This is a genomic window from Streptomyces sp. NPDC093252 (genome assembly GCF_040683675.1).
In the GTDB taxonomy this organism is placed as follows: Bacteria; Actinomycetota; Actinomycetes; order Streptomycetales; family Streptomycetaceae; genus Streptomyces.
Genome location: NZ_JBFBEM010000003.1, coordinates 283,967 through 339,500 on the forward strand (window position 1 = coordinate 283,967; position 55,534 = coordinate 339,500).

General features: G+C 73.0%; 54 protein-coding genes and 1 pseudogene (2 of these 55 cut by a window edge). 20 read left to right on the forward strand and 35 right to left on the reverse strand.

Annotated features, from left to right (window positions below):
* On the forward strand, window positions 1-614 hold the 3' end of the coding sequence (locus AB0O01_RS07260; protein WP_365311490.1) for a DEAD/DEAH box helicase. The gene continues 1,126 nt to the left of window position 1, outside the view; the window shows 614 of its 1,740 coding nt (coding positions 1,127-1,740); its start codon lies off the left edge, out of view; the stop codon is at window positions 612-614.
* Window positions 615-724: 110 nt separating this feature from the next.
* On the opposite strand, the gene AB0O01_RS07265 is transcribed toward AB0O01_RS07260, so the two are convergent.
* Window positions 725-1,624 (reverse strand): DUF3592 domain-containing protein, encoded by a 900-nt coding sequence (locus AB0O01_RS07265; RefSeq protein ID WP_365311491.1) that lies wholly within the window; start codon window positions 1,622-1,624, stop codon window positions 725-727.
* A 62-nt stretch (window positions 1,625-1,686) separates the two neighbouring features.
* Complete coding sequence (locus AB0O01_RS07270; RefSeq protein ID WP_365311492.1) at window positions 1,687-2,811, reverse strand: hypothetical protein; 1,125 nt, start codon at window positions 2,809-2,811, stop codon at window positions 1,687-1,689.
* Window positions 2,812-3,002: 191 nt separating this feature from the next.
* Here AB0O01_RS07270 and AB0O01_RS07275 point away from each other — a divergent pair, with 191 nt between their 5' ends.
* Window positions 3,003-3,578 carry an N-acetyltransferase gene (locus tag AB0O01_RS07275; RefSeq protein ID WP_365311493.1) on the forward strand — a complete coding sequence of 192 codons (576 nt, stop codon included), beginning with the start codon at window positions 3,003-3,005 and terminating at the stop codon, window positions 3,576-3,578.
* A gap of 27 nt (window positions 3,579-3,605) precedes the next feature.
* Here AB0O01_RS07275 and AB0O01_RS07280 read toward each other — a convergent pair whose 3' ends face one another.
* The 3 genes from AB0O01_RS07280 to AB0O01_RS07290 form a co-directional block, all read right to left on the reverse strand.
* Window positions 3,606-5,498 (reverse strand): SpoIIE family protein phosphatase, encoded by a 1,893-nt coding sequence (locus AB0O01_RS07280; protein ID WP_365311494.1) that lies wholly within the window; start codon window positions 5,496-5,498, stop codon window positions 3,606-3,608.
* Window positions 5,499-5,673: 175 nt separating this feature from the next.
* A complete protein-coding gene (locus AB0O01_RS07285) occupies window positions 5,674-6,075 on the reverse strand; it encodes a DUF5955 family protein (protein ID WP_365311495.1) in 402 nt (133 codons plus the stop codon).
* Between the two features lie 108 nt (window positions 6,076-6,183).
* The gene (locus AB0O01_RS07290; protein WP_365311496.1) at window positions 6,184-8,496 is read right to left on the reverse strand and encodes a hypothetical protein; all 2,313 of its coding nucleotides are present in this window, start codon (window positions 8,494-8,496) and stop codon (window positions 6,184-6,186) included.
* Window positions 8,497-8,796: 300 nt separating this feature from the next.
* Here AB0O01_RS07290 and AB0O01_RS07295 point away from each other — a divergent pair, with 300 nt between their 5' ends.
* Together AB0O01_RS07295 and AB0O01_RS07300 are read left to right on the forward strand one after the other, a co-directional pair.
* Window positions 8,797-9,255 (forward strand): hypothetical protein, encoded by a 459-nt coding sequence (locus AB0O01_RS07295; protein WP_365311497.1) that lies wholly within the window; start codon window positions 8,797-8,799, stop codon window positions 9,253-9,255.
* A gap of 7 nt (window positions 9,256-9,262) precedes the next feature.
* Window positions 9,263-9,481 (forward strand): hypothetical protein, encoded by a 219-nt coding sequence (locus tag AB0O01_RS07300; RefSeq protein WP_365311498.1) that lies wholly within the window; start codon window positions 9,263-9,265, stop codon window positions 9,479-9,481.
* Window positions 9,482-9,533: 52 nt separating this feature from the next.
* Here the strand turns inward: AB0O01_RS07300 and AB0O01_RS07305 are convergent, their stop codons facing one another.
* Entirely contained in the window at window positions 9,534-10,823 is a 1,290-nt protein-coding gene (locus tag AB0O01_RS07305) for an MFS transporter (RefSeq protein WP_365311499.1), read from the reverse strand.
* Window positions 10,824-10,919: 96 nt separating this feature from the next.
* Between AB0O01_RS07305 and AB0O01_RS07310 the strand changes: the two genes are divergently transcribed.
* The 3 genes from AB0O01_RS07310 to AB0O01_RS07320 all read left to right on the forward strand — a co-directional run bounded on the left by AB0O01_RS07310 (window position 10,920) and on the right by AB0O01_RS07320 (window position 13,622).
* Window positions 10,920-12,050 carry a helix-turn-helix domain-containing protein gene (locus AB0O01_RS07310; protein WP_365311500.1) on the forward strand — a complete coding sequence of 377 codons (1,131 nt, stop codon included), beginning with the start codon at window positions 10,920-10,922 and terminating at the stop codon, window positions 12,048-12,050.
* A gap of 48 nt (window positions 12,051-12,098) precedes the next feature.
* A complete protein-coding gene (locus tag AB0O01_RS07315; RefSeq protein ID WP_365311501.1) occupies window positions 12,099-12,593 on the forward strand; it encodes a glutathione peroxidase in 495 nt (164 codons plus the stop codon).
* Window positions 12,594-12,734: 141 nt separating this feature from the next.
* Window positions 12,735-13,622 (forward strand): MerR family transcriptional regulator, encoded by an 888-nt coding sequence (locus AB0O01_RS07320; RefSeq protein ID WP_365311502.1) that lies wholly within the window; start codon window positions 12,735-12,737, stop codon window positions 13,620-13,622.
* A gap of 205 nt (window positions 13,623-13,827) precedes the next feature.
* Here AB0O01_RS07320 and AB0O01_RS07325 read toward each other — a convergent pair whose 3' ends face one another.
* From AB0O01_RS07325 to AB0O01_RS07335, 3 genes are all read right to left on the reverse strand, one after another.
* Complete coding sequence (locus AB0O01_RS07325) at window positions 13,828-14,019, reverse strand: DUF397 domain-containing protein (RefSeq protein ID WP_365311503.1); 192 nt, start codon at window positions 14,017-14,019, stop codon at window positions 13,828-13,830.
* A 209-nt stretch (window positions 14,020-14,228) separates the two neighbouring features.
* The gene (locus tag AB0O01_RS07330; RefSeq protein WP_365311504.1) at window positions 14,229-15,098 is read right to left on the reverse strand and encodes a helix-turn-helix transcriptional regulator; all 870 of its coding nucleotides are present in this window, start codon (window positions 15,096-15,098) and stop codon (window positions 14,229-14,231) included.
* A 228-nt stretch (window positions 15,099-15,326) separates the two neighbouring features.
* On the reverse strand, window positions 15,327-16,079 hold the full coding sequence (locus AB0O01_RS07335; protein ID WP_365311505.1) for a GPP34 family phosphoprotein: 753 nt from the start codon (window positions 16,077-16,079) through the stop codon (window positions 15,327-15,329).
* A 191-nt stretch (window positions 16,080-16,270) separates the two neighbouring features.
* Here AB0O01_RS07335 and AB0O01_RS07340 point away from each other — a divergent pair, with 191 nt between their 5' ends.
* From AB0O01_RS07340 to AB0O01_RS07350, 3 genes are all read left to right on the forward strand, one after another.
* Window positions 16,271-19,069 carry a D-alanyl-D-alanine carboxypeptidase gene (locus tag AB0O01_RS07340; RefSeq protein ID WP_365311506.1) on the forward strand — a complete coding sequence of 933 codons (2,799 nt, stop codon included), beginning with the start codon at window positions 16,271-16,273 and terminating at the stop codon, window positions 19,067-19,069.
* Window positions 19,070-19,322: 253 nt separating this feature from the next.
* Complete coding sequence (locus AB0O01_RS07345) at window positions 19,323-21,140, forward strand: MFS transporter (protein ID WP_365311507.1); 1,818 nt, start codon at window positions 19,323-19,325, stop codon at window positions 21,138-21,140.
* A gap of 221 nt (window positions 21,141-21,361) precedes the next feature.
* On the forward strand, window positions 21,362-22,921 hold the full coding sequence (locus AB0O01_RS07350; RefSeq protein ID WP_365311508.1) for a sodium:solute symporter family protein: 1,560 nt from the start codon (window positions 21,362-21,364) through the stop codon (window positions 22,919-22,921).
* Window positions 22,922-23,072: 151 nt separating this feature from the next.
* Here AB0O01_RS07350 and AB0O01_RS07355 read toward each other — a convergent pair whose 3' ends face one another.
* Window positions 23,073-24,185, reverse strand: coding sequence for an ADP-ribosylglycohydrolase family protein (locus tag AB0O01_RS07355; RefSeq protein WP_365311509.1), 1,113 nt, complete (start codon window positions 24,183-24,185; stop codon window positions 23,073-23,075).
* Window positions 24,186-24,280: 95 nt separating this feature from the next.
* Between AB0O01_RS07355 and AB0O01_RS07360 the strand changes: the two genes are divergently transcribed.
* A complete protein-coding gene (locus tag AB0O01_RS07360; protein ID WP_365311510.1) occupies window positions 24,281-24,826 on the forward strand; it encodes a DUF2165 domain-containing protein in 546 nt (181 codons plus the stop codon).
* Between the two features lie 42 nt (window positions 24,827-24,868).
* Here the strand turns inward: AB0O01_RS07360 and AB0O01_RS07365 are convergent, their stop codons facing one another.
* The 14 genes from AB0O01_RS07365 to AB0O01_RS07430 form a co-directional block, all read right to left on the reverse strand.
* Window positions 24,869-25,432 (reverse strand): hypothetical protein, encoded by a 564-nt coding sequence (locus AB0O01_RS07365; protein ID WP_365311511.1) that lies wholly within the window; start codon window positions 25,430-25,432, stop codon window positions 24,869-24,871.
* Between the two features lie 104 nt (window positions 25,433-25,536).
* Window positions 25,537-26,409: a DUF4231 domain-containing protein gene (locus tag AB0O01_RS07370; protein ID WP_365311512.1), complete on the reverse strand. Its 873-nt coding sequence runs from the start codon at window positions 26,407-26,409 to the stop codon at window positions 25,537-25,539.
* A 100-nt stretch (window positions 26,410-26,509) separates the two neighbouring features.
* The gene (locus AB0O01_RS07375; protein ID WP_365311513.1) at window positions 26,510-26,815 is read right to left on the reverse strand and encodes a muconolactone Delta-isomerase family protein; all 306 of its coding nucleotides are present in this window, start codon (window positions 26,813-26,815) and stop codon (window positions 26,510-26,512) included.
* 35 nt (window positions 26,816-26,850) lie between these two features.
* A complete protein-coding gene (locus AB0O01_RS07380; RefSeq protein WP_365311514.1) occupies window positions 26,851-28,338 on the reverse strand; it encodes an aldehyde dehydrogenase family protein in 1,488 nt (495 codons plus the stop codon).
* On the reverse strand, window positions 28,335-29,402 hold the full coding sequence (locus AB0O01_RS07385; RefSeq protein WP_365311515.1) for an oligopeptide/dipeptide ABC transporter ATP-binding protein: 1,068 nt from the start codon (window positions 29,400-29,402) through the stop codon (window positions 28,335-28,337). The genes AB0O01_RS07380 and AB0O01_RS07385 overlap by 4 nt, the downstream gene beginning before the upstream one ends.
* On the reverse strand, window positions 29,399-30,436 hold the full coding sequence (locus tag AB0O01_RS07390; protein ID WP_365311778.1) for an ABC transporter ATP-binding protein: 1,038 nt from the start codon (window positions 30,434-30,436) through the stop codon (window positions 29,399-29,401). The genes AB0O01_RS07385 and AB0O01_RS07390 overlap by 4 nt, the downstream gene beginning before the upstream one ends.
* Window positions 30,437-30,515: 79 nt before the next feature.
* Window positions 30,516-31,466: an ABC transporter permease gene (locus AB0O01_RS07395; RefSeq protein WP_365311516.1), complete on the reverse strand. Its 951-nt coding sequence runs from the start codon at window positions 31,464-31,466 to the stop codon at window positions 30,516-30,518.
* A gap of 27 nt (window positions 31,467-31,493) precedes the next feature.
* Window positions 31,494-32,405 carry an ABC transporter permease gene (locus tag AB0O01_RS07400; protein WP_365311517.1) on the reverse strand — a complete coding sequence of 304 codons (912 nt, stop codon included), beginning with the start codon at window positions 32,403-32,405 and terminating at the stop codon, window positions 31,494-31,496.
* A gap of 13 nt (window positions 32,406-32,418) precedes the next feature.
* Entirely contained in the window at window positions 32,419-34,065 is a 1,647-nt protein-coding gene (locus tag AB0O01_RS07405) for an ABC transporter substrate-binding protein (RefSeq protein ID WP_365311518.1), read from the reverse strand.
* Window positions 34,066-34,090: 25 nt separating this feature from the next.
* The gene (locus AB0O01_RS07410; protein WP_365311519.1) at window positions 34,091-35,743 is read right to left on the reverse strand and encodes an NAD(P)/FAD-dependent oxidoreductase; all 1,653 of its coding nucleotides are present in this window, start codon (window positions 35,741-35,743) and stop codon (window positions 34,091-34,093) included.
* A gap of 1 nt (window position 35,744) precedes the next feature.
* The gene (locus AB0O01_RS07415; protein ID WP_365311779.1) at window positions 35,745-36,728 is read right to left on the reverse strand and encodes a membrane dipeptidase; all 984 of its coding nucleotides are present in this window, start codon (window positions 36,726-36,728) and stop codon (window positions 35,745-35,747) included.
* 44 nt (window positions 36,729-36,772) lie between these two features.
* Window positions 36,773-37,501: an aspartate/glutamate racemase family protein gene (locus tag AB0O01_RS07420; RefSeq protein WP_365311520.1), complete on the reverse strand. Its 729-nt coding sequence runs from the start codon at window positions 37,499-37,501 to the stop codon at window positions 36,773-36,775.
* A 294-nt stretch (window positions 37,502-37,795) separates the two neighbouring features.
* Window positions 37,796-38,635, reverse strand: a complete 840-nt coding sequence (locus tag AB0O01_RS07425) for an IclR family transcriptional regulator (protein ID WP_365311521.1) — start codon at window positions 38,633-38,635, stop codon at window positions 37,796-37,798.
* Window positions 38,636-38,762: 127 nt separating this feature from the next.
* Complete coding sequence (locus AB0O01_RS07430; protein ID WP_365311522.1) at window positions 38,763-41,348, reverse strand: bifunctional FO biosynthesis protein CofGH; 2,586 nt, start codon at window positions 41,346-41,348, stop codon at window positions 38,763-38,765.
* 234 nt (window positions 41,349-41,582) lie between these two features.
* On the opposite strand from AB0O01_RS07430, the gene AB0O01_RS07435 reads away from it, so the two are divergent.
* The gene (locus AB0O01_RS07435; RefSeq protein ID WP_365311780.1) at window positions 41,583-42,104 is read left to right on the forward strand and encodes a GNAT family N-acetyltransferase; all 522 of its coding nucleotides are present in this window, start codon (window positions 41,583-41,585) and stop codon (window positions 42,102-42,104) included.
* 101 nt (window positions 42,105-42,205) lie between these two features.
* Here the strand turns inward: AB0O01_RS07435 and AB0O01_RS07440 are convergent, their stop codons facing one another.
* From AB0O01_RS07440 to AB0O01_RS07460, 5 genes are all read right to left on the reverse strand, one after another.
* Window positions 42,206-42,412, reverse strand: coding sequence for a DUF397 domain-containing protein (locus AB0O01_RS07440; protein ID WP_365311523.1), 207 nt, complete (start codon window positions 42,410-42,412; stop codon window positions 42,206-42,208).
* 77 nt (window positions 42,413-42,489) lie between these two features.
* Window positions 42,490-42,693: a DUF397 domain-containing protein gene (locus AB0O01_RS07445; RefSeq protein WP_365311524.1), complete on the reverse strand. Its 204-nt coding sequence runs from the start codon at window positions 42,691-42,693 to the stop codon at window positions 42,490-42,492.
* A 76-nt stretch (window positions 42,694-42,769) separates the two neighbouring features.
* A complete protein-coding gene (locus AB0O01_RS07450) occupies window positions 42,770-42,976 on the reverse strand; it encodes a DUF397 domain-containing protein (protein WP_365311525.1) in 207 nt (68 codons plus the stop codon).
* A gap of 78 nt (window positions 42,977-43,054) precedes the next feature.
* Complete coding sequence (locus AB0O01_RS07455; RefSeq protein WP_365311526.1) at window positions 43,055-43,261, reverse strand: DUF397 domain-containing protein; 207 nt, start codon at window positions 43,259-43,261, stop codon at window positions 43,055-43,057.
* Entirely contained in the window at window positions 43,258-44,130 is an 873-nt protein-coding gene (locus AB0O01_RS07460) for a helix-turn-helix transcriptional regulator (RefSeq protein WP_365311527.1), read from the reverse strand. The genes AB0O01_RS07455 and AB0O01_RS07460 overlap by 4 nt, the downstream gene beginning before the upstream one ends.
* A 404-nt stretch (window positions 44,131-44,534) precedes the next feature.
* On the opposite strand from AB0O01_RS07460, the gene AB0O01_RS07465 reads away from it, so the two are divergent.
* On the forward strand, window positions 44,535-45,119 hold the full coding sequence (locus AB0O01_RS07465; RefSeq protein WP_365311528.1) for an ATP-binding protein: 585 nt from the start codon (window positions 44,535-44,537) through the stop codon (window positions 45,117-45,119).
* Window positions 45,120-45,333: 214 nt separating this feature from the next.
* Here the strand turns inward: AB0O01_RS07465 and AB0O01_RS07470 are convergent, their stop codons facing one another.
* On the reverse strand, window positions 45,334-46,185 hold the full coding sequence (locus AB0O01_RS07470) for an endonuclease/exonuclease/phosphatase family protein (RefSeq protein ID WP_365311529.1): 852 nt from the start codon (window positions 46,183-46,185) through the stop codon (window positions 45,334-45,336).
* Window positions 46,186-46,339: 154 nt separating this feature from the next.
* On the opposite strand from AB0O01_RS07470, the gene AB0O01_RS07475 reads away from it, so the two are divergent.
* From AB0O01_RS07475 to AB0O01_RS07485, 3 genes are all read left to right on the forward strand, one after another.
* Window positions 46,340-46,816 (forward strand): nitroreductase/quinone reductase family protein, encoded by a 477-nt coding sequence (locus tag AB0O01_RS07475; RefSeq protein WP_365311530.1) that lies wholly within the window; start codon window positions 46,340-46,342, stop codon window positions 46,814-46,816.
* Between the two features lie 9 nt (window positions 46,817-46,825).
* Window positions 46,826-47,146, forward strand: coding sequence for a hypothetical protein (locus AB0O01_RS07480; protein ID WP_365311531.1), 321 nt, complete (start codon window positions 46,826-46,828; stop codon window positions 47,144-47,146).
* Between the two features lie 131 nt (window positions 47,147-47,277).
* The gene (locus AB0O01_RS07485; RefSeq protein ID WP_365311781.1) at window positions 47,278-47,745 is read left to right on the forward strand and encodes a nitroreductase family deazaflavin-dependent oxidoreductase; all 468 of its coding nucleotides are present in this window, start codon (window positions 47,278-47,280) and stop codon (window positions 47,743-47,745) included.
* A gap of 10 nt (window positions 47,746-47,755) precedes the next feature.
* Here the strand turns inward: AB0O01_RS07485 and AB0O01_RS07490 are convergent, their stop codons facing one another.
* Both AB0O01_RS07490 and AB0O01_RS07495 read right to left on the reverse strand, forming a co-directional pair.
* Entirely contained in the window at window positions 47,756-48,100 is a 345-nt protein-coding gene (locus AB0O01_RS07490; RefSeq protein ID WP_365311532.1) for a hypothetical protein, read from the reverse strand.
* 292 nt (window positions 48,101-48,392) lie between these two features.
* Window positions 48,393-49,034 carry a LysE family translocator gene (locus AB0O01_RS07495; RefSeq protein ID WP_365311533.1) on the reverse strand — a complete coding sequence of 214 codons (642 nt, stop codon included), beginning with the start codon at window positions 49,032-49,034 and terminating at the stop codon, window positions 48,393-48,395.
* Between the two features lie 82 nt (window positions 49,035-49,116).
* Between AB0O01_RS07495 and AB0O01_RS07500 the strand changes: the two genes are divergently transcribed.
* The gene (locus AB0O01_RS07500) at window positions 49,117-49,569 is read left to right on the forward strand and encodes an Lrp/AsnC family transcriptional regulator (protein ID WP_365311534.1); all 453 of its coding nucleotides are present in this window, start codon (window positions 49,117-49,119) and stop codon (window positions 49,567-49,569) included.
* A 34-nt stretch (window positions 49,570-49,603) separates the two neighbouring features.
* On the opposite strand, the gene AB0O01_RS07505 is transcribed toward AB0O01_RS07500, so the two are convergent.
* Window positions 49,604-50,239, reverse strand: coding sequence for a TetR family transcriptional regulator (locus AB0O01_RS07505; RefSeq protein WP_365311782.1), 636 nt, complete (start codon window positions 50,237-50,239; stop codon window positions 49,604-49,606).
* 254 nt (window positions 50,240-50,493) lie between these two features.
* Between AB0O01_RS07505 and AB0O01_RS07510 the strand changes: the two genes are divergently transcribed.
* From AB0O01_RS07510 to AB0O01_RS07520, 3 genes are all read left to right on the forward strand, one after another.
* Window positions 50,494-51,210 (forward strand): VOC family protein, encoded by a 717-nt coding sequence (locus tag AB0O01_RS07510; RefSeq protein WP_365311535.1) that lies wholly within the window; start codon window positions 50,494-50,496, stop codon window positions 51,208-51,210.
* Between the two features lie 267 nt (window positions 51,211-51,477).
* Complete coding sequence (locus AB0O01_RS07515; protein ID WP_365311536.1) at window positions 51,478-53,877, forward strand: serine/threonine-protein kinase; 2,400 nt, start codon at window positions 51,478-51,480, stop codon at window positions 53,875-53,877.
* A 193-nt stretch (window positions 53,878-54,070) separates the two neighbouring features.
* Window positions 54,071-54,553: a hypothetical protein gene (locus AB0O01_RS07520; RefSeq protein ID WP_365311537.1), complete on the forward strand. Its 483-nt coding sequence runs from the start codon at window positions 54,071-54,073 to the stop codon at window positions 54,551-54,553.
* Window positions 54,554-54,571: 18 nt separating this feature from the next.
* On the opposite strand, the pseudogene AB0O01_RS07525 reads toward AB0O01_RS07520, so the two are convergent.
* Window positions 54,572-55,175: pseudogene (locus AB0O01_RS07525) on the reverse strand (enoyl-CoA hydratase-related protein).
* A 280-nt stretch (window positions 55,176-55,455) separates the two neighbouring features.
* A protein-coding gene (locus AB0O01_RS07530; protein ID WP_365311538.1) for a hypothetical protein crosses the window boundary here: on the reverse strand, window positions 55,456-55,534 show its 3' portion. It continues 53 nt past the right edge of the window; 79 of the gene's 132 nt are visible here — the last part of the coding sequence; its start codon lies beyond the right edge, outside the window; its stop codon occupies window positions 55,456-55,458.

Consider the following 55,534-nt stretch of genomic DNA (forward strand, 5'->3'; position numbering starts at 1 on the left):
GGGACTCCGGCAGTGTGGTCACCCTCGTCCTGCCCGAGCAGAAGCGGGACGTCAGCCGGCTGATGTCGGACGCGGGCATCCGGCCCCGCACCACCCACCTCACCTCCAGTGACACCGAACTCGCCACCATCACCGGCGCGCGCGAGCCGTCGGGGGTGCCGGTGACGATCGAGGTACCGCAGCAGGCGGCGCCCGCGAAGGCGGCGAAGTCCGCCAAGTCCGGTGGCGGTGCGTCCCGGACGGGCGGGCGGAGGTCGGGCGGGCAGTCGGGGAGCCGTCAGTCCGGGGGCCGTCAGTCGAGCGGTGGTCCCCAGTCCGGGGGCCGTCAGCCGGGGGGCCAGCCGGGTGCAGAGCCCGGCCGCCGGTCCCGGCGGCGCGGACGCGGCGAGGGCGGCGGCGCGGGCCAGGCCGGAGCGGGTGCGGGCGCGGGATCGGGAGCTGGAGCGGGGGCTGCGGAAGGCCGGGGTTCCGGCTCCGGTTCCGGGTCCGGCTCCGCGGCCGGTACGACGGCGGCCCGGCGTGGCTCCGGGTCCGCTTCCGGCTCCGCCGCCGGTACGGCGGCCCGGCGCGGCTCCGGTGGACGGCGCGGCGCCCGTCGCCCGTCCGGCGCCTGAGGCGACCTGACCCCGGTCGGGGCGACCTGTCCGGGGCGGGGCCCACAGAATCAGGACCATCCGCCCCTGACGGTCCCTACAGACCCAGGACCACCCGACCCTGGCGGCCCCTACAGGACCAGGACCACCCCGACGACCGTCGCCGCCGCTGTCGCCAGCAGGAACAGGACGGTGAAGGCGTCGTCCAGCTCGTGGGAGCGCTGTTCGGAGGCCAGGACCGGGGTGAAGTGGGCCGGGTTGGCGGGATCGTAGTGGACGGTGACGGTCCGGCCCCGGGCGTGCTCGGGGTCGGGGATCCCGGTCGGGCAGTACGCGGTGACGGCCGTCCCGTCGAGCGTGGTGAAGACGACGACCGGGGTCAAGGTGGTGTACGAACTGCCCTCCCCGTCCGTGGAGACGTCCCGGAGCACGGCGACGACCTGCCCCGGGACGGCGACCAGGGTGGCCGTCCTGCGGCGCCGCCGCTCCGTGGCGCGCAGGGAGTCGGGCAGCGCGATGGCCGCGCCGAGGGCGAGAGGGCCGCAGGTGGCGATCAGCGCCCAGGGCCAGCCCCACTCGATGGCCGCGCCGGTCACCAGTCCGGCGTAGATGAGGAAGACGGCGCAGTTCGGGAGGGTGAGGCCGCGGTCGGGCCCGGGGGTCTCGCCGGGGACCTCGCCGGTGAAGTGGAACTGGTAGGCGTGCGGTCGGCCGCGGTGGTAGCGGAGCGCGACCGTGCGGCCCGGCCAGGCGGCGGTGACCGTCTCACCGCGGTCCCGGTCGTTGGTGACGGTGAACTCCTGCCCGCTGGCCGGGTCCTGGAAGGTGACGACCACCGGAACCCCGTCCCGGCGGGAGGCTCCGTGCCGCAGCTCGCCCACCCGCTCGACCCGCCCCGTGGCACGGACCGTCCGCTGGGCGCGGGTCATCCCGGCGAGCGAGCGGCCGTAGCCGAGGAGCGCGACCGCGGCGCACAGGGCGCACCACAGCGCGATATAGCCGTGCCAGCCTTGCCACCCGTCCCAGCTCATGACGCCTTCTCTCTCCCAGTGTTCGCAGTGGCTCCACCCGGATCCGGACCCGGGCGCCCCCGTCAGCCCGTCGCCGGTGTGCGCCGTACGATCTCGCCGTCGCCGTCCGCCTCCAGCAGGCCCGTGCCCTCGGAGCCGGTCACGGCGACCCGGAGGGTGAGGGAACCCATGGTCCGGTCGGCGGTGAGCTGCCAGCTCCGCGGGGTCCCGGTGTCCAGGGTGCGCCGGGCGTCCTCGACCAGGGCGGGGATCCGGTCGTAGGGCAGGGACTTGGGGTCGAAGCCCGGTGTCGCCGCCGTACCGGCCGAGTCTCCGGTGGGGACGAAGACCACCGTCAGCGTCCGCTCCTGGACGACGACCGTGAGCGCCTCGTCCCCGTCCTTGGCCTCGGTGAGCGAGTCCATGGCCCGCCGCAACTCGCCCTCGTCCAGCAGCGACTGCCCCTCGCCGAGGGTGACCGTGCCGGTCGCCGAGGTCACGACGGTGGTGGAGGTGGAGGTGGAGGTCGAGGTGGAGGAGGAGACGGCCGGGGACGGCCGGTGTCCCTCGCCCGCCTCGTCGTCGTCGAACAGGTCGGCCCGGAACAGCAGGATGATCAGCGCGGCGCCGAGCAGCAGCGCGAGGAGGCCCGCGCAGCCGCCCGCCGCGCTCTCCGGCGGCTCGCTGAGCATCGCCGGTCCGGGCGCGGAGTCGATCCGGGCATCGGCGGCCCGCGCCTCCCACTCGGGTGTGGGGCGCCGTACGACCTCCACCCGCCAGGGCCGGTCCGGTGGGTACTGGACGACCAGGACACCGCCGGGGCGGTGGTCGGGCAGCTCGACCAGGTTGACGTGATGGGTGATCTCCACGCGGTAGGCGGGGGCGTCGTCGGGCGCGACGGTCAGATCGAAGCGGACCGGGACCTCGCTGTCCCCCTCCCCAACCCGCTCCCGGCTCTCGATCCCAGCGAGGGCGATACGGGGCGGGACCTCCGCCTCGCGGGCGCGGCGCCGGGCGCCGGGGAGGTAGAGGAGCAGGCCGTAGACCAGGGGGACGGCGAGCCCGGCGACGAACAGCGGCACCTTCTCGATGATCACGCCCACGACGAGCGAGGCCAGCGAGCCCCCGATCACCCCGCCGGTCAGAAAGCCACGGACGAGAGCGAGGGGGACGTTGCGCCGGGGCGGCCCACCCGTGGTGATCGTCATACCGGTGATTGTGCCGGGGGAGGGTGTCGGGCGGTAGGCCGATCGGTGGAACTCCGGGGTCCGCCTTCGTCCCCGGCCCCCGCGCCCCGGTACCGCCGGGGTGTTCCGCCGCGCCCGTACTACAGTCGAACGGCCGGGGCGGGGACCATCCCCGGCCGTTCCCGGACGAGAAACGAAAGCAGCAGCCGTAAATGACGAAGACGACCGACTCCGCCTCCGACCCCGGCTCGGGCTCCGACCCCAGCTTCGGCTCCGGCTCCGGTTCCGGCTGGACCACCCGGCCCGAGACCCCAGATGACATTCCCGTCATCCGGGATGTCGTCCGCGCGGCCTTCGGGAGGGCGGAGGAGGCGGAACTGGTCGACGCGCTGCGGGCGGACCCGTCCTGGATCGACGGGCTGTCGCTCGTCTCCACCGACGCGGACGGCAGGGTCGTCGGGCACGCGCTGCTGACCCGGTGTCATATCGGGGAGATCCCCGCGCTGTGCCTGGCCCCGTGCTCGGTGCTCCCGGAGTATCAGCGCGGCGGTGCCGGGTCCGCCGCGATCCGGGCGGCGCTGCGGGCGGCGGCGGAGCGCGGGGAGCGCTTTGTGACGGTGCTGGGGCACCCGGAGTACTACCCCCGGTTCGGCTTCACCCGCGCCTCCGCGCACGGCATCGGGATCACCCTCGACGTCCCCGACGAGGCGCTGATGGCGCTGAGCCTCGTCCCCGGGGACGCGCTGCCGGGCGGGACGATCCGGTACGCGGCGCCGTTCGGGATCTGAGGGGCCGGGTGTCCGTGGTGATCCGGGTCACCGGTTCCGGCGGCCCGGTGTCCGCAGCGCCAGTACGGCCACGTCGTCGTCGTTCTGCGGGTAGCGCACCCGGTGGAGGAGCTGGTCGGTGAAGGGGCCCAGGGGGCGGTGGGCGAGGGCGGCGGCGTGGCGGCGGAGGCGGTCGAGGCCCTCGTCCAGGGGGTGGCCGGGGGCCTCGATGAGGCCGTCGGTGTAGAGGACGAGGGTGGAGCCGGGCGGGAGGGTCGTGGTGGCGTCGGTGCGCGGGAGGTCGGCTCCGGCGCCGAGCAGGATGCCGTGGCCGTCGGTCAGGTAGTCGGCGACTCCGTCGCGGCTGATCAGGAGCGGCGGGGGGTGGCCGGCGTTGGTCCAGGACAGGCGCCAGTGGGCGGGTCCGTTGCCGTCGTCGCCGCTCCCGGGGCCGTCATCGCGGCCGTCGGCATCGACATGGGCATCGGCATCGGCATCGGCATCGGCATCGACGGCGTCGGCCGCCACGGGCTCGATGCGGGCGAAGACCATCGTCGCCATGGTGACATCGGTGATGTGCTGGAGCGCCTCGTCCAGGCGGGCCACGATCCGGCTGGGCGGCTCGTGCGCGGACCAGGCGTAGGCGCGCAGCATGTTGCGGAGCTGGGCCATGCCCGCCGCGGCCTCCAGATCGTGGCCGACGACATCGCCGATGGCCAGCGCGGTCGAGCCGTCGGCGAGCCGGAAGGCGTCGTACCAGTCGCCGCCGACCTGGGAGGCGTCCGGGGCGGCCTGGTAGCGGACGGCCATCCCGAGGTCGGGCACGCGGGGCATCTGGGGCAGCAGATGCTTCTGCATGGTCTCGGCGACCGCCCGCTGCCGCTGATAGAGGCGGGCGTTGTCCAGGGCGAGCCCGGCGCGGCGGGCGATGTCCTCCAGCAGGGACAGATCGGTCGGGGTGAACGCCACCGGGTTCTCGGCCCGGCCCAGCGTCACCGCGCCCAGCACCTCACGGGCGCTGCGCAGCGACACCATGGCCGCCGAGTGGATGCCGGTGGACTCGAAGAGATGCCGCTGCTCGATCGCCAGGCCGGAATCCGGTGCGCTCCGGTGGACCTGGGGGCCGGTGAGGGTGGAGGCCACTCCGCGCAGGGCCCGGGACAGGGGCATCGGGGAGTCCTCGGGGATCGGCGGCATCGGGCCCTGGAGGTCCTCGCGGCGGGCGACGGCACCGTTCTCGGCGTGCGCCACGACGGTGCGCCAGACCTCGTCGCGCTCGGTGATCAGATCGACGACCGCCCAGTCCGCGAGGCGCGGCACGATCAGCGCCGCCATCCGCGCCAGCGCCTCGTCGGCGTCGAGGGTGGTGCTGAGCTGCGTGGTCGTCTCGGCGAGCAGCGCCAGCCGCTCCAGCTCCGGCAGCGCGCCGGGCTCCACGCCCTCGCCGGGCGCCGGGGCGGGGAGGGGGGCGGGGTGGAAGACGACCAGCGTGCCCCGCCGTCCGCCGGGGCCGCCGAGCGCGTAGGGGGTGACCAGCCAGGAGATCCGCAGCAGGGTGCCGTCGCCGCGGGCGAACCAGTCCTCGTCGGCCTGCGCCGTCCCGCCGGTGTGGAACGCCCGCCGCATCGCGCACCGGGTGCGGGGCAGGGGCTCTCCGTGGGGGCCGCGGTGCAGCAGATCGTGGGCGTCGTGCCCGGCGAGTTCGGCGCCGGAGCGGCGCAGCAGCCGCTGGGCGTGGTCGTTGGCGACCAGGATGCAGCCCTGCTCGTCCACGACATAGGCCCCGGCCCCGACGGCTTCCAGCGCGACGCGTAGGTCAGGGGGGTGATCGGGTTCTGCCGGGGATCCGGGTGAGGACCCCGGTCGGGACCCTGGTCGGGACCCTGGCGGGGATCCGGACAGAGGTCCTGGTGGGGGCCCTTCGCGGCTGCCTGTGTCCATCCTCTCCGAGCCTGCCACGCCCTTCCCCTCCCCGTCCAGGTGAACAGGGACAAGGAGGGGGGAGGGGGGAGGGGGAGGGGGGTGCGGGGAACGGGGGGAGGAGCGGGGGGGGCGGCGACGGACGCGGCGCCGGTCTCCGCCAGGCCGCCGGCCAGGAGCGCACCGGCCGCGCCCCTCAGGCCCCCAGCACCCCCCGCACCGCGGTCGACAGCTCCCCCACCGCCACCGCGAGCGGCGCGACCGGCTGGGCGAAGGCGGTCAGCCGGTCCAGGGCGCGGCGCAGCACCGTCGGCTGGGGCTCCTCCTCGTCCAGTTCCTCGCGCAGCCTGCGCAGTTCGCGGGTTCCGGCGTCCGGGTCGGCGAGGGCGTCCCGGTGCTCCTCCAGCAACCGCTCGACCAGGGCGAGGAGTTCGGCGGTGCGGGCGGCGTCGGCGCCGCCGTGCTGCTGGAAGCCCACCGTGCCGGAGAACGCCTGGGCGCGGTGGCCGACGGCCTGGTTGCCGACGTAGTGGGTACCGCCCTGGATCACCACGCCGTGGTTGACCGGCGGTTCGATGGGACCGTGGTCGTCGCCCATGCGGGGCCTCCCTGTCCACGAGATCTGCACGATGCGGAGATCTGCACGATGTACGGCTGGCGCACGATGTACGGCTGGCGCACGGTGTACGGCGTGCGCTTGCGTGACCTATCTGCCCCCACCCGCGCCACCGGAGGTTGCCACCCCGGCGGCCCCCGCCCCCCGCGCGGGTCCGGCCTGCTGCTGCCCCACCTGCTGCCCCACCTGCTGGGTGGCGGTGGCCCCGGCGCCGATGGCCTGGTTGCCGATGATGCTCGTGCCGCCCTGCTGGATGAGCCCCTGGTTGAGGATGGTCTGCTGCTGGCTGCGGAAGTCGGTGACGTCGTAGCCGCGGGCGTCGAGGAACTCCCGGATCGCGGCGAGGGTGTGCCGCTGGACCATGGCGACGATCCGGGTGGCGTCCACGACCTGGAAGTAGTTGTGGTAGTCAGGGCTGAGCCCCAGTTCGCGGACGCTGACCCGGGCGCCGAAGTCGAAGACCGGGTCCTGGCCCATGGCGGTGAGTTCGTCCAGCATCCGGCGGTTGTGGCGGTGTTCGAAGCGGAGGTGGCGCAGGGCGGCGCGGGGGGCGCGGTGGAACGCCCGGACGGTGCGGGGGATCGCGGCGAGCAGCAGCCCGCGCTCGCCGTCCTTGGAGAGCGGTCCGCGCAGCCGGTCCACCAGGTGGTAGGGGGCGGCGACGGGGCCGAGGACGTGGTTGTCGCAGTGCAGATGGAGGGTGCGTCCGGCGGTGGAGAAGTGCAGGAAGACGCTGGGGACGACATCCCCGCCCCACAGCGGTACATGGACGGCGAGATAGTGCCGGACCGCGCCGGTGGGGTGGAGCATGATCTCCTCGACGGCCTCGGGGGTGAGCCGGGCGACGGGGGAGAGCCGGTCGGGCGGAATGAACCGGGTGTCGTCGGCGATGCTGGTACCGGCGGCGAAGACCCGGTCCTCGATGGTGAGCGACTGGAGGCTCTCCCCGCCCGCCGCCGCTCCGCCGTCGTCGCCCCCTTCCCGCCGGGCGACCCCGCGCAGTTGTTCACGTACATGGTCGATCAGCTCGGTGACGGCGAAGGGGCGAGGCGCGTCGGCGGTGTCCGAGGGGTGCCCGGGGGGCTCGTCGGCGGGCAGCAGCGGGACGGCGAGAGACCAGGTCGAGTCCGTCTGCGAGTACCCCTTGAACGGGGTGTAGCCGCTGTAGACGGTGACATTGCCGTCACGGGCCTCGCGCAGGGCATCCATCCGGCGGGCGATCCAGGGGCGGGACGGGATCGGCGGCAGCGGCAGTTGGTAGAACCGCTCCCGGGTCATCCCGGCGCGCAGCCGCCGGTCGGTCTCGATGTCGTGCCGGACGACGGTGACGTACGCGTACGCCGTCGCGGCGAGGGCGATGAGGAGGGCCGGGAGTCCGGCGCCGTAGCCGCCGAGCAGCCAGGCGGGGAAACCGGGCAGATCGAGCCGGCCGAGGGCGAAGGCGGCGAGGAAGGCGCAGAAGACCGCGACGGCGGCGCCGAGGGCGGCACCGGCCAGGGCCCGGGGGGTGGGCTGGCGGCTGCCGCGGGTGGCGAGGCTGGGCCGGGAGCGCCCGGCGGCGGCGGTGACGGCGGCGAACGCGGCGGGCAGCAGCACCCACAGCGGGGCGCAGAGCAGCACCGCGGCACAGGCGGCGCTGAGCCGCAGATCACGGGCGTACCGGATCTCCTGGGCGGCGAGGCTGTGGTGCGCGACGGCGACGAGGTCGACATCGGGCGAGGGCGCGGCGGCGCTGGCCTCGTCGGCGACGACCTCCTCGACGATCCGGTCGGCGAAGTCCTCGTCGACATGGGCGGCGGCGCACAGATACCGGGTGACATCGCCCGGCACGCGTCCGACCGGCATGTGCGGTTGCGGAGCCGTCATCGGAGTCGTCATGCCGACGCTCCCCTTCTTCGGACGGGTCGGACGGGTCGGGCGGCGGAGCGCGGTTCCGGCGGTGAGCAGGGCGAGCAGGAGGCCGGAGAGGAGCCCGAAGTCGAGGGCGGCGCCGCGGAGCAGTCCGCGCAGGGCGCCTTCGGATCCGTACTCGAACTCCAGGGCGTCGGTGAACGAGGAGAGCAGCGCCCAGCGCACGAACCCGCCGAGCTGTCCGGCGAGCAGCCCGACGGCCAGCGCCCGCACCCACCCGGTGGTCCCCCGCCCGGTGAACCGCAGCGCGAGAAACGCGAAGAGAGCGAGCAGCAGAGCGGCGCTGACCCCGGTGACGACGACGTACTCCGTACCGAAGAGACTCTCGTCGACGGTGTCCCAACTGACGAGGAAGAGCGCGTCGAGGGGCCAGCGCAGCAACGCGTTGTCGTAGAAATCCTCGTACAGCCCCAGCCGGGCCTCCTGCGCCCAGGGCCCGCCGAGCACCGCGAACAGCACGCACAGCAGAGCGATCCGTCTGCGCACGGACACCGGCGCTCCCCTCTCACCGCTCCCCCGCTCCGGGTGCGGTCACTCTAGGCCCATGCCCGGTGACGGAGAACGGGAATCGGGTGAACTGCCTTGGGCATGGCTGAAGTTGAGCCACGAGCGGGCACGCACCGCTGCCGCCCTCGCCCCCGTCGCCGCCCGGGAACGTTCCTGCCAGGTCAGCGCCCCATCGCCTTGATCATCAACGCGGGTGAAACAGCCCAGTCCGTGCAAACCGAAGCGGACCGGCCCCAGTTGTCCGGAGTGCTCATCGGAGAATCATCAGAAGGGGCCACTCAGGTCATGAAGTACGCGGTACGACTCGCCTCCGCTCTCGCCGCCGCGGGGGCACTGGTCATCACCGGCTCGACGAGCGCTCACGCGGGGGCGATCGGGTCGACGCCCGTGCGCTCCTTCGAGTACAGCGTGGGCGGGGTGACGATGAAGATCCCGACGGGCTGCATGTTCACCCATGTCGTCCGGGGCAGCGGCAAGCGGATCACAGCTCAGAACGCCGGTGTCGACTGCGGCTTCGTCGCGGCGCTGAGCAGCGGCTTCTGCAACTGGCGCATCGACTTCAGCTACTCCGACACCGACAACCGCGTCTACCGCACCTCGCGGGGCAGGACGCACAGCGAATGCAAGATCGATCCCCTGCGGAAAAACTCTCCCCAACGTCTGCCTCGTTATGGCAAGGCATGCGCCCAGCTCTACGTCAGTGGAGTGCGGCGGGTCAGTCAGTGCCATCACATCACGAAGTGAGTCGCCCATGATCGAGCAGCAGAACCGGGACACGGACCCAGCGCGGGAGGCCCGGCAACGGCGGGTCGGGGGTGTGGCGTTTGCCGCTGGGGTCCTGGCCGGGCTCGCGTTCTTCGCGTTCTTCCCCGGGTTGCCGCACATCATCGACTGGGGGGCCGTCCTGGTCTCCCTGGGCGTGGGGCTGCTCGCGCGGTGGGGCGCTCGGGGGTGGGTGGGCAGGGGGTAGGTGGGGAGGGGGTAGGTGGGGAGGGGGTAGGTGATAGGTACAGGGGGCGGGATCATGAGGGCCTCTGACGGGGGCGGGGGGCGGGGGCCGTCGTCTCGCCCCGGAGTCTCCCCCCGAGTCGCTTCGGGCTCGCCGGTTTCCCTCCCCCTCCCCCTCCCCCGCAACGCCCCGCCACCACCAACCCCCCGGTCACCGTCGCCGACAGGGTCGCCATCGTGGTGATCGCCGTTGCCGGGGAGGTGAGCTGGGCGAGGGTGCCGGCCAGGGTCGCGGCGGTGCCCTGGAGGGTGAGCATGCCGGCGGAGTGGAGGCCCAGGGCGTGGCCGGAGAGGTGGGGTGGGGTGAGGGACATCAGGTGTTCCTGCTGGATCAGGCTCGCGGCGAAGCCGGTGGAGGCGAGGGTGGCGAGGGCCGCGGCCAGGGGGAGGGAGGGGTGGAGGACGAAGAGGGTGTAGGGGGCGGCGAGGAGCAGAAGGAGGGGGTGGGCCAGGCGGGCGCGGCGGGCCGGGGTGAGGAAGCGGCCCACCCAGATGTCGCCGATGAGCATGCCGAGGGCCGCGCAGGCGAAGAGGGTGCCCGCCGAGCCGGGGTCGTGGGCGACGAAGAGGGACTCGCAGCCGACGACCAGGCCGTTGGGGATCCACAGGCCGAGGTAGGTGAGGCGGCGGGGGCGGGACGACCACAGCAGGGCGTTGGTGCGCCAGGTCGCGCGGAGGGAGGGGCGGCCGGTGGACCGGGGATGGCGGGGGGTCAGGCCGACGGCCGCGGTCAGGGCCGCGAGGAGGTGGAGGCCGGCCGCCAGCAGCAGGGTGGGGCGGGGGGCGAGCAGGGCCAGCAGCGCGGCGCCGGTCGCGAAGCCCGTGACCTGGGTCAGGCCGTTCATGATGTTGAAGACCGAGCGGCCCGTGACATAGCCGTCCCTGGGCAGGATCTCGTTCAGCAGGCCCCACCGGACCCCGCCGCCCACCGACGCGACCACCCCCTGGAGCAGGATCACCGCGAAGACCGCCCCCAGCGGGAGGGACGGCAGGGCCAGCACCGCCGTGCCCGCCGCGAAGGCCAGGGAGGACGCCGTCAGCGCCGCCCGCGGCGGCAGCCGGTCCGCGGCCGAGAGGAAGAACGTCGCTCCCAGCATCTGCGCCAGCGACGGGCCGAACATGCTGAGGGAGGAGAGCAGGGGCGAGGCCGTCGTGCGGTAGACCAGGGTCGCCAGGGCCAGACCGCTCAACGTCTGCGCCGCGATCTGCGCCCCCGTACTCACGAACAGCGGCCGGAACTCCGGCGTGCGGAACAGTTCCCGGTAGGTGGTGGAGGTGGTGGCGGTAGTGGAGGTGGTGGGCATGCGCGGAGTCTGGGGCGGCTCCGGGGCGGGCCGATAATGTTTCGCCGGTACGCGAAACGTGGCGGTTGAAGAAGAGCGGGAGGAGGGGGCGGTCCCATGGGGTGGTGGCAGGTCAACGCCGACACCCTCGCCCGCAGCCGCTTCCTGCTCTCCCCGCTCGCCGAGACCTTCGCCGCCCTGAAGCTGCTGCACTCCGCCACCGGCGCCCACCCCGGCGAACAGGCGTGGCTGCGCGCCCACCTCCCCGCCCACCGGGCCCGGCTCGCCGCCGACCCGGTGACCGCGCTGCTGGTCCGGGCCGGACTGGGCCGGGAGTGGATCGCCGACTTCCTCACCCCCACCCCCCGCGACGGGGAGACCTTCGAGGAGGCGCTCGCCCGGGTGCGCGGCACCGACCCCGCCGCCGCCCGCGCCCATCTGCGGGTCGCCCTCGCCGGACCCCTCCCGCCCGCCCTCGACCGCGACGACCTCCCCGACCGCGCCGCCCGCCTCCTCACCCACGTCTGGGAGGACGCCGTACGGCCCTCCTGGCCCCGGCGCAGACGGATCCTGGAGGCCGATGTCATCGCCCGTACCGCCCAGGTGAGCCGGGGCGGCTGGGCAGGGGTCCTGGACGCCCTGCGGCCCGGCACCCGCTGGCTCGGCGGGAGCCGCCTCCAGGTCAACCACCACGAGTACCCGCCCCGCGAGATCTCCGGCGCCCAGCTCCTCCTGGTCCCGGTCACCCCACAGACCGGCTGGGTCTCGTGGGAGGAGGGGGGAGGGGGAGAGGGGGGAGAGGGGGGAGAGGGAGGGTCGCATTCAGGAGCGGGCTCCGGGTCGCGTTCGCGGGCGGGCTCCGGGGCGGACTCCGGTGGCGGGTCGCCCACCGGTTCGCCCACCGGGTCGCCCACCGGGTCGCCCGCCGGGTCGGGCTCCGGCTCCTACGCCCTGATCTACCCCTGCGCCGGTGCCCTCGTCCACGATCCCGGCCGGGCTCCCGCGCCCGCCGCCGCTCTCGCCGCGCTGCTCGGTGCCGCCCGCGCCCGGGTCCTCGTCCTGCTGGCCACCCCCATGACCACCACCCAGCTCGCCGCCCTCACCGGCCAGCCGCTCGGTTCCGTCGGGCGGCATCTGCGCGTGCTGCGCGACGCCGGGCTGATCGAGCGCCGTCCGGCCGGGCGCTCCGTCTACTACGAGCGGACCGCCGCCGGTCAGGTCCTGCTGGACGCGGGCCGACCGCCGTAGCGCGCCCCCTGCCCCAGGGGGAGAACGGCCCCGGCCTACGCTCTCCCCATGACGGCCAACTCCGTATTCGATGTCGACATCCACGCCCTCGACGGCACCCCCGCCGACCTCGCCCGGTACGCCGGGCGTCCCGTGCTCATCGTCAATGTGGCCTCCAAGTGCGGTCTCACCCCGCAGTACGCCGGGCTGGAGCGGCTCCAGCGGCGCTACGCCGAGCGCGGGCTGACCGTGCTCGGCGTGCCCTGCAACCAGTTCGCCGGGCAGGAGCCCGGCAGCGCCGAGGAGATCGCCGAGTTCTGCTCCGCGACCTACGGCGTCACCTTCCCCCTGACCGAGAAGATCGACGTCAACGGGGACGCCCGCCACCCCCTCTACACCCTGCTCACCGGCTTCGCCGACGCCGAGGGGCACAGCGGCGATATCCGCTGGAACTTCGAGAAGTTCCTGATCGGCCGGGACGGCACCGTCGTCGCCCGGTTCGCCCCGGGGACCGACCCCGAGTCCGCCGAACTGACCGCCGCCGTGGAGGCCGAGCTGGGCTGATCCGGCCCTACCCGGGCTGCCGACCCGGGCTGGCCAAGGCTGCCGACCCGGGCTGCCGACCAGGGTTGACCTTGCCCCTGGGGCAGACCCGAGCGTCCTGTGTCACCGGGCCGACCGCGCCCGGTGACGGAGGATGGCGGCATGCACGACGACCCCGACCCGGCGGCCGGAGCCGGCGACGGCACCCGGCTGCTCACCATCGGTGCCTTCGCCGCCCGCGCCCGCCTCTCCCCCAAGGCCCTGCGCCTCTACGACCAACTGGGGCTGCTGTCCCCGGACCGGGTCGACGAGGCCACCGGCTACCGCTACTACCGCGCCGAGCAGGTGGAACGGGCCCGGCTGGTGGCGCTGCTGCGCCGACTGGACATGCCGCTCGCCCGGATCTGTGCGGTGGTCGCGGCGGACGGACCCGAGGCGGCCCGGCTGCTCGACGGGTACTGGGCCGAGGTGGAGACCAGGATCGCCGGTCAGCGGACGCTCGCCGCGTACCTCCGTGGACGACTGTCGGGGAGGAACTCCGAGATGTACGGGACATTCGAGATCGAGACGGCGGACGTGGCGGCCCGGGTGGTGATCACCGAGACCCGGCACACCCTGGCGGACGAGCTGCCCGCCTGGATCGGAGCGTCCCTGGGACGCCTGACGGAGGCGGCGGTCGGGGACTGCGGCGGCATCGTCGCGCCGCCCTTCGTCGTCTACCACGCCGAGGTGTCGACGGAGAGCGACGGCCCGGCCGAGTCCTGCGTACCGGTCGCCGACGAGGCGGCGGCACGGGCCTGGGCGGGGCGGCGCGGCCGGGCCTGGGAGACGGCGGTACGGGTGGAACCGGCCCGGCGCCTCGCGTACACCCGGATCACCAAGGCCCAGGTGGCGTACCCGCAGATCATCGCCGCCTATGAGGCGGTGGAGCAGTGGATCGCCGGGCGGGGGCTGCGTCAGGCGGGGCCGCCCCGGGAGGTGTACTTCGCCGACTGGGACGCGGCGGGGCCGGGGGATCCGGTGTGCGACATCGCGTTCCCGGTGGAGTAGCCACGCCGGCCGCGAATCCGGAGGGCGGCTTTCGGGCACAGGCCGAGCCCCCTCGGCTAGGACGGCGGGCTGGTCGAGAGGGCTCGTGGGTGGTGCTTGTTGAGTTGTGGTCGTAGGGGGTGACGGAGGATCGGAGGGATCCTCCCTTACGCCTTGACCGACTACGCCTGGGCCGATGACGCCTGGGCCGATGACGCCCTGGCGACTACGCCTTGACCGAGCCCACGAACGTGTTCCACGCGGTCGCGGGGAAGGCGAGGACGGGGCCGTCGTGGACCTTGGAGTCCCGGACCGCCATCGCCGACCGGACAGGGGACTTGATCTCGACGCACGCGCCATTGCCCTGGGAGTAGGACGACTTGACCCAGGTGTCCGTCGCGCCCTGTGTGATTGCCATTTTCGCTCCGGTAAGCAGTTGCTGAGTTGCTGTCACCGTGCGGCACACGGTTTTCGCCATCCACGTCAGTGGATGGCGTGATCGACGCTACTCGCCAACGCCGCCGAGCGGAGCTGCCATTCACCCGACCGGGGGGCATATTCCGGTAGATCCTTCCCTCCCGGCCGCGCCACCCCTTACACTGCCCCGCCGCCCCTCTCACCAGGGGCTCAGCCCGCCGACTCCCGGGCGTACTGCTTCGCCGTGTCGGCGATGAACTGGCGGGTCTGCTCCACATTCAGCGCCTGCGCCCGCAGATGCTCGTACATCACGCTGTACTTGCCGACGTCCTGCGGCTTCTCCAGATACAGATCGCTGGTGACACCCTCGATGTAGACCACACTGGAGTCGGCCGCGTCCGGGAACTCCAGGATCGCGTACTGGCCGCTGACCCCCGGGTGGGCGCCCATGGAGAACGGGATGACCTGCACGGTGACATGCGGCAACTGGGACATCTCCAGCAGATGCTCCAACTGCTCGATCATCACCTGCTTGTTGCCCACCTCCCGGCGGAGCGCCGCCTCGTCCAGCACCGCCCACAGCCGCAGCGGGTTCTCGGCGGCAGAAATACGTTCCTGCCGCCGCAGCCGCACCTGCACCCGCTTGTCGATGTCCGCCCCCGCCGCCTCCGGCAGCGCGCCCATGATCAGCGACTCGGCGTACCCCCGGGTCTGGAGCAGCCCGGGGACGACCTGCGGATCGTACACGCGCAGGCTCGCGGCGTCGGTCTCCAGGCCGATGTAGACGCTGTAGGGGATGTCGCCGAAGGAGTGCCACCAGCCCTGCTGGCGGGAGTCCTTGGCCATCTGCATCAGCGATTCGACGATCCTGATGTCCTCGACCTCGTACACCCCGCACAGGTCGCGGACATCGCGCTGGCTGATGCTGCGCCGCCCGTTCTCCAGCCGGCTGATCTTCGACTGGGAGACCAGCAGCCGCTCGGCGACCTCCTCCGCGGTCATGCCCTTCAGTTCGCGGAGCCGGCGCAACTCCTGGCCCAGCCGGCGTCGTCTGACGGTGGGATTGACATTGGACGCCACGGGACGTGCACCTCCGGCTGCGTGCTCTCAAAAACTTGCAACTATGCGTATCTGCTGTTGAGCAGACTGCCACCAAGGTGCTTGCTACCGCTGGGAAACAGCGGATGTGCAGCGCGGACACGGCCGAGCGGGGCGGTGAGGCCATGGCGGTCTCACCGCCCCGCTCGGACCAGCGGCTCCCGAACCGGGTCTGGGGCGTACGCGTGCGCCGTGACTGCGGACTGCGGCTCAGTGAGCCACGGCGCGTGCCATGGAACCCCGGCGTGGCTGTGCCGGGACCCCTCGGGCGGGTTCCGCCGCCTGCCTGCCCGCCGGGGCCGGTCGGGCGGCCGTCGCCGGGTTGCGGCGCGGCTGTGCCGCCACACCGTTCTGGACGTCCATCACCGCGTGCGCGACGAGACCGCCCATCGGGTCGTGCCGGATCAGATCCCGTAGCCGGGAGCGCGAGGATCGGCCCTCGTTGCCCGGATACAGGTGCTTGCCGAGACCGACCGCGTGCGCCAGCGCGGCGAGCGCCGCGGTCCGCGGGTCCGGTGGCACACCGGTGCGGATCGCTGAGTCCAGCCGGGACCTGATCTCCCGGCTGATGTCGGTGTCCGTCGCCTGGTAGCGAGTCGTCGGCAGCACCCCGCACATCTGGCCCGCCACGGCATGCACCATGCCGCACCGCTCCAGATGCGAGAGATACGTCTGACGGAGCCCCAGCCGGGGTCCGCCGATCCAGTGGACAGCACGTACCGGAGCGCCGCGCCTGCGCAGCAGCTCCAACGCACAGTCCAGAGTCGGATCTCCTGTCGGCCGTGGTACGACCACGGCGATACGATCCCCGTCTGGGGCTATCCGTCCGGCCAGCGCCAGCTCCACTAGCTGTGCTCCGGCCAGACCGAGGTCGAGCGACTGCGGCTGTGCAGTGGTACCCGTGGTCGGGTCCAGCGCCAGCAGCAGAAGCTCCTCCGGAATTGTTCTGCGGCTCCTGCCCATCCATGCCTCCCCGCGTGGATGAATGACAGGGTGACCCCTCTCACATTGGTCTGTCGAGGGTGCGTGACCTGTTTGTAGTGGAACCGGTAGGTATGTCGTTCTCGTCTACCGCAGGGGCCAAGCCCTCACACAGGACACTGGTACATCGTTCGGACAGCGCGCGGCAAGCGTGCGGCGCAGAGGAGGCATCGGTGGCGGGCGAGTCCCCCGACAGGTCGAAGCAGCGCGAGTCGTCGGCAGAACCGACGTCGGGGAGCGGGGCCCCGGTTCCCGATCCCCGCGTGGCCGTCCCCCGCGACCGGCCCCACCCCGAGGAAGCGACGACGGACTCGACGACCCGCGTCCTGACGGTCCCGCCGAGGACCACCCCGGAGGCCCCCGAAGCCACCCCCGCCCCCGCCCCCGCCCCCAGCGACACGACCCGCATGCGGGAGGCGGTGGCGGCATGGGTGACACCCGGCTCCGCCGAGAGCAGCGGGGGTGCCGGCTCCGCCGAGAGTGGCGGAGATGCCGGGGGTGCCCGGGATGCCGGGGGCGCCGGGGATCCCGGGGAGCGGGTGGACGCGGCTGACGGCGCTGGGGCTCCCGGGGAGCCCCGGGGGACCCGGGAGCACGGAGAGCCCGGGGATGGCGCTGACGGCGCCAAGGACGCCGGGGGGCCCAGGGAGGCCACCGGCAGCGCTGGGGGCGCCGCCGGGGAGACCGTTGACGCCACCCGGGACGCCGGGGAGCCCGAGGACGCCACCCACGGCGCCACTTACGCCGCCGACGGGACCGCTGACGCCACCGGGGAGGCCGGGGAGCCGGAGGGTCGCGCCGGGGACGCCGGGGAACCGCAGGACGCGGCCCCGGACGCCGGGGAGCCCGAGGACGCCGCCCACAGCGCCGCTGCGGGCACCGACCGGACCGCTGACGCCATCGGGGACACCGAGGGGCGGCCGGAGGGCGTCGCCGGAGACGCCGGGGAACCCCGGGACGCGGCCAGGGACGCCGAGGAGCCGGAGGACGCCGTCGGCGGCGCCAGGGCTGCCGGGGAACCCCAGGACGCCGCCACGGACGCCGAGGAGCCCCGGGACGCCGGGAAGGCCCCCGAGGATGCCCAGGACGCCCCTGGGGGCGCTCAGGAGGCCCCGGAGGACGCCGTCCCGGGGGCACCGGAGGACGCCGACGCGGCTGCGGAGGGTGCGGAGGACCGGGTCGAGGACGGCAAGGACGAGGGCGGCGAGGGCGGCGACAGGTCGCGGCCCGCTCCCGAGCCCACCCCCGCCGGCGCCACCCTGACGCTCACCGCGGCGGCCCGCAGCGGGGCGGCGGCCCCGGAGGACGCCGACCAGGACGAGGACGCAGCCGCACCCGCACCCGTAGCCGCACGCGCAGCCGCACCCGCAGCCGCCGACGGCGATTCCGCCCCGCAGAGGCCACCCGCACCCGGCGACGAGACCCGCACGGGCGGTGCGGGTGGGAAACACCTCCCGGCCGAAGGCGAAGCCGAGGCCGCCCCCGAACCCCCCGAACCCCTCGACCACCCCACCGCCATGCTCAAACTCCCCCCCACGCCGGAGGCGGAGCGCACCAGCAAGTTCGTCGCCCTCAAGCCCCTCGAAGCCCCCGCAGAACGCCCCGCAACACGTCCCGCAGCGCGTCCCGCGGAACCCCCGGCGGGCCCGCCTCAGGTCGGCCCCGAGTTCACCACCCAGCAGCCCCTCCCCCCCAAACCCCCCCTCGACCTCCTCGCCGAACTGACCAACACCCCTCCGCCCCCGGCGACCCCTCTGCGCACGGTCGTGCGCCGCGTCAAGATCTGGACCCCGCTGGTCCTGCTGCTGCTCGTGGTGTTCGCGGTCGTACAGACCGTCCGCCCCGTCCCGCCCCCCTCCCTCGCGCTGACCGCGCAGGAGAGCCACACCTTCGAGGGCGGCGAGGTGAGCATCCCGTGGCCGGAGGACGGACAGGCCGCGCTGGATGTCCAGGGCATCGGTTCGTTCGGGTCGTCCGGTGAGCAGAAGCCCGTACCGATCGCCAGTGTCGCCAAGGTCATGACGGCGTACATCATCCTGCGCGACCATCCGCTCAAGAGCGGTGAGGAAGGGAAGATGCTCGACATCGACCAGCGCGCCGAGGAGGAGTCGGACGCCGGTCAGGAGTCGACGGTGGATGTCACCGCCGGGGACCGGATCTCCCAGCGGGAGGCGCTGGAGAGCATCCTGATCGCATCGGCGAACAACGTGGCCCGGCTGCTGGCCCGCTGGGACGCCGGGTCGGACGAGGCGTTCGTGGACAAGATGAACGCCACCGCCGAGGACCTCGGGATGACCAACACGACGTACACCGACCCCTCGGGGCTGAACGACTCGACGGTGTCGACGGCCGTGGACCAGGTGAAGCTGGGCAAGGCGGCCATGGAGATGCCGGTCTTCCGCGAGGTCGCCGCGATGATGTCGTACGACGACTACCAGGGGGTCAACCACTCCAACTGGAACCAGATCGTCGGCAGCAACGGCGTCGTCGGGATCAAGACCGGCACCACCACCTCCGCGCTCGGCAATCTGCTCTTCGCCGCGACCAAGGAGGTCGGCGGGGAGACCCGGACCGTCGTCGGCGCGGTGGTGCGGCAGCCCGCGGGCGGTTCCGACAACACCATCCTCCAGGGCGCGCTGTCCGCCGGTGACCGGCTCATCCGGGCCGCGCAGGAGGCACTGACCGCGCAGACGCTGCTGAAGAAGGGCGATGTCGTCGGGTATGTGGACGACGGGCTCGGCGGGCGGACGCCGGTCGTGGCGACCCGTGAGGTGAACGCGGCCGGCTGGTCCGGTCTGGAGGTGGAGCTGTCCTTCACCGAGGACGAGCTGCCGCGCACGGCGAAGGCCGGGACCAAGGTCGGTTCGCTGACCGTCGGGGACGGCAGCGGCGGCGCGGTGTCGGTGCCGGTGGCGCTCCAGCAGGACCTGGTGGAACCGGCCTGGACGGACAAGCTGACCCGGATCGGATAGCCCGCGGCGGCCGGGCGCGTGATCCGGCCCCGTCGACGGGCACCCACCCCGGAGCCCGCCGACGGGGTCTCTGCTAGCGTCACGAATCGGGACAGGTCGGCGGGCATGGCGACGGCACGGTGGAGCCGGGACGGACGGGGCACGGCCGGTGGGACAACCACCGGCAGCCAAGGGGAATCGCCGGACATCACCGGGAAGCACCGGGGACCGCCATGCGACGCCGGGAGAAGACGGGACACGGGAGTGCCTTGAGGTGGCCACTGCGGAGCCGGTACGCGCCGAGGACAGGGACGCGCGGCCGGGAGAGGGACCCCGCCGAATAAGGGAGACGGGGGCGTGGCGCCGGTGGCCGGGGGCGCATCCGGTGCTGTTCTCGACCGCGCTGGCCGCCGTCCTGCATCTCGTCTGGTTCTTCACGTTCGCCAACAGCGGTGGGGATCTCGCGGCGCAGGACGCGTGGGCGGAGTTCGCGGGGCGGCATCCGGACTCGGCGTACAACCTGGCCTGGTACGGCGGGATGCACCCGGTGTCGTACAGCGCGGTGTCGCCGTATCTGATGTCCGTGCTCGGGGTGCGGACGACCATGATGATCGCCGGGACGGTCTCGGCGGCGCTGCTGGCGCTGATGACGGTCCGGATCCGGGAGGTCCGCAATCCGCTGGCGGCGTCGCTGGCGGGGGTGTTCGCGCTGCTGTGCAACGCGGCCTCGGGGCGGGTGACGTTCGGGCTCGGGGTGCTGTTCGGGCTGGGCGCGGTCGCGGCGGTGTTCTGCTGGCCGCGCCGGTGGCGGTACCGGCGGGTGGCGAAGGCGCTGTGCGCGGCGCCGCTGGCCGCGCTGGCGACCATGGCGTCCCCGGTGGCGGGGCTCTTCGTGGGGCTGGTGGCGGCGGCGCTGTTCCTCCAGAAGCGGCGGCCGGGCGCCTGGGTGCTGGGGCTGCCGCCGGTCGCGGTGGTGGCGGTGTCGGCGTGGGCGTTCCCGTTCTCCGGGACACAGCCGATGTCGTTCGGGTCGGCGGCGCTGCCGCTGCTCTACTCGGTGTTCGTGTTCCTGGCGGTGCCGCCCGCGTGGAAGACCGTACGGATCACGGCGGCGGTGTACGCGCTGGCGGTGCTGCTGGTGTGGCTGGTCAGTTCGCAGATCGGGTCGAACATCACGCGGCTGCCGATGCTGTTCGCGGGGATGGCGCTGGTGGCGGCGCTGCCGTTCACGGTGCCCCGCTCGCGCCGCTGGTACGCGCTGGTGGTGGCCTCGGCGGGGTTCATGGTGTGGATCGGCTACAAGTCGGTGGACGACGTGGTGAACACCACCCCGGCCGCGTCCTGGGCGCGGGAGCTGGCACCGCTGGTGAACGAGTTGCAGGAGGTCGGCGCCGAGCGGGGCCGGGTGGAGGTGGTCCCGGCGCGCTCGCACCGCGAGGCGTCCGCGCTGGCCCCGTATGTGAACCTGGCCCGGGGCTGGAACCGGCAGGCCGACATGGAGCGCAACCCGCTCTTCTACGACGACACCCTCAACTCGGCGAACTACCACGAGTGGCTCAAGCGCTGGGCCGTGCACTACGTGGTGCTGCCCAAGGGCGCGCCGGACGGGGACGGCGGTGAGCGCGAGCGGGAGCTGGTGCAGCGCGGGCTGCCGTATCTGACGCAGATCTGGGGCGACGCCAACTGGCAGTTGTTCGAGGTGACCGATCCGGCGCCGCTGGCGGATCCGCCGGCGACGGTGGAGCGGGCCGGTCAGGAGGGCTGGACGATCCGGGTGGACCGGCCGGGCCCGGTGCTGGTCCGGGTGCCGTACTCGCCGTGGCTGGGGCTGGTCGACGCGGACGGCAACGGGGTGGAGCCGCCGCAGGAGACGGAGACCTCCGAGGACCGTCCGGAGGGCACACCGAGGACGTTCGACAATGTCAACGGGTGTGTGATGGAGGCGGCGGAGGACGACCTGGGCGACAAGTGGACGGTGCTGCTGGCACCGGAGGCCGGGACGTACCGGCTGGGCGCCCCCTACCAGCTCCCGCGCGGGACGCCCTGCCCGGAGGAGCTGCGGGTGGGGGTACCGGGCGTCGAGCAGCCGTAGCGCTGCCGCTCCGTCACCGGGTCCTACCTCTCCGGGCCCTAACCCTCATGTCATTCACGTCCATGAACTGAAGTCATCAAGGCGAACGATTTTACGCTCCCTTGACTCTCAGCTTCCTTGTCGTGTCCGCGTCGCCGCCTGGACGATGAGCGGGCCGTCGCGAGGCGTTCACAAGCCGGAACAGCAGACGGATTCCTGGACGGAACTGTGGAAGGGGGCTCATGAACGGTCTCGACTGGGCCGTGCTCATCGGCTACTTCGGCGTCATGGTCGCGATCGGCGTCTGGTCCCACAAGCGGGTGGACAGCGTCAGCGACTTCTTCACCGCCGGGGGAAAGATGCCGTGGTGGCTGTCCGGCATCTCGCACCACATGTCGGGCTACAGCGCGGTCATGTTCACCGGCTACGCGGGCATCGCCTACACCTACGGTGTCACCTCCTTTGTGACCTGGTCCTTTCCCATCGCCCTCGGGATCGCCATCGGGTCGAAGCTGTTCGCGCCGCGGATCAACCGGCTGCGCGGACGGCTGCATGTGGCCTCGCCGCTGGAGTATCTGAAGAACCGGTACAACCTGCCCACCCAGCAGGCGCTGGCCTGGTCCGGGATGCTGCTGAAGATCGTGGACGTGGCGGCCAAGTGGGCGGCCATCGCCACCCTGCTCGCCGTGTTCACAGGTGTGTCCCTGAACCAGGGCATCCTGATCACCGGTGTGGTGACCGGCATCTACTGCACCATCGGCGGACTGTGGGCGGACGCGCTGACCGAGCTGGGCCAGTTCGTGATCCAGCTCCTCGCCGGGCTCGCGATGTTCGTCGCGGTGCTGGTGGAACTCGGCGACTACGGCGGCTTCTTCGGCGTCTGGGACCGGCCGGAGCTGGACGGCCATGAGAAACCGCTGGTGGGGCCGTACGGCACGGTCTTCCTGCTGGCGTTCCTCTTCATCAAGCTCTTCGAGTACAACGGCGGGATGCTCAACCAGGCCCAGCGGTACATGGCCACCCCCACGCCCAAGGAGGCGGAGCGGTCGGCGCGGCTGTCGGCGGCGCTGTGGCTGGTCTGGCCGCTGGTGCTGTTCTTCCCGATGTGGATGTCGCCGCTGCTGGTGGAGTCGCAGAAACCGGACGGCTCCGACTCGTACGCGCTGATGACCGAGCAGTTGCTGCCGCACGGGCTGCTGGGGCTGGTCATCGTCGGTTTCTTCTCCCACACCATGGCGATGTGCTCCTCCGACGCCAACGCCATCGCGGCGGTCTTCACCCGGGATGTGGCGCCGGTGCTGTCCGCGAAGGCGCGGTCGTGGTCGGAGCGGTCCGGGCTGATCGCGGCGCGGGTCACCACGGTGGCGTTCCTGGCCCTGTCGATGGCGGTCGCGACGCAGATCAACTCCCCCACCTTCAAGGACATCATCACGGTCGTCATCAAGTGGGTGGCCGGGCTGATGGGGCCGATCGCGATTCCGATGATGCTGGGTCTGCTGCGGCAGTTCCGGCGCTCGGGGCCGACGGCGGCGCTGGGGTCGTGGGGTGCGGGGCTGCTGGCGTTCTGGCTGGTGAACTATCCGATCAACTGGAGCGTGGAGGGCGGGGTGCCGTTGCAGTACCAGGTGTCGGTGCCGCTGGCGGTGTCGCTGGTGCTGTATGTGCTGATCGGCTGGCTGAAGCCGGAGGACACACCGGAACGGGACGCGATCATCGAACGGATCAACACGGACGACGACGACAGCGCCGCCGCGGCTGCCGTCCCGGCACAGTCGGGGGGCGGCACCCCGGTGAGGGACTGATCCGGCGGGGGGGATACGGGCCGGTTCTCAGGGGCGCGGGGAACCGCGCACAGAGCGGACAGGCGCGGTGACAAGGAAGCGCCCTCGCGTTTTTAGGGGCGCGGGGAACTGCGCGAGCACCCCCCACTCAGCCGCGCCCGGCATCGAACCCCTACCGGGGATACCGCGTCAGCCAACCCGGCGCCGCCGCCGCAGGGGTGTGCAGGGCGGAGCCCTGGGTCATTTCCATGGCGAAGTCGTCGGCGAGTTCCAGGATCGTCGCGCGGCCCTCCAGCTCGGCCAGCCAGGCCGGGGGGAGGGCCGTCTCGCCGTGCAGGGCGCCCAGCAGGCCCCCGGTCAGCGCGCAGGTCGCCCCCGAGGGGCCCTCGTGGTTCGCCGCGAGGCGCAGGCCCTGGCGGACGTCGTCCGCGACCAGCGCGCAGTACACCGCACCCGACAGCACCGCCGCCGCCGTGCCCCCCGCCACCAGCTCCGTCACCCGGTCCGGTGTGGGGATGCCCTGGCGGACCGCGCCGAGGGACCGTTGCAGGGCCCCGGAGACCGGTTCGTGGCCGGGGCGGGCCGAGAGGAGGGACAGCGCCCGCTGCACCGCCGCGTCCAGCCCGTCGCCCCGCGCGAGCCCGTGCACGACCACCGCGTACGCACCCGCGGAGAGGTACCCCACCGGGTCGCCGTGGGTCTGGGCGGCGCACTCGATCGCGAGCTGGACGACGAGTTGCGGCTCCCAGCCCACCAGCAGGCCGAACGGCGCGGAGCGGGCCGTCGCCTCGGGGCCGGTCTCCCCCGGGTTCTTCGGGGTGTCCAGGGTGCCCATGGTGTCGTCGCCGAGGCCCAGCAGCAGGGCCCTGGTCGGGGCGCGGCGGGCGTACAGCCACTCCTCGCGGGCCAGCCAGCCGTCGTCCTTGCGGCGCTCGTCCGGGCCCCAGTCGCGCTGGGTCGCCGCCCAGCGCAGATACGCGCGGTGCAGATCGGTCGGCGGGTGCCAGGCGCCGGTGTCCCGGCGGACCTGGGCGCGTATCAGCCCGTCCACGCTGAACAGGGTGAGCTGGGTGAGATGGCTGACCGCGCCGCGCCGGCCGTGCGCCGGGACCAGGTCGACCAGGCCCTCGGCACCGTACGCGGCCCGGATCGCGTCCAGGCCGAGCGGGTCCACGGGGGCGCCGAGGGCGTCGCCGACGGCCGCCCCGAGCAGCGTGCCGCGCACCCGGCTGCGGAAGTCCTGCTGTTCGGCGCGGCCCCACCCGGCACCGGACGTGGTCTCCACCCGGACCCCCTTCTGCCCTCGCGTCCCGTGCTACGACAGCTCAGCACTGTATTCGACATGGAATGGCGGGACCGGTCCCTGGAAAGATCCGTGTCATGACCACTTCCACCCCCACCACCCCAGCCACCACCGCCGCACCCGCCGCGCCCTCGCGCGCCCCGTGGCTGGCCGCGCTGGCGCTCACCGGCACCCTGGCCCTCTACATCGCCCTCGTGGCCCTCGGGAACATCACCGACTTCGATTCGAACCAGCAGTTCGTCCGGCATGTGCTCGCCATGGACACCACCTTCGGGGACGAGGACCTGATGTGGCGGGCGATCACCAGCACCGCTCTCCAGGACGCCGCCTATGTGGCGATCATCGTCTGGGAGACCGTCGCCGCGCTGGTGCTGATCGCCGGGACCTGGTTCTGGGCCCGCCGGGACCTGGCGCGGGCGCGGCGCTGGTCGACGTACGGGCTGCTGATGCTGATGCTGCTGTTCGGGGCCGGGTTCATAGCGATCGGGGGTGAGTGGTTCGCCATGTGGCAGTCGGAGGACTGGAACGGGCTGGACGCGGCGACCCGGGTGTTCCTGATGAGCGGGGTGGTGCTGCTGGTCAACCAGTTGCCGGACGCCGTGCGGCGGCGGCAGCAGCCTTAGTCACTCGGCCGCAGTCACTCTGCCGTAGTCGCTCGACCGTAGTCACTCGACGACCGTGACCGTCGTCCCCGTCGTGCCGAAGGCCCACAGGGCGTCGCTGTCCGCCGACTTCATGCGGATCCCGCCGGTCCGGAGGCCGGCGGCGGGCGGCGGGGGCGAGGAGCCGTCCAGCGCGCTGGAGAAGGCGACGTTCACCCCGGACCGGGCGGCGAAGTAGACGATGTTCTCGATCTCCACGCCGTCCGAGCCGGTGGTGGACTCGGCGCGGTCGCCGACCGTGTAGGTGCCGGGGTCCGGGTCGACCGTCCCCGGCCAGACGGTGAAGGTGCGGCGGGCCGCGTCGCTGGCGTCGACCAGCCAGACCCGCCGGTCGGCGAGCGCGTACACGATCCGGCGTCCGCTGCCGGAGCCGTCCGGCACCCGGACCGAGGCCGGTTCGCTGGGCCCCGGCGAGGCGCTCGCCGACGCCGACGGTTTCGGGTCGTCCGGGGCGGCCACGGGGCGCGGGCCCTCGGCGGCCTGGACGGCGAGGGCGCCGACGGCGGTGACGGCACCCGCGGTCAGCCCGGTGATCCAGATCCACGAGGGCAGCCGACGAGCAGCCACGGCACCCAACTCCTCAGTCTCCGGGAGACTCCGGCCCCGAACGGCGCCGGGCACGGTCCCGGCGACCGCGGCGGCGTCGGATCATCGTACTGTGCCCGTACCGGTCAGCCCGCCCCCCGCGAGGCCCGCCACATGGTGTGCTCGCGGCTGATGGCGTCCTCCGCGTCGGCGACCTCCTGCGCCCAGGTGTCCTCGTCGGTGTGCGCGAGACGGCCCTGGATGACACTGAGTTCGGTGGCGGCGAAGGTGTAGGCGCGGCCCTGGGTCTCGTACTGGCGGACCGCGAACCAGGCCGAGCCCGCGCCGAGGACGGCGGCGAGGATGCCCGCGAGGTCGAAGTCGTAGACCCCGGTGAGGCGGAGCACGGCGGCGGTCAGGCCGAGGCCCTCCACCGCGATCAGCAGCAGCCGCCAGGTGCGGGCCCGGGAGACATTGGCCGTGGCCTTGCGGGAGTACCAGGCGAGCTGGCCGCCGATCCGGCCCTCCAGATAGACGCGGCGGCGCTCGTCGAAGGGGAGGGCGCGCAGGGCGTTCATCTCCTCGGTGACGGCGGTGGAGCCGACCGGGGCGAGACTGACCGGCGGTGCCTCGCGCAGCAGGGTCTCCAGGCGGGCGTGGAAGCGTTCGCGGGCCTCGGGGAGCGGGAGGCCGCCGGGGAAGGGGGCGCCGCCGACGGCGTACCGCCAGGCCAGGGTCTTGGTGGACTCGGCGAGGGCCCGGCCGTCGTACCACGCCTCCTCGGGGCGTTCGGTGAGCAGCCAGATCTCCACGCACACGGTCGCCACGAACACCAGGACCAGCGCGACGACCGCCCCGCGCGAGCCGAGCGCCCCGCACACCGCCGCCGCGACCGCGAGCACCAGCCGCCACTGGGTGCCGCCGAGGTAGCGGCGCTGGCCGCTGGTGGACGCCCGGTCCGAGGAGCGGAACACCACCGGCATCCCGTCGTCGTGCAGCCCCGGCCCGCTTCCCGTCATCCCTGTGCCCCCGCGCTCGTCCCGTGCCGTCCCGTCACATCAACCGCCTCTTTCTACCCGGTCGTTGGCGGTGGGCGGGGATGAACGAAGGGAAGGGAGGTCAGCCGGTGGTGCTCAGGGGGGCCGGGGGGAGCGGGTCGACCGGGTGGACGGCGAGGGCGTGCACGGTGACCGTCATCCAGGGCCAGACCGGGAGGGAGGAGATGATGGCGTGCAGTTCGGTGGGGTCGGCGGCCCGCCACAGGCCCCAGTTCTCGGTGCGGCCGGGCACCCGCCACATCCGGACGAGATGCCCGGCGGCGGCCAGTTCGGCGGCCCGGTCGCGCTCGGCGGCGGACACCGCGTCCTTCTGGGCCGGGTCCATGCCGTGCGGCCAGGCGATCCGGATATTGACGAGGAATTCCATCGGTACGGGCTCTTTTCTCGGGTGGGCGGGCGCGGTCAGCCGGCGAAGGGGTCGGGGGCGGTGCCGTACTCGGTGACGACGGACTTGGTGCGCAGGAACTCGGCGACGGCCTCGACGCCGTTCTCCCGGCCGAGGCCGGACTGCTTGTGGCCGCCGAAGGGGACGGACCAGTGCAGCAGGCGGTAGGTGTTGACCCACACCACCCCGGCCTCCAGCCGGGCGGCGACCCGGTGGGCGCGGGACGCGTCGCGGGTCCACAGCCCGGCGGCGAGGCCGTACTCCAGGGAGTTGGCGGCGGCCACGGCCTCGTCCTCGCCGGTGAAGCGCTGGACGGTGACGACGGGGCCGAAGATCTCCTCCCGGCACACCGGCATCTCCGGTCGGACCTCCGCGAGGACCGTCGGCAGATACCAGAAGCCGTTCTTGGCCTCCCCGTCGAGGTCGGGCGCGCGGCCCCCGGTGAGGGCCCGGGCACCGGCCCGTACGGCGTCGTCGACGTAGGACGCGACCCGGGTCAGGGCGGCGCGGGAGGCGAGGGGGCCGATCTGGGTGGCGGGGTCGCGCGGGTCGCCGACGCGCAGCCGGTCCACGGCGGCGGTGAAGCGGGCGAGGAACTCGTCGTATATCCCGTCCTGGACCAGCAGCCGGGAGCCGGCCACGCAGGTCTGCCCGGCGGCGGAGAAGGCGCCCTGGCGGGCGGCGGCGACGGCGGTGTCCAGATCGGCGTCGGCGAAGACCAGATGGGCGGACTTGCCGCCCGCCTCGCACACGAAGGGCTTCATCCGGGCGGCGGCCCGCGCCCCGAGGTCCCGGGCGACGGCGGTCGAGCCGGTGAAGGTGACCAGGGCGACATCGGGGTGCTCGGTCAGCAGCCGGGCCTCCTCGGCGCCGCCGATGACGGTACTGATCACACCGGGCGGGAACCCGGCCTCCTCCCGGGCGAGTTCGGCCAGCCGGACCGAGGAGGCGGGTGCGTGCGGCGGCGGCTTGAGGACGACGGTGTTCCCGGCGGCGAGGGCCGGGGCCAGCTTCCAGGAGCCCAGGGAGAGCGCCCCGTTGAAGGGGGTCAGCGCGGCGACCACCCCGAACGGCTCCTGCCGGACCAGGGCGTGGGCGGTGGGGCTCAGGGTGCGGGAGCGGTCCTCCAGGGTCTCGGCGACGGCCGCGAAGTAGCGGTACCAGCGGACCAGGGCGGCCACCTCGGCGCGGGTGGCGGTCAGGGGTTTGCCGTTGGCGCGGGTCTCCAGGCCGGCGAGTTCGTCGGCGTGCGCGGCGAGGACGTCGCCGAGGCGGTGGAGGAGGTCGGCGCGGGCGTGCTGGGGCGTCGCGGCCCAGTCCCGGGCGGCCCCGGAGGCGGCGGCGACCGCTTCCGCCACGGCGTCGGGATCCTGGTGGGCGGTGGCCCACCGGGCCCCGGTGGCCGGGTCGATCAGCGGCACCTCGGTACCACCGGGGGCGCGACGCCGGTCCCCGGTGTAGGAGGTCCAGCGGGGTGGGGTGGGGGTGGGGGTGGACGGGGTCATGACGGGGTGGTCCCTTCGGTGGCGGTGAGGGCCTCGCGGACGGCGGGGTCGTCGTGGTGGTGGCAGGCGACGGTGTGGGCGTCGCCGGGGGTGGCGCCCGGCGTCGCGGGCAGTTGCGTGGTGGGTGGGGGCTCGGTGCGGCACAGGTCCGTGGTGAAGGGGCAGGCGTTCTGGAAGCGGCAGCCGGGGGGCGGGGCGGCGGGGTCCGGGGGCTCGGCGCGGGCGCGCAGACCGGCGCCGGGGAGCGGGGCCCTCGGGTCGGGCACCGGGACGGCGGCCAGCAGGGCGTGGGTGTAGGGGTGGCAGGGGGCGGCGAAGACCTCGGCGCAGGGGCCGCTCTCCATGACCCGGCCGCCGTACATCACCACCACCCGGTCGGAGATGTGCCGGACCACGCTCATGTCGTGGGAGATGAACAGGAAGCTCACCTCGCGGTCCCGGCGCAGGTCCTTGAGGAGGTTGACGATCTGGCCCTGCACGCTGACATCGAGCGCGGAGACGATCTCGTCGCAGACGATGAAGCGGGGCTCGACCGCGAGGGCGCGGGCGATGGCGGCGCGCTGGCGCTGTCCGCCGGAGAGTTCGTGGGGGTGGCGGGCGGCGAGTTCGGGGGCGAGGCCGACCTGGGCGAGGAGTTCGGCGGCGCGCTCGGCGGTCCGTTCCCGGGGGACCGTGCGGTACACCTGGACGACCTCGCGGATCATCGCCCCGATGGTCATCCGGGGGTTGAGACTGGCGTACGGGTCCTGGTGGACGATCTGGGCGACCCGGGGCAGGGTCCGGTCGGCGCGCAGTCCGGCCAGCGGGCGCCCCTCGATGAGGATGCGTCCGGCGGCCACCGGGGAGAGCCCGACCAGGGCGCGTCCGGTGGTGGTCTTGCCGCTGCCGCTCTCCCCGACGACGGTCACGATGGAGCGGGCCGGGACGGTGAAGGAGACGCCGTCCACCGCGCGGGCGGTGCCGGTGACCCGGCGCAGCACCCCGGTGCGCACCGGGAAGTGGACCTGGAGGTCCTCGACGGTGACGGCGTCGGTCACCTCGGCGGCGGTCGGTGACGGGCTCATGCGGGGGCTCCTGCCGGGTGCGGGGCGTCGGCGGCGGACGCCGGGTAGGGGCAGCGGACCAGGTGGGCGGTCCGGGCCCCGGTGAGGTGGAGGAGTTCGGGGACGGCGTCGCCGCACGCGGGGCGGGCGGTGGCGCAGCGGGGCTCGAAGGCGCAGCCGGGGGGCGGGGCGGCGGGGTGGGGCGGGAAGCCCGGGATGGCGGGCAGCCGGTCCACCTGGCGGTCCATGCGGGGGACGGCGGCCATCAGGGCGCGGGTGTAGGGGTGGCCGGGGGCGTCGAAGAGGGCGGTGGTGGGGGCGGTCTCGACGATCCGGCCGCCGTACATCACCGCGATGCGGTCGGTGACCCCGGCGACCACACCGAGGTCGTGGGTGATCAGGACGAGGGCGGTGCGCAGTTCGCGGCGGAGCCGGTCGATCAGGGCGAGGACCTGGGACTGGATGGTGACGTCCAGGGCGGTGGTGGGTTCGTCGGCGATCAGCAGCCGGGGTTCGCGGCTGACGGCCATGGCGATCAGGACGCGCTGGCGCATACCGCCGGAGAGTTCGTGCGGGTAGGCGCGGAGCCGGTCGCGGGGGGCGGGGATGCCGACCAGGTCGAGGAGTTCCTCGCAGCGGGCGCGGGCCGCGCGGCGGCGGTGGCCGTCGTAGCGGACGAGGGGTTCGGCCATCTGGGCGCCGATGGTCATGGCGGGGTTGAGCGCGGACAGGGCGTCCTGGGAGATCAGGGCGATGCCGCTGCCCCGGATCCGGCGCAGGGCGCGGGCGCCGAGCCCGGTGAGGTCCCGGCCGTCGAAGGTGATCCGGCCGGAGATCTCGGCGCCCTCGTGCCCGAGCAGCCCGAGCACGGCCAGCATGGTCTGGCTCTTGCCGCACCCGGATTCGCCGACGACGCCCAGGGCCTCGCCCTCGGCGACCCGGAAGGAGACGTCCCTGACGGTCTGCACGGTCTGCACGGTCTGCGCGGGGGCGCCCCGCGCGGGGCCGCGGTCCGGGTAGGCGACCCGGAGGTGTTCCACTTCCAGAACGGACATGACGGTGTCCGTCCCCCTCTCCGTCCCCATCTCCGTCTCCGTCTCCTTCTCCATCTCCTCCTCCATCTCCCTCTCCCTCCTACGCGAGCTTGATCTTGGGGTTGAAGTACGCCTGGACCACGTCGACCAGGAAGTTGATGAGCACGAAGGCGACGGCGATCATCAGGATTCCGCCCTGCACCAGGGGGATGTCCCGGGTGGAGATGGCCTGGTGGAGGGCGAGGCCGATACCGGGCCAGGAGAAGACCGTCTCGGTGAGCACGGCCCCGCTGAGCAGGAACCCGGCCTGGAGGCCGATGACGGTGACGACGGACGGCATGGCGTTGGGCAGGACGTGGCGGACGACGACCCGCAGTTCGCCGATGCCCCGGGAGCGGGCGGTGCGGACATAGTCGTTGCCGATCACCTCCAGGACCGCCGAGCGGGTCATCCGGGCGATCACCGCCAGGGACCAGGCGGCGAGGGTGAGCACCGGCAGCACCATGTGCGCGGCGACATCGAGGAACCCGCCGCTGCCGCCGATGGAGGTCATGCCGGTGGCGGGCAGCATCCGGAGCTGGAGCGAGAAGACGACGATCAGCACCAGCCCGAACCAGAACGAGGGCACGGAGTTGAGGAAGAGGACCCCGACCGTCAGCCCCCGGTCGCGCAGGGAGCCCGGCTTCATCGCGGCCCAGGTGCCGATGGCGACCCCGGCGAGGGCGGCGACGACGATCGCGGTGCCGGACAGCAGCAGGGTGTTGAGGAACCGGTCCGAGAGCACCTCCGAGACCGGGCGGCCGAAGGAGAGGGAGCGGCCGAGGTCGCCGCCGAGGAGGTTGCCGAGGTAGGTGAAGTAGCGGGAGAGCGCGGGCTCGTCGAGTCCGAGGTCGGCGCGCAGGGCCTGCCGGTCCTCCTCGGTGGAGGTGGGGCCGAGCAGGGCGGTGGCCTGGTCGCCGGGGATGATCTGGCCGAGCGCGAAGGTGGCGATGGTGACCCCGAGGACGACCGGGATCATCTGGAGGGCCCGGCGCAGGGTGAAGGTCAGCATGGCGTGACTCCTGGGCTGTTCATGACTTCAGGACCGGCCGCGCCGGGCGGTGCGGCTGCGGGGGTCGAGACGGTCGCGTACGCCGTCGCCGAGCAGGTTGAACCCGATGGCCAGGACGACGATCACCAGGCCGGGGACGGTCGCCACATGCGGGGAGGTGACCAGCAGGGCACGGCCGCCGCTGAGCATCTGGCCCCAGTCGGGGGCGGGCGGCTGGGCGCCGAGGCCGAGGAAGGCGAGGCTGGCGCCGAGGATGACGTTCCGGCCGGTCTGGAGGGTGGCGAAGACGACCAGCGGGCCGAGCAGGTTGGGCACGATGTGGCGCAGGGCGATCCGGCGGTGCCGGTAGCCGAGGACGGCGGCGGCCTCCACGTACTGCTCCTGCCGCAGGGACACCACGCTGCCGCGGACGATCCGGCCGAACTCGGGGACGGTGACCACCACCATGGCGATCACCATGGAGGTCAGCCCCGGGCCGAGGGCGACCCCGATGCCGAGGGCCAGCAGGATGCCGGGGAAGGAGAACATCACGTCGAAGACCCGCATCAGGACGCTGTCCGGCCAGCCGCCCGCGTAGCCGGAGACCAGGCCGAGCAGTCCGCCGATGACCAGCGCGAGCAGCGTGGGCACCACGGCGACCAGCAGGGCGAGGCGGCTGCCGTGCATCAGCCGGCTGAGGATGTCCCGGCCGACCTCGTCGGTGCCGAGGAGATGGCCGTCGGTGAACGGGGCGAGGCCGATGGCGGCCGGGTCGGTGGCGAGCGGGTCGGCGGGGGCGATCCACGGGGCGAGCAGCGCCACCAGGACCGTCCCGGCGACGACGGCGCCGCCGATGATCGCGGTGGTGTTGCCGCCCCGGGCGGCGCGCAGCCGCTCCCGCAGCCCGGCGGTGACCGGGGGCACGGCGGTGGCCTCGGGAACGGCCTTGGTGGCGGTCATGGCGGGAACCTCCTCACCCACGGCGGACGGTGGTGTAGTCGATGTAGACGGAGGGGGCCGCGACGACCCCGTCGACCGTGCGGCCGAGCAGGCGGGGCAGCCGGTCCTGGTAGAGGAAGACCCAGGGGGCGTCCTCGGCGATGGTGTCGGCGGCCTGCCGGTAGAGGCCGGTGCGGGTGGCCTCGTCGGACTCGGCGCGGGCCCGGTCGAGGAGGGTGTCGACGGCCGGGTTGCGGTACCAGCCGCGGTTCACGCCGTCCGGCGGGTGCAGTTCGCCGCTGAACATCCGCTCCAGGAAGTCCCCGGCGTCGGCGCCGGTGGTCCAGCCGTTGAAGGAGCCGTGGACGCCGTCCTTGTAGCCGCCGCCCTCCTCGGCGACCAGGGAGGCGAACTCCATGTACTGGACCTCCAGTCGGACCCCGACGGCCTTCAGGTCCTGCTGGATCAGCGACATGATCTCGGTGGCCTGGGAGAACCCGGGCCCGCTGTCGGGCGCGAGCAGCTTCAGCCGTACGGGGGTGGGCACCCCGCTCTCGGCGATCAGCCGCCGGGCCAGCGCGGGGTCGTGGGCGTACCGGTCGCCGCCGGTGCCGTCCTCCCGGTACGCCTCGTTGCCCCGGGCCAGCGGGCCGGACGACGGGGTGACCTGGTCGGCGGTGAGGGTGGCGATGGCCCGCCGGTCCACGGCGTGGTTGAGGGCGCGGCGGAAGAGGGCGTTGTCGGTGGGCGCGGTACGGGTGTTGAGCCGCAGGAAGTACTGGTTGGCGGGTTCCGGGTACTGGACGGTCATGGTGCCCTGCCCGGCGAGCTGGCGGACCTGCTGGGCGCCCGCGCTGAGGATGGCGTCGACCTCGCCGGTCTGGGCGGCGATGGCGAGGGTGGTGGGGTCGCTGACCGACTCGACGATGATGGACCGGGTGCGCGGGGTGCCGCCCCAGTAGCCGGTGTTGCGGGCCAGCTCGACCCGTTTGCCGTGGTCGGCGGCGCGCTGGCGGAAGGGCCCGGTGCCGACCGGGTGGAGCCCCACCTCGTCGGGCCCGTACTCCGTCAGCACGGCCGGGCTGATCAGGGACATCCGCCGGTCGGTGAGCACCCGGGGCAGCCCGGCGTACGGGGTGGTGAGCCGCAGCACGATGGTGTGCGGGCCGCCGACCTCGACCCGGTCGATCCAGCGGGTCAGGAACTTCATGTTCCCGGCGGCGGTGGGGTCGTGGACCGGGGACTTCTCGTCGGTGATCCGGTCGAAGTTCAGTTTCACGGCGTCCGCGTCGAAGGGGGTGCCGTCGGTGAAGGTGACCCCGGTGCGGAGCCGGAGGGTGTAGGTCATGGCGTCGGGGGACGCCTCCCAGGAGGTGGCCAGGGCGGGCCGCAGCGCGGGCGCCCGGTCGGTCTCGGTGCCGAGGTCCTCCCGGATCAGCGGGTCGAACAGCGCGTCCACGACCCGCAGCCCCACGGTCCCGGACAGCCGCTGCGGATCGAGGACGGGGATCTCGCCCTCGGCGCCGATGACCAGGGTGCCGGGGTCGCGCCCGAAGTCCGGCGGTGTGGCGCAGCCGGTGAGCAGCAGCGCCCCGGCGGCCAGGACGCCGAAGCCCCGGCGGGAGACGGTACGGAGGGGACGGTTCGGGCCGGGCGGCCCGGGTGGTGGTGTGAGCCTCATGGACGGTGCCTTTGCTCGGGGAGTCTCATGGGGGCGGTCTGTGGCCGCCGGAGCGGCCGACGGGGTGGCCGGACGGGCGGGGCGGTTCGTTGGCGTGCCGCAGGTCGTTCAGGACCGTCGCCGCGGTGTTCCGGCCGGGGATGCCGGTGACGTAACCGCCCGGCCAGGTGCCGCTGCCGCCGACGTAGAGGCCGGGCAGCGGGGTGCGGTGGGCGGCGAGGGCGGGGTGGGGGCGGGTGCCGAAGAGGGTGGCGGGGAGCATGTCGCCGTGGGTGATGTTGGAGCCGGTGAGGCCGAGTTCGCGTGCCATCTCGACCGGGTTCATGAAGCGGTGGGCGACGATCCGGTCGGCGAGGCCCGGCATCAGCAGGCCGAGCTGTTCGACGCAGCGGCGGCCGAAGCGGTCGGTGCGGCCGGCGTCCCAGGGGCCGTCGTGCGGCCGGTAGGGGGCGTGCCAGGCGTTGACGCTGATCAGGTGGGTGGTGCCGGGGGTGAGACCGGGTGAGGTGAGGGTGGGGGTGAGTCCCCACATCAGGATCTCGTCGCCACTGCGGCCCTCCAGCGCCGCCGTGATGGCCTGGGCGATGCTCGCGGGCGAGGACCCGAAGCGGAACTGGCAGCGCCGGGCCGCCTCGGGGTCGGTGCCGTCCGGGAGTCCCGCGTACGGCGGCAGGCCGTCGACCTCCAGGACCACCTTGAACGCGGAGCCGCGCATCGGGGTGGCGAGGACGGCGTCCCCGATCCCGGGGTCCATGGCGTCCGGTGCCAGCAGGTCGCCGAAGAGGTGATGGGGGTTGACGGTGGAGATCACCCGGGGTGCGAGGAACTCCTCGCCGGACGGGGTGACCACACCCCGCACCCCGTCCGGCCTGTGCAGGACCCGGGCGGCCGGGGTGCCGGTGCGCAGCTCGACGCCGTGGGCGCGGCAGGCGGCGGTGAGGGCATCGGCGATGGCGCTCATGGAGCCGACCGGGAGCCCGGTGGAGCCGCGCAGGGCGACCCGTTCGGCGCCCTCCGGGTCCCGGCCCCCGGCGGCGGCGAGCGCGAAGGGCCGCATCAGCAGCCCGACCCCGCTGCCCGGCTCCGAGGGCGGGACGAGCTGGGCGTTGAGCGCGAGCAGCATCAGCAGCGCCTTGGCCCGGTCGGAACGCAGATGGGCGTCCAGCAGCTCCGTCAGCCCCCGGTCGAAGACCAGCTCGAACAGCCGCAGGTCATCAGGGTCGGACAAACGTTTCCGCAGGACCTCGGCCCCGGGCGGCGGGGTGTCCAGCCGGACCCCGAGCCGGGCGCCCAGCCGCTCGAGACCGCCGATCAGACCCCGGTAGCGGGCGGCCTCGCCGGGCGCGAAGGCGTCGAGCTGGGCATCCACCCGCCCCTGATCCCGCCACCCGACGAAACACCCTTCGTCGAACCGGTGCACCACGGTCGGATCGACCCGGACGAACCGCAGCCCGTACCGGGCGAGGCCGAGTTCGGCGACGACGTCCGGGCTGAGCGAGCCGGGCGAGTTGGTGAAGGCCAGCCTGCGGCCGGGCAGGAACTCGTACCCCCCGCAGGGCCCACCGGCCACCGGCCGGGACTCCAGGACCGCGACCCGCAGTCCCGCCCGCCCCAGATAGGCGGCGGTGACCAGCCCGTTGTGGCCCGCGCCGACGATCACGGCGTCATAGCGGCGCATGTCAGGTCCGGGCGGCGGCGGTGAAGCCGTCCTCGAAGAGGTCCAGCCAGTTGGCGCCGGAGATCCGCTCGACCTCGGCGGCGGTGAAGCCCCGGGCGAGCAGCCGCTCCCGGACGAGGGCGTACCCGCGCCCGGCGGCGAACCACTCCGGGAACTCGACGGGCCCGGAGATCGGGACCATGGGGCTGCGGCTCCAGCGGCCCTGCCGCCACCAGTGGAGTTCCTCGTCGCCGTGCCCGGCGTAGTAGTCGGAGCCGAGGCCGACATGCTCGACACCGATGAGGTCGACGGTGTGGGCGACCATGTCGCAGAACCGGTCCACCGTGCAGTCGACCCCGTCGGGCGCGATCCTCGGATACATGCTGAGCCCGACCACTCCCCCGGACGCGGCGGTCTGCTTGAGCACGGTGTCGGACTTGTTGCGCAGCGCGAGTTCCACGTCCTCGCCGACGAAGGCGCGCGGGTTGGCGTGGGTGACGGCGACCGGCCGCTCGGACGCCTCGATGGCCTCCAGCGTGGTGCGCTCATTGCAGTGCGAGAGGTCGACGACCATGCCGACCTGGTTCATCTCGCGGATCAGATTGCGGCCGTAGGTGCGGGACAACCCGGCGTCGTCGCCCTCCCAGCAGCCGGCGCCCGCCGAGTTCTGGGTGTTGTAGGTGAGCTGGGCGATCCGCACCCCGGCCTGGTGGAAGGCGCCGACGAGATCGAGGTCGTCCTCGAACGGCGAGCTGTTCTGGAACCCGAGGACGACGGCGGTACGGCCCTCCCGTCCGGCGGCGCGGATGTCGTCGGCGGAGCGGCCCTCGCGCAGCAGATCGGCGTGCTCGGCCAGCAGCCGCTGCCAGCGGCCGACCTCGCGCATGGTCTCGGTGGAGTCCTCCCAGATGGCGACGGTGGCGTGGATCGCGGTGATCCCGGCCGCCCGCCACTCCTCGAAGCGGTCGCGGGAGGGCTTGACGAACTGGAGGGCGTCGACGAGCACGGGGGCGTTCTCCTTGGCGTGGGGGCGGGGACCGGAACCGGCGTTCATCGCTCGGCGATCAGGCCGAGCCGCCCGAGCGCCGGGATCTCGTCCCGCAGACCGAGGTGGCGCAGGGCCCGCCACAGGGACGCCTGGTTGCTGCTGACGACCGGCAGCCCGGTGTCCATCTCCAGATAGGGCAGCACCTCGAAGGTGCGGAAGGTGCCGCAGGAGATCAGCAGCGCGTCGGCGTCCGGCGCGGCCCGGTGCAGCCTGCGCCCCAGCCGATAGGCACTGTCGGCGTCATGGACGCTGGCCTCGTAGGGGTCGGTGATCTGGAGCCCCTCGACCACCGGGACCTCGAAGCCGACGGCGGTGAGATAGGCGCGCAGGGCCTCGTTGACCTCGTCGGTGTAGATGGAGCCGACGGCCACGGAGGTGGCGCCGACCGCGCGCAGGGCGTCCACCTGGGCCTGCATCATCGTGATGGCCGGGACGCCGGTCTCGGCGGTGATCTCGGCGGTCACCTTCTCGTCGGTGCCGGGGCCGGGGATGAAGGTGCCGGGTGCTCCGCACTGCACGATCAGATCGACCTTGGCGGTGGCGAGCTGCCGGGACGCCTCCAGGACCTGCGCCATCATCGTCCGCAGCCCCTCGGCGTCGACCTTGGGCACGATGGTCCGCGCGTCGGCGAAGGCCACGCCCGTCGGAGCGACGGAACGCCACTCCTCGGCCCCCTCGATCGCCGTAGCAGGACGTATCTGCCCAATACGGGCACGCCAGCCGAGTAGCATACGAATCCCTCTTTCTCACGATGACCCGAAGGGGCCGGAAGGGGTGTGTCCTCAATCTGGGACAGTGGACCAGATCGGTTGGGACAACGTACCTACGGCGACGGAGACAGGTCAATGGGGAAGATTGAGGAAGAAGGGGAGCACCGAATCCGCCATCGGGCAGCGTGATCCGGCCACTGATGACGTAGGTGAGGAGAACGCCTTTAGGGGCGCTGGGGGTACCCCCCTCTGGGGGAGGAACTGCGCGACCGGCTCCCACCGGCCCGCACCTCAAAGAAAGAAAGCGAAAAGCCGTCAGACCGGCTGACGCCACCGCACAGTGATCTCAGCCGCCGCGGCCCTGAGCAACGGCACCAGCTCCGCCGTCCGCTCGTCCGTCAGCCGCGCCTGCGGCCCGTAGATGCTGAGCGTGGCCACCATCCGCCCCTGCGTCCCGATGGGCACGGCCACCCCGCACCCCCCGGGGATCCACTCCTCCCGGCTGACCGCGAACCCCTGCTCACGGGCCAGCCCGATCCGGGCGAGGACGGCGGACTCGGCCCCGGCGTCCCCACCGGCATGCTCGCGCACCAGCGGAGCGAGCCGCTCGGGCGGCAGCATCGACAGCAGGACCCGCCCGGTGGCGCCGGAGAAGAGGGAGTACGGACGGCCCACGCCCGTGATCAGCCGCAGCGGCTGAGGGCTCTCCGCCTCGTAGACGGTGACCCGGCGCCCGTCGACGACGGTGGAGACACAGGCGGTCTCACCGGTCAGCGCCGCGATCCGGGACGCGGTCGCGGAGGCGGCGCCGACGAGATCGCTGTTGGCGGTGTGCTTCCAGGCGAGGGTGAGGGCGGCGGGCCCGATGACGTACTTGCGGGTGCCCTCGTCCGCGACGGCCAGCCCCTCGTGCTCCAGGGAGGCGAGGATGCGCTGCACCGAACTCTTGCTGATCTCCAGGTCCCGGCTCAGTTCCCGGACCCCGCGGGGCCGGTCGGCGTCGGCGAGGGCCTTGAGCACCTGGAGGGCGTGGTCCACGATCTGCACGGTCGCCACGGGACGCGCCCCCGGGCCGGGCCGGTCGTCGTCACCGCCGGGAGCGGCGGGCGGACGGCCGGCCCCGTCGGGGGCCGCGGAGTCAGGTGCAGTCGCCATGGAGCGCGGCAATCTCCCTCATGAGCGGGTGGGACGGGGAACACGACCGGCACGCCGGCCCCATGAGCGACCGAATACCCAAGGCACTGAGCGATCGATTCACCGAAACGGCAGTATCACACAGGCCCTAGTCGAGCAGGGGCAGCAGTTCCGGCAGATGGCCGTCCGAGGCCCGCGCGGCGTGCTGCCGCTCCTCGGGGACCTCGCCGTAGAGGGTGGTACGGGGCCGGGCCGGGCGCCCGGCGGCCTCCGCCACGGCGATCAGGTCCCGTACAGACTTGTAGGAGCCGTAGGAGGAGCCCGCCATCCGGGAGATGGTCTCCTCCATGAGCGTCCCGCCCAGGTCGTTGGCGCCGGAGCGGAGCATCTCCGCCGCCCCCTCGCTGCCCAGTTTGACCCAGCTCGTCTGGATGTTGGGGATCCAGGGGTGGAGCAGGAGCCGGGCCATGGCGGTGACCGCGCGGTTGTCGCGGACGGTGGGGCCGGGGCGGGCGATCCCGGCGAGATAGACGGGGGCGTTGGTGTGGATGAAGGGGAGGGTGACGAACTCGGTGAAACCGCCGGTGCGCTGCTGGATACCGGCCAGGGTGCGCAGATGGCCGAGCCAGTGGCGGGGCTGGTCGACATGCCCGTACATCATGGTGGAGGAGGAGCGCAGGCCCAGTTCGTGGGCGGTGGTGACGACCTCGATCCAGGTGGCGGCGGGGAGTTTGCCCTTGGTGAGGATCCAGCGGACCTCGTCGTCCAGGATCTCGGCGGCGGTGCCGGGGATCGAGTCGAGCCCGGCCTCCTGGGCGGCGGTGAGCCACTCGCGGATCGACATCCCGGTGCGGGTGGCGCCGTTGACGACCTCCATCGGCGAGAAGGCGTGCACATGCATGCCCGGCACGCGCTCCTTCACAGCCCGCGCGATGTCGAAGTAGGCCGTCCCCGGCAGATCCGGATGGATACCGCCCTGCATGCACACCTCCACCGCGCCGACCTCCCACGCCTGCTGGGCGCGGTCGGCGACCTGGTCCAGGGAGAGGGTGTAGGCGTCGGCGTCGGTGCGGCGCTGGGCGAAGGCGCAGAAGCGGCAGCCGGTGTAGCAGACATTGGTGAAGTTGATGTTGCGGGTGACGATGTAGGTCACGTCATCGCCGACCGCGGCCCGGCGGACATCGTCGGCGATCCCGCAGAGCGCGTCCAGCGCCGAGCCGTCGGCGTGCAGCAGGGCGAGCGCCTCGTCGTCGGTGAGCCGGGTGGGGTCGTCGGCGGCGGTGGCGAGGGCGGCGCGTACGTCGGTGTCGATGCGGGACGGGACCATGCCGGGGGCGGCGGCCTCGCGCAGGGCGCCCCAGTCGCCGTACACCTCGTCGAAGTCCTCGCGGCGGTCGCCGGTACGGCCCTCGGTGTCGATGGTGGCGTGCAGATCGGTGCGTCCGGAGGCGGTGAACGCCTCGTCGGGCTCCTGCCAGGGGCGGCCCTCGACGGTGGCGTCCGGGAGGGCGAGCCCGGTGGCGGGGTCGGCGAGCGCGGCGACATGCGGGCGCAGCCGGGGGTCCAGCCAGGGCTCGCCGCGGCGCACGAACTCCGGGTAGACGCAGAGACGTTCCCGCAGCGCGAACCCGGCGGCCCCGGAGCGCGCGGCCAGCTCCTCGATCTGCGGCCAGGGGCGCTCGGGGTTGACATGGTCGATGGTGAGCGGGGAGACCCCGCCCCAGTCGTCGATCCCGGCGCCGATCAGCCGCTCGTACTCACCCTCCACGAGATTGGGCGGGGCCTGGAGGCAGGCGGCGGGGCCCATGAGATGCCGGGCGACGGCGATGGTGGCGACGAGTTCGTCCAGTTCCGCGTCCGGCATGCCGCGCATCGCGGTGTCGGGCTTGGCGCGGAAGTTCTGGACGATGAGTTCCTGGATGCCGTGGTAGGTCCGGGCGACCTTGCGCAGCGCGAAGAGCGACTCGGCGCGCTCCTCGTAGGTCTCGCCGATGCCGATGAGGAGGCCGGAGGTGAAGGGGACGGAGGAGCGCCCGGCGTCCTCCAGGACCCGCAGCCGGACGGCGGGTTCCTTGTCCGGCGAGCCGTGGTGCGGCCCCCCGGGCTCGGACCACAGCCGGGTCGCCGTCGTCTCCAGCATCATGCCCATGGAGGGCGCGACGGGCTTGAGCCGCTGGAAGTCGGTCCAGCTCATGACGCCCGGGTTGAGGTGGGGCAGCAGCCCGGTCTCCTCCAGGATCCGGATGGAGATGGCCCGGACGTAGGCGATGGTGTCGTCATACCCATGCGCGTCGAGCCACTCGCGCGCCTCGGGCCAGCGGTCCTCGGGCTTGTCGCCGAGGGTGATGAGGGCTTCCTTGCAGCCGAGGGCGGCGCCCTTGCGGGCGATGTCCAGCACCTCGTCCGGGGACATGAACATCCCGTGTCCCGCACGGCGGAGCTTGCCGGGGACGGTGACGAAGGTGCAGTAGTGGCACTTGTCCCGGCAGAGCCGGGTGAGGGGGATGAACACGCTCTTGGAGTAGGTGATGACGCCGGGACGGCCGTGCTGTTCGAGACCGGCGTCCCGGACGCGGGCGGCGGACGCGGTGAGGTCCGCCAGCGCGGGGCCGCGGGCCTGGAGCAGGGTGGTCGCTTCCGCGAGGTCCAGGGCGACGCCGTCACGGGCGCGTTTGAGGGCGCGACGCAGGGAGTTCTCGGTGGGGCCGGGTCCGGTGGTCGCGGGTGTCGTCATCCTTCGAGGATACGAGTGGCTCCGCCGGAGCTGCCGGGATGCCTCGTGACGGGTTGCCGCTCTTCGAGGAGAAGCTGGTGGACCCCGACGGCCTTCGGACCGCTGTCCGGCGGCTGGCCGAAGGGCCCTACCGCGAAGACGGAGACGCGCAATTGCTCGAAGTCCTGGACCTTCACTTCGCCGCTCGATCTTTCCTCTAGCCCCTTCCCACCCTCAGGAGCCAGCGTGTTCGCCATGCGCCCGGCCACAGCCGATGACATCCCCGCCGTGGAGAAGATGATCCTCGCCCGCTCCGGTTGGCTGGAGGAGTGCGGGCTCCCGAGCTGGCGGGAGAACGCGGCCGAACTCGCGCGCCAGGCGGAGAATCCAGATGACGACGTGTGGGTCCTCGCAGAGGATGAGGGGCGCGTCGTCGGCTGCACCACCGTTCAGGAACAGACCCCTCCGTGGGGCTGGACGGAAGAGGAACTGAACGAACCGGCTCACTACCTCTACACCACGGTCACCGACCCCGCGTACCGCGCCATGAAGCCGGGAACCGCCATGGCGCTGTGGGCGGTGGACCGGGCAGCGCAGCAAGGGCGCACATGGGTTCGCCGTGGCTGCCATTTCCCGAGACTCGTGAGGTACTACGAGACCCAAGGGTTCGCGCTGGTGCACGAGGTGCAGCGCACGCGCACCAAGGTCTATCTCATGGGACGCCGAGCCGAGCGCGTCACGGATCTGGAGGAACGGTTCCGGGCGCTGGCGGGGTGATGACGGGTTCACCAATCCGGCGCGCTGGGGGCGGGCGCAAGCGTCGCGCCGGTGTCACGCGCGGAGGCCCCCGCTCCGGTGACGGGGCGGGGGTACGTGGGCTACGGGCGGAACTGGTCGGCGTTGACGCCTCGGATGAACCCGGCCCAGTCCTCTCGCGAGAACAGCAGGGTCGGGCCGGTGGGGTTCTTGCTGTCACGGGCGGCGACCGCGCCGGGCAGGCACGCGACCTCCACGCATTCGCCTTCGCCGCTGCTGTAGCTGCTCTTGATCCAGCGGGCAGTGCCGACGGAGTCGGGAGTGCTCATGTTGTCTCCAGTTGTCGAGTCAGCTCGTGCCTTGTCTTGACGAACCGGTGATTCGCGGGAGCGCTGGGGTGCGTGGGTTACGGGCGGAACCCGTCGGCACCAGCACCTCGGATGAAGCTGCCCCAACTCTTCGAGGGGAAGACGAGGACCGGCCCAGTGCGGTGCTTGGTGTCGCGGGTGGCGATCCCGTCGCTTGTCTGGGCGACCTCTACACAGGCGCCCTGACCGCTGCTGTATGAGCTTGTCCGCCACGCAGCGTTGCTGAGGTCGGGAGTGTTCATGCTGTCTCCAGTTGCCGGATCCACCCATGCCTCGTCTTGCAGAACCGGTGATTGACGGGGCGCTTGGCTGCGTGGGCTACGGGCGGAACTCGCCGGCACTGACGCCTCGGATGAACCCTGCCCAGTCCTCCCGCGCAAACACCAGGACCGGGCCGAGGGGGTTCTTGCTGTCCCGGGCGGCGATTGAGCAGCCAACTGCGGCGACCTCTACGCACTGGCCTTCGCCGCTGCTGTAGCTGCTCTTGATCCAGCGGGCGGTGGCGCGAGAGTCGGAAGTGTCCACGCTGTCTCCAGTTGTCGAGTCTGCTTGGGCCTCGTCTTGACGAACCGGTGATTCGCTGGGGTGCTTGGGGTGCGTGGGCTACGGGCGGAACCCGTCGGCACTGACGCCTCGGATGAACCCTGCCCAGTCCTCCCGCGCGAACACCAGGACCGGGCCGGTGGGGTTCTTGCTGTCACGAGCGGCGACCGCGCCGGGCAGGCACGCGACCTCTACGCATTCGCCTTGGCCGCCGCTGTATGAGCTTATGAGCCAGGCTGCGTCGGTGAGTTCGACGGCGGTGTTCATGCTGTCTCCTCTCCTCGCCTCAGGTCCTGCATCGCTGTCGCGATCAGGCTGAGCGAGTCGTCGGGGCTGAGTGCCAGCGCCCGCAGGGCGCTGAAGGTGTCGGTGTACAGGCTGATGTCGGCTTCGGATTCGAGGAAGACATCACGGGCCATCCCTTCGATGTACACGATCTCGTCCGCATCAGCGTCCGGGAAGCTGAGCAGGCTGAAGCTCCCCTGCATTCCGGGGTGCGCCCCGACCTCGTACGGGATGATCTGTACATCGATGTGCGGCTGATCGGCGACTACTTGCAACCGCTGCATTTGCTCAACCATGACTGCGGGTCCCCCGACGCAGCGCCGTAGCGCGGCCTCATCGATGACAACGGTGAAGTCGAGGGGGTCGTCCTTGGTCAGTAGCGCTTGGCGTTCCATGCGCGCCTGTACGTGCTGGTCAATGTCCTTGGTGGTAGCCGATGGCCAGACACCGGGGATCACAGCACGCGCGTACCGCTCGGTCTGGAGCAGGCCCGGTATGAACAGGCTCTGATAGTTGCGGACCCCTGACGCCTCGGCCTCGAAGGCGATGTAGGCGGTGAGCTGTTCGCGCAGGTCGGAGTGGTAGGGACGCAACCACCCCGGCGTATCCGCTCCCTTGGCGAGTTCGAGGATCTCGCTGCGGTCAGCGTCGCCGACCCGGTAGGTGTCCAGTATCGCGATCACGGTGCGCGGCTGGGGCGTCACGCGGGCGCTCTCGATGCGATAGAGCGTCGTGCGGCTGATGCCAGTCCGTTCGGTCACCTCCTCGTGGCTCAGCTCGGCGGCTTTCCGCAACCGTCGCAGCTCTGCTGCCAGACGACGACGGCGGACCGTCGGCGGCTTCGCGGTCACGCTCACATCCCTTCACGCGCATGAGCGGGTCAGCGCCGAGTCTGGCTCACGCCGGGTCGGATCGCCAAGTTCAATCCCAAATGCATCCGATGCATACGAACCAGTTGCACAGGACCCTGCTGCAAGTCCATGCTGAGGACCAGCACGACACTCACCGTGACGAGACCGTCGCTGTGAGTCGACGCTGCCCTGCAATGGGCGGCCAGGCTCGCGGGGCCGATCCGCATCACCGTCGTGCGCACATCGCGGCAGGTGGGCCGCGCGTTTGGGCGTGGCCCGGATCGTCTGGAAGGACCGACCTTGACCCTCATCACGTATGTCCTCGATCGTCTGCTGCCCGGCAGCGGGCACCGCAGGCGGTCCGCCTGCTCGCGGTGCCGGGGGGTGAGCGCGGGGTGGACCGAATGACGTACTGGTTCCAGCACGCGGCCACGTCCAAGGCCGTGCCGTTGGGACGGCGGTTCGCCGCCAACGTGCTGGACGACTGGGGCCTCTCCCACATGCGCGAGTCCGTGACCCTGGTCGCCTCGGAGTTGCTGACCAACGCCGTGCGGGCCACCGGCATCACTGAGCCCGGCGTGACGTATCAGGATCGCGAGACTCCGCCGCTCGTGGCGGTCCGGCTGCGCATGACCGGTGGGCGACTGCTGGTCGAGGTCTACGACACCTGCCGCACCCTGCCCAGGATGCGGACGCCCGAGTCGGATGCCGAGGACGGGCGTGGCCTGCCCCTGGTGACCCTGTTGAGCGAGCGCTGGGACGCGTACCGCCACCCCTCGGGCGGCAAGGTCGTGTACGCGGTGATGCCTCTTGTGCCTCCGCCGGTGCGGGTCACGGAAGCCGAGGCGGAGCCCGCCCCGGAGCCGTTGCCGGGCCGGGTCCCACCACCTCGTGGGGAGTCACGGGTCGGCCCCGACGCCGCGCTACTGACCGGTCTCCAGGGGCTGTTGGAGCACAGGCTGAGCCGCCTCGCGGCGCTTGGTCCGTGACGGCACGTCGCCGCCGCCCCGGAGGCCGGCCCCTACTACCGCCACCGCGACCTCTGCATCGCGGAGCACATCAACCATCACCCGCGGAAGCGAACGGTCCGGCTCGGCAGCCCTGACGGACCGCACAGGGGTCTGCCGACCTGAACATCGGACATCTGCCGCCCCTCAAGTCGGCGCGAAACTCCCGGAGGCCGCCGAATGGCGAATGCGCCGCTCACCATCCCCTCTGAACGGCGAGGTCCGCGAGGTCCGCCACCACCGCCGTATGGTCGGACGGCCACACCCCGTCCACCGGACCGTCCGCCGCGCGCCGCACCGCGCGGACCCGGCCGAGGCCGTCGGGGCCGGGGCGGCCGACGTGGATGTAGTCGACGCGGGCGGGCGGGTAACCGCCCTGGGCGACATACGGGTTCGCGGGGTCCCAGGTCGCCCACGGGGCCCCGGGATCGGCGTACTGCCAGGCGTCGTAGAAGGTCTGGCCCGGTACCGGAGGGGCCGTCACCTGGCCGCCGAAGAGACGGATCTCGTCGGAATCGGGGAAGGCGTTGAAGTCCCCGGTGACGACCGGCGGGAAGGCCGTGTCCCCCCGGTGCGCGGCCACGAACTCCGCCAGGGCGGTGACCTGCCCCATCCGGACGGCGGATCCGTGCGGCACGGAAGTGAGGTGGGTCGTGAAGAACGGCACCTCGTACTGCGGGGCCGCGAGCCGGGTGTAGAGGGCGAGGCGGCCGTCGTCCAGGTCGGCCGGGGCGCTCAGGGGGAGTGTGGCCCGTTCCAGAACCGGCCACCGGCTGAGGACCGCGATGCCTATGCCGACTTCGGGATCGCCGATCCGCCGCTGCCAGCGCTCGGGCGCGTGCGAGGGGGCGTAGACGGCATGCAGTCCCAGTTCCCCGGCCAGCCAGTCGGCGAGACTGCCGCCACCGTCCCCGTCGCCTCCGCCGTCCCAGACCTCCTGGAGGCCGACGACGTCCGGGCGCAGGTCGCGGAGGGTCGTGAGGATGGCTTTCTGCCGGGCTTCCCAAGGGCCGAACCGCCACCACAGATTCCAGGACACGACCCTCATACCGCGCGGCCCCCCGCTCTCGCCCCGTCACTCGGGGACCATTGAAGCAAGGGGGAGGAGGGAGGGGGAGGATGGAGACGTGGGGTACGCCTCCGTATGCCCATACGTCCATGTGTGCGTGACCGAACGTTCATCCTCACGAAGGGAGCGCTTCATGTCATCCTCGCCGTCTTCGTCTCCGTCTTCCTCTCCGTCTCCGTCTTCCTCTCCGTCTCCGTCTTCCTCTCCGTCTTCTTCTCCGTCCCGGTGGGCGGACCTCAGGTTCCGTGCGGCGACGGCCTTTCAGCGCCGGGTGGCGAATCCGGTGGCGCGCCGGATGCCCGGTCAGATCCTGCTGGAGACGACGGGCCGGGTGTCGGGGCGGCCCCGGCGGACGCCGGTGGGGGGTCGGCGGTTGGGGGACGCGTTCTGGCTGGTGTCGGAGTTCGGGGACCGCTCGCAGTACGTCCGCAACATCCAGGCGGACCCGCGCGTCCGCGTCCGGCTGCGGGGCCGGTGGTACGAGGGCACGGCCCATCTCCTGCCGGACGACGACCCGGTGGCGCGGCTGCGGACACTGCCCCGGGGGAACAGCGCGGCGGTGCGGGTGGTGGGGACGCGGTTGCTCACGGTGCGGGTGGATCTGGGCTAGGTTCCCGCCATGGAGCCGCTGACGTTCGACTACGACTACCTGCATCTGCGCCTGGAACACGGGGTGTTCGAACTCTTCGGGTTCGGCAGATCCGAACTCCGGGTGCCGCTGCGGTGGCTCGGGGCGCTGGTGCACTACAAGAAGCCCGACCGGCCCGGCGAGTTGTTCATCGGGACCGTACGCGATCCGGGCGCCGCGCTCTACGGCACCGACCGGGCCGCCTTCCGGTACAGCACCTCACCCTCGTTCCGGGTGCCGCCCGGGGACGAGCCGTTGTTCCGCGCGTACTTCACCGAGGTGGCCGCGCTCGCGGACCGGAGGGTGGTCTGAGGGGGACGCGGCGGGACCGGGGCCGCCGTCCGGCGCGGCAAGGTCGTCCCGGACGGCGGGTGCCGGATCACCGGACCGCGTCCCGCCGGGCTCTCCGAGGGGGACGGGCGGGTGGCGGTGTGAGGGCGGTGATCCGTGGTGTGGTGCAGCGGGTGTCCGCGTCCCGGGGGTTCGCCCGGGTGGCGCCCTACGTCGTTCCCGAGCTGGACCGGGGGGTGCACCGGCTCACCGGGGGGCGGGTCATGCTCAGCGGGCTGATGCTGCCGAGCCTCGTGCTCACCGCGCGCGGGGCGCGCAGCGGGGTGGCGCGGCGCACTCCGCTCGCCTGTCTGCCGGAGGGGGGCGGGGCGGCCGGGTGGCTGCTCGTCGGGTCCAACTTCGGGCGGGTCCCCCATCCCGCCTGGACCGCGAATCTGCTGGCCCACCCGGACGCCGTCGTCACCTGGCACGGCACCGATGTGCCGGTCACCGCCCGGCTCCTCACCGGGGCCGAGCGGGACACCGCCTGGCGGTCACTGGTCGGGCTCTGGCCGCCGTACGCCGTCTACCAGGAGCGGGTGGAGCGGGAGCTGCGGGTGTTCCGGCTGGTACGGAGGTGAGGGGCGGGGGTCAGTTCACCCTGACCCACAGGTGCGTGCCGTACAGGCCGGCCGACGACCTCGGGGGCTTGTCGGCGCCGCACCAGTAGAAGCCGGTGTTGGTCTGGTTGTACCTGTTCGCCCAGTCCTGGCAGCCCGCGTCGGCCCTGGCCTGGGTGGAGGACCAGTAGGTGTCGAAGACGTACTGGTGCGCGGCTGCCGCCGGGGGCGCGGTCATCGCGACCGTGCCGGTGGCGACGAGGGCCGCGAGCCCCAGTCCTGTCAGGGTCTTGCGCAGGGTCTTGCCGGATGACGTGCCGGATGACGTGCCGGATGGCTTGTCCGATGTCCTGCCCGATGTCTTCCCCAGGCGCATCTCAGGTCCTTTGCCGCTCGGGTCCCGCCGCTCGCCTGGCTCCGGCCCGGGGCGGGACGTTCGGAGTACGGATTTCTGAGTACGGAGTTCGGGGTGACCCTAGGGCCGTCCGGGGTGCCGGGCGCCGCCGGGCGCGAGGGGTGTGCCCGCACAGGCACCCGGTGTGCCCGCTCAGACACCGGCGTGGCAGCGCAGGCATGACCATGACCCCCGCCAGGCATGACCATGGCCCCTCAGGCATGACCACGGCCCCCTCAGGCATGACCATGGCCCCTCCGGCATGGCGTGCCCCTCACAGCGTCGCCAGTCCCTGCGCCAGCAGGAACGCGCCGATGCCCAGCATCGCCGCCCCGGAGGTGCGGGTCACCGCGCGGGCCGCCGAGGGGCGGGCGCCCAGCACCGCGCGGGCCGTCAGGCCCACCGTCGGATAGACCGCCGCGCAGCACGCCATGTGCAGGGCGCCGAGCACCGCCGTCTGGGCCGGGACGGGCCAGCCGCCCGAGCCGTCCGTGATCAGGAACTGCGGGAGGAGGGAGAGGTAGAGGAGCAGGCCCTTGGGGTTCAGGCCGCTGATCGCCGCACCCCGCAGAAAGGCCGCCCCCGGCACACTCACCCCCCGCACACCCACCCCCCGCTCACCCCCCTGCGCAGGAACCCCCGGCCGCCGCAGCACCCCCCACCCCAGCCACACCAGATACCCCGCGCCCACCACCGTCAGCGCGGTCAGGGCCGTCGGCGAACCCGCGACCAGCACCGCGAGGCCCGCCACCGCCAGCGCGGTGTGCAGGGCGTAGCCGGCGACCAGGCCCGCCACCGCCGGGAGCGGGGAGCGGTCGCGCAGGCCCGCCGAGATCGCGTAGGCCCAGTCCGCGCCCGGGATACAGACCAGCAGCAGGTCCAGGGCGAGAAAGGCGAGCAGGGTTCCCGAGTCCATGGTGGGGACATTAGGCGGGAATCGGGGGAAAAAGGTTGCGGAGTTTGCTCCGGATCGAGGGTTCTGGGGGAGAATCTTCCCCATGGACGACCTGGACCGGAAGATTCTTGCCGAGCTTCAGCAGGACGGGCGGCTGACCGTCACCGAGCTGGCCGCGCGGGTGCGGCTGAGTGTGTCGCCGTGCCACCGGCGGCTGCGGGAGCTGGAGCGGTCGGGGGCGATCAGCGGGTACCGGGCGGTGGTGGACCCGGTGGCCGTGGGGCTGGGCTTCGAGGCGCTGGTCTTCGTGTCCATGCGGCAGGAGGACCGGGAGACGGTCGCCGAGTTCGAGCGGGCGGTGGGAGAGGTGGCGAACGTGGTGGACGCGCAGCGGCTGTTCGGCGAACCGGATTACCTGCTGCGGGTGGTCGCGGCCGACCTCGCGGCCTACCAGCGGCTCTACGACGAGCGGCTGGCCGCGCTTCCGGGGGTGCAGAAGCTGACGTCGACACTGGTGATGAAGCATGTGGTGCGGGACCGGGGGCTACCGGCCTGAGCGGGCCCACACGGGTGGAGAACGGGCGCGACGGTTACTTCGTCGGCTTCTTCCCCGTGATCCCCAGATGGACCAACAGCGCGAGATTGGGCTTGAGTTCCGCCTGCTTCACACCCCAGGACTGGAAGCCCTTCTGGTGGGAGGCGACGGCGGCGAGCATCGCGACCAGCGCCCCCGCGACGGCGGCCGGATTGACGTCCTTGTCGACCCGGCCCTTGGACTGGAGCTCGGCGACCGCGTCCGCGAGGGAGCTGTTCACCGAGTTGAGGATCTTCATCCGGAGCTTGTAGAAGCGTTTGTCGCCCTCCGCCGCGCCGAGGTCGACGACCCTGAGGATCGCGTCGTTGCGGCGCCAGAAGTCCAGGAATCCGTCCACGAGTTCCTGGGCCGTCTGCCAGCCCGCCTTGCCGACCCAGGAGCGGCCTTCGAGCAGCTCGGTCAACCCGGCGCCCTCGGCGGCCATTTGCTCCGCGATCTCCAGAACGGCGCCCTCGACGTCCGGAAAGTACTGGTAGAACGTCGCGGGTGAAGTGCCCGCCTTCCGGGCGACATCGATGACTTTGACGTCCCGGTAGGGGGAGGAGCTGAGCATCTCGCTGAGGCAGTCGAGCAGCTTCTGCCGGGTCGCCTGCCCACGCCGGCCGGCCACGCGGCCGTCGACGGTACGCACTTGTCCTGTCATGCCGTCAGCTTACCGAGGGGTGATCGGAGCGCTATTCGGCCGACTGCAAATGGGGTGCACGGGGGTGCGGAGGGATCCATTCCTGGTGGGCGAGGTGTCGGGGTCGCCGTTAGTTTGGCGGTATGGCCGAAAACAGCGGATCCGTGGATGCTGAGGGGAACGCAGGAGGGAACGCCGAGGGGAACGCAAGGGGGAGCGCGGAGGGGTATCCGGGGGGATACCCGGAGGGCGTCCCCTGCTGGGTGGACGCCCAGCTCCCGGACGTGGCGGCGGGCAGGCGCTTCTACGGTGGGCTCTTCGGGTGGTCCTTCGAGGAGCGGGCCGACGGTTCGGGGCTGTGGGCCCGACTGGACGGGGAGCCGGTCGCCGGGCTCGCGCCCAAGACGGACGGGCGGATGCCCACCGTCTGGACGGTGTACTTCGCCACCCCGGACGTGGCCGCGCTCGGGCGGCGGATCCGGGACGCGGGCGGACAACTCGTCTCCGCCCCGCTGGGCGCCGGACGGCTGGGCACCGGGGCGCTGGCCGCCGATCCGGAGGGGGCCGTCTTCGGGCTGTGGCAGGCGGGCGGGCACCGGGGCTTCGGCACCCGGCGGGGCCCGGGGACGTTCGTCTGGGCCGAGCTGTACGCCCGGGACACCGGGGCGGCCAACGCGTTCTACGGCGGACTCTTCACGGACGCGCTGTTCGGGCCCGGCGCCACGCCGGAGGTCGGGCGGGCGGCGGTCACCGAGGTGTTCGCCGAGGGCATGCCGCCGCACTTCCTCGTCCACTTCGGGGTGCCGGACTGCGCGGCGGGCCTGGAGCGGGTCACCCGGCTCGGCGGCCGGGTCCAGGCCGAGCCGTTCGTCACGTCGTACGGGACCGTCGGGGTCGTCACCGATGACCAGGGGGCGTCCTTCGCGCTGCTGGAGCGGGCGCCCGGCAAGGGGGGCAGGGAGGCCGCCGCGGAGCGCTGAGCTGGGGATTCGGGGTGGGGGGAAGGGCCGGGGGGCGGGTGCCGGGCGGGTCCGCCGCCGCGTACGGTCCGCCCGACGGGCCTCCCAACGGTCCTCCCATATGCGCACAAGGCCGGAGACACCCCGTTATGTCACCGGGTTCGCAACCTGGGCGCCGGACAGGAACAATCGGGGTGCGTACCGCCTCGGCGGTGCGGTGGTGAGACGCTGCACTTCGGTCGTGTCCATGTCCGGGGACGCGGCTCGTACGGGGAGGTGGCAGGCTAAGTGGTGGATCAGCTGACGCAGCACGATCCGCGGCGGATCGGTCCGTTCGAGGTGCTGGGACGGCTGGGCGCGGGCGGCATGGGGCTGGTCTATCTGGCGCGCTCGGCGTCCGGACGCCGGGTGGCGATCAAGACCGTGCGCACCGAACTCGCCGAGGACCAGCTCTTCCGGGTCCGGTTCACCCGGGAGGTCGAGGCGGCCCGCGCGGTGTCCGGCTTCTACACGGCCGCCGTGGTCGACGCCGATCCCCGGGCCGCCGTCCCCTGGCTGGCGACCGCGTACGTGCCCGCCCCCTCGCTGGAAGAGATAGTGAACGACTGCGGGCCGATGCCCGCGCAGGCGGTGCGCTGGCTGGCCGCCGGGGTCGCCGAGGCGCTCCAGTCGATCCACGGCGCCGGACTGGTCCACCGCGACCTCAAGCCGTCCAACGTCCTGGTCGTCGAGGACGGCCCCCGGGTGATCGACTTCGGTATCGCCTCCGGTGTCTCCAACACCCGGCTGACCATGACGAACGTCGCCGTCGGCACCCCCGCCTACATGTCCCCCGAGCAGGCCAAGGACTCCCGGTCGGTGACCGGCGCCAGCGATGTGTTCTCGCTCGGCTCCACCCTGGTCTTCGCCGCCACCGGCCATCCGCCCTTCCATGGCGCCAACCCGGTCGAGACGGTCTTCATGCTGCTGCGCGAGGGCCCGGACCTGGAGGGCCTGCCCGAGGAACTGCGTCCGCTGATCGAGTCCCTCATGCAGATGGAGGCCACCGCCCGGCCCAGCCCGGCCGACCTCCAGGCCCAGCTCGCCCCGCATCTCTTCGGCTCCGGCTCCGACGACAGCGGTACGGCGTCGGCCTGGCTGCCCGAGAAGGCGGTCACCCTGATCGAGTCCCGCCGCGGCGGCCGTCCCGCCCCCCGCCCCGCCCCGCACGGCGGGCGCAGCGCCGGGGGACGCCCCCCGGTGCCTCCCCCGCCCGCCCACGCGCCCCACGCGCCCCCGGTCCCGCCGCACGCCCCTCACTCCCCGCACGCGCCCCACGCCCCCGTGCCCGGCCCGGCCGCCGCCCCCGACGCGGGCCCGGTGCGGCTCGCCGGGGCCGCCGTCCCCATCGGGCCCGGCCCCCGGGTCGCCGACGCCCGCGCCGCCGCCGTCCAGGCGCCCCCGCCCTCGGCCGGTCTGGTCGCCTCCTGGGCCCGCCCCGCCCCCGGCGGCGCCCCCGCCGCCGTACCGGGCGCCCCCGGTGCCGTCGCGCCCGCCGCCCCGGCCGCCGATCCGGCCACCACCGGCTGGCGGCCCTGGCGGTTCCGGATGTCCAACGACGTCTGGGGCACCCCGGCCGTCGACGGCGACCTCGTCTACGTCACCTCCTTCGAGGTGCACGCGCTGGACGTGGCGACCGGGCGGCGCCGCTTCAAGACCCGGGACGTGGCCTGGTCCATGGCCATCGCCGACGGCCGGGTGCACGCCTCCGACGGGCCCACCCTGTTCGCCCTGGACGCCCGCCGGGGCACCGATCTGTGGCGGCTCCAGACCGAGGCGTGGGTGTACTCCCTGAAGGCCGACCGCGGCACCCTCCTGACCGGCACCCGCGGCGGCGGCGTCCAGGCGTGGGAGGCGTCCACCGGGCAGAAGCTGTGGGAGCTGAGCGGCGCCCAGACCGACTTCGAGTCCCCCGAGGCCGGGCCCGCCCTGCACGACGGCACCGCCTATGTCTGGCAGGACGCCCGGCTGCGCGCCCTGGACGCCCGAACCGGCGACGAGCGCTGGTCCTACCCCATCGGGGACGCGGCCTCCTGCGGCGGCGTCCCGGTCCGGCTCACCCCGGCGGCCGACGGGTACGTCTATCTCTCGGCCGGGACCCGGGTCCTCGCCATCGAGGCGGCCGGCGGCCATGTGAAGTGGCACTTCGAGGCCCCGGCGGTGTTCCTCTCGCCGCCCGCCTTCGCCCCCGGGCCCGCCGTCACCGGCGGCGGGGTCTACCTCGCCGACTACCTCGGCACGGTGTACGCCCTCGACGGCGCCGACGGCCGCGACCGCTGGCGGATCGCCACCGAGTCCCGGGCCGCCACCGAACCCGTCCTGGTGGCCGGCGGCCATGTCCATGTCGGCAGCGGCACCGGCCTCTACACCCTGGACGCCGTCACCGGCACCCCCAAGTGGCGGTTCCAGGCGGGCGGCGACATCGTCGGCGCCCCCTCGGTCGCCGAGGGCCGGATCCACTTCGGCTCCACCGACCGGCTGCTCTACACCCTCAAGGCCGACGACGGCCGGCTGCGCTGGAAGCTCGCCACCGGCGGCGAGATCACCGGCTCCCCGGTGGTGCGGGACGGCATCGTGTACGCGTGCAGCAAGGACCGCTGCGTCTACGCCCTCGACGCGGAGAAGGGCACCGGGACCGCCCGTACGTGACAGCGGGTGCGACGGCCGTCGCGCCGGACGTGGAAGGGGTGCCGGGGACGACGGCCGCCCGCGCGGGACGGGGTCTTCACCCGCCCGCAGGGCAGACGCTACGCCCCGTTGGGGCAACCCGCACGTGGGGCCGACCGGGGCTGGCTAAAGTGCCCGTATGTATGTACGGGGACATGTACTCAAACTGACCGCGGTGTCGGCACTCGTGATGCTGACCCTGACCGGATTCTCCACCACCGGCGGCAAGTCGAAGAGCGGCGGCAGCAAGAGCGGTGGGGGCGGGGGAGGTTGCAGCAGCTCGAAGCAGGACCACGACTCGTCGTCCGCCACGGGGGGCTACAACACCCGGCCCACCAACGCCGCCCCGACCCCCACGGCGACCGGGGGAAGTTCGGGACCGCTGAAGGACGGGGTGGCGCGGGTGCTGGCCTGCGCGAGCGCCGAGCAGCCGTACGCGCTCATCGAGGTCCGCAATCCCAACCGCGCCAAGACCGCGTTCTCGGTCACCGTCCACTTTGAGGACGCCCGGGGTGAGGACGTCGACGTCATGACCGAGTCGCTGACCGTCCCGGGCAGCGGGACCAAGGCCGTCCAGGTGCCGTTCGACGTCCAGTACGCCGATGATCTCGTCCGTTGTGTCCTCAGCGACACCGAACCCGAGGCCCGCCGGGCCTGACGCCCCGCGTCCGGCCCCTCACCGCACCCTGAACCCCCCGGCCCGCCGCCCGGCGAACAGCTCCGCCCGGCGGCCGGCCGGGAGGTTCCCGAGCGCGATCAACTACGGTGCGCGCCTGCACGAACCCGCCCGCCTGCGCCGCCCGGACGGTCCCCTGCACGGCCGCCGACGGATACCCGGCGACGACCTCCGCGCAGACCACCGCCGCCGCGAGCGCCCCGCCGGGCGCGGTCACCTCCGACACCGGCCCGGTCTCGTACGCCCGGCGCGCCCCGATCCGCTCGGCGCCGCCCATCAGCACCATCCGGGCCACCTCCCCGGGCGGCATCCGCTGCGCCAGGTACATCGACTCGTACGCGCTGACCATCCCGTAGAGGTTGTCCAGCATGAACGGGGCGCCGGGCTCGGGTACTTGGGTGTCGGCGCGGTCGATGCCGGTGCAGGGGACTCGGTCCCCGACACCGGTCAGGACGATCGCCCGGACGGTGCCGTCGTGCCGGAACTCCCGCCGGGCGGCGGCCAGTCGGGTGAGAGTCGGGTGGTCGAGGGCGTCGAGACGGTGGGGGCGGTGGGGGCGATTCAGGGTGACGACGGCGACCCCGGTGTCCGGGTCGGCGGTGATGTGCGGGGTGGTGGGGGTGGGGAGCGGGTGGGCGGTGCCGGTCCAGGGGCGGGGCCCTGCTGCCCCTACCGAAGCCGACTGCGGCTCGGCACCCGGCCACCCCTCCCCGGGCCCACTGCGGCCCGGTGCCCGGCGGCTCCTGTCCGGGTCAATCGCTGCGCCCTGCCGCGCCTGCCGGGACCCACTGCGCCCGGCGCCCGGCCGCCCCTGCCTCGACCCCGTCCCGGCCCAGTGCCAGGCTGCTGCCCCTCCCCGGGACTCTCGCGGCGCGCCCCGCTCCCTACCGGGAAGCCCCGGCGCTGCCCCGGGGCGGGGTGGGCATGCTGTTGTCCGCCGCGGCGGGGGCGGTGGCGGCGGCC

Coding starts and splice junctions, on each gene's coding strand:
- AB0O01_RS07385 (WP_365311515.1), bottom strand. CDS start 29,402: ATGAGCCCGTCACCGACCGCCGCCGAGGTGACCGACGCCGTCACCGTC.
- AB0O01_RS07475 (WP_365311530.1), top strand. CDS start 46,340: ATGTCATCCTCGCCGTCTTCGTCTCCGTCTTCCTCTCCGTCTCCGTCT.
- AB0O01_RS07295 (WP_365311497.1), top strand. CDS start 8,797: ATGAAGTACGCGGTACGACTCGCCTCCGCTCTCGCCGCCGCGGGGGCA.
- AB0O01_RS07380 (WP_365311514.1), bottom strand. CDS start 28,338: ATGACCCCGTCCACCCCCACCCCCACCCCACCCCGCTGGACCTCCTAC.
- AB0O01_RS07480 (WP_365311531.1), top strand. CDS start 46,826: ATGGAGCCGCTGACGTTCGACTACGACTACCTGCATCTGCGCCTGGAA.
- AB0O01_RS07265 (WP_365311491.1), bottom strand. CDS start 1,624: ATGAGCTGGGACGGGTGGCAAGGCTGGCACGGCTATATCGCGCTGTGG.
- AB0O01_RS07300 (WP_365311498.1), top strand. CDS start 9,263: ATGATCGAGCAGCAGAACCGGGACACGGACCCAGCGCGGGAGGCCCGG.
- AB0O01_RS07280 (WP_365311494.1), bottom strand. CDS start 5,498: ATGGACACAGGCAGCCGCGAAGGGCCCCCACCAGGACCTCTGTCCGGA.
- AB0O01_RS07270 (WP_365311492.1), bottom strand. CDS start 2,811: ATGACGATCACCACGGGTGGGCCGCCCCGGCGCAACGTCCCCCTCGCT.
- AB0O01_RS07335 (WP_365311505.1), bottom strand. CDS start 16,079: ATGGGCAGGAGCCGCAGAACAATTCCGGAGGAGCTTCTGCTGCTGGCG.
- AB0O01_RS07320 (WP_365311502.1), top strand. CDS start 12,735: ATGCACGACGACCCCGACCCGGCGGCCGGAGCCGGCGACGGCACCCGG.
- AB0O01_RS07310 (WP_365311500.1), top strand. CDS start 10,920: ATGGGGTGGTGGCAGGTCAACGCCGACACCCTCGCCCGCAGCCGCTTC.
- AB0O01_RS07420 (WP_365311520.1), bottom strand. CDS start 37,501: ATGCTACTCGGCTGGCGTGCCCGTATTGGGCAGATACGTCCTGCTACG.
- AB0O01_RS07445 (WP_365311524.1), bottom strand. CDS start 42,693: ATGAACACTCCCGACCTCAGCAACGCTGCGTGGCGGACAAGCTCATAC.
- AB0O01_RS07410 (WP_365311519.1), bottom strand. CDS start 35,743: ATGCGCCGCTATGACGCCGTGATCGTCGGCGCGGGCCACAACGGGCTG.
- AB0O01_RS07325 (WP_365311503.1), bottom strand. CDS start 14,019: ATGGCAATCACACAGGGCGCGACGGACACCTGGGTCAAGTCGTCCTAC.
- AB0O01_RS07375 (WP_365311513.1), bottom strand. CDS start 26,815: ATGGAATTCCTCGTCAATATCCGGATCGCCTGGCCGCACGGCATGGAC.
- AB0O01_RS07490 (WP_365311532.1), bottom strand. CDS start 48,100: ATGCGCCTGGGGAAGACATCGGGCAGGACATCGGACAAGCCATCCGGC.
- AB0O01_RS07405 (WP_365311518.1), bottom strand. CDS start 34,065: ATGAGGCTCACACCACCACCCGGGCCGCCCGGCCCGAACCGTCCCCTC.
- AB0O01_RS07425 (WP_365311521.1), bottom strand. CDS start 38,635: ATGGCGACTGCACCTGACTCCGCGGCCCCCGACGGGGCCGGCCGTCCG.
- AB0O01_RS07285 (WP_365311495.1), bottom strand. CDS start 6,075: ATGGGCGACGACCACGGTCCCATCGAACCGCCGGTCAACCACGGCGTG.
- AB0O01_RS07440 (WP_365311523.1), bottom strand. CDS start 42,412: ATGAGCACTCCCGACTCCGTCGGCACTGCCCGCTGGATCAAGAGCAGC.
- AB0O01_RS07500 (WP_365311534.1), top strand. CDS start 49,117: ATGGACGACCTGGACCGGAAGATTCTTGCCGAGCTTCAGCAGGACGGG.
- AB0O01_RS07315 (WP_365311501.1), top strand. CDS start 12,099: ATGACGGCCAACTCCGTATTCGATGTCGACATCCACGCCCTCGACGGC.
- AB0O01_RS07395 (WP_365311516.1), bottom strand. CDS start 31,466: ATGCTGACCTTCACCCTGCGCCGGGCCCTCCAGATGATCCCGGTCGTC.
- AB0O01_RS07435 (WP_365311780.1), top strand. CDS start 41,583: ATGCGCCCGGCCACAGCCGATGACATCCCCGCCGTGGAGAAGATGATC.
- AB0O01_RS07275 (WP_365311493.1), top strand. CDS start 3,003: ATGACGAAGACGACCGACTCCGCCTCCGACCCCGGCTCGGGCTCCGAC.
- AB0O01_RS07360 (WP_365311510.1), top strand. CDS start 24,281: ATGACCACTTCCACCCCCACCACCCCAGCCACCACCGCCGCACCCGCC.
- AB0O01_RS07390 (WP_365311778.1), bottom strand. CDS start 30,436: ATGTCCGTTCTGGAAGTGGAACACCTCCGGGTCGCCTACCCGGACCGC.
- AB0O01_RS07400 (WP_365311517.1), bottom strand. CDS start 32,405: ATGACCGCCACCAAGGCCGTTCCCGAGGCCACCGCCGTGCCCCCGGTC.
- AB0O01_RS07470 (WP_365311529.1), bottom strand. CDS start 46,185: ATGAGGGTCGTGTCCTGGAATCTGTGGTGGCGGTTCGGCCCTTGGGAA.
- AB0O01_RS07495 (WP_365311533.1), bottom strand. CDS start 49,034: ATGGACTCGGGAACCCTGCTCGCCTTTCTCGCCCTGGACCTGCTGCTG.
- AB0O01_RS07430 (WP_365311522.1), bottom strand. CDS start 41,348: ATGACGACACCCGCGACCACCGGACCCGGCCCCACCGAGAACTCCCTG.
- AB0O01_RS07350 (WP_365311508.1), top strand. CDS start 21,362: ATGAACGGTCTCGACTGGGCCGTGCTCATCGGCTACTTCGGCGTCATG.
- AB0O01_RS07370 (WP_365311512.1), bottom strand. CDS start 26,409: ATGACGGGAAGCGGGCCGGGGCTGCACGACGACGGGATGCCGGTGGTG.
- AB0O01_RS07305 (WP_365311499.1), bottom strand. CDS start 10,823: ATGCCCACCACCTCCACTACCGCCACCACCTCCACCACCTACCGGGAA.
- AB0O01_RS07465 (WP_365311528.1), top strand. CDS start 44,535: ATGACGTACTGGTTCCAGCACGCGGCCACGTCCAAGGCCGTGCCGTTG.
- AB0O01_RS07455 (WP_365311526.1), bottom strand. CDS start 43,261: ATGAACACCGCCGTCGAACTCACCGACGCAGCCTGGCTCATAAGCTCA.